Below are 53,057 nucleotides of genomic sequence, written 5' to 3'. Positions count from 1 at the left end.
CTCACCGGCCTGCTGACCCTGCTTCCGATCTGGCTGGTCTGGATCGTCTTCAAGTTCGTGCTGGGCCTGCTCAAGGACATGAGCCAGCCGGTGGTGGCGCCGTTGTCGGCGCAGCTGGCGTCGGCGCATCCGGAATGGCTGGGCTGGGTGGACGACCCCTGGGCCCAGTCGGCGTTCGCGATCGCCGCCACGGTGGTGGTGATCATCGCCGTCGGCGCGCTGGCGCGCCGCGTTGCCGGCCAGCAGATGCTGCGCTGGTTCGAGGGCCTGATCGCGCGGGTACCGCTGGCGAGCACCGTCTACGGCAGCGCGCGCAAGCTGCTCGACCTGCTGCAGACAAAACCCGACGGCACCCAGCGCGTGGTGCTGATCGATTTCCCGCACCGGGACATGAAGTGCGTGGGTTTCGTCACCCGCGTCATCCGCGAAGAAGGCACCGGCCGCGAACTGGCGGCCGTCTACGTGCCCACGACGCCCAACCCGACCTCGGGCTACCTGGAAATCGTTCCCGTCGACAAGCTCACGCCCACCGACTGGAGCGTGGACGAGGCCATGGCCTTCATCATCTCCGGCGGCGCCGTCAGTCCGGAGACGATGCCTTTCGACCGGCCGCCGGCGCCGGCGCGGGACTGACCGCCTCTTCGGGATTGAGCACCTGGCCCGAGGCCTTGGGCCGCACCAGCGGCGTCTGGCGCATGCGCCCGGCAGCGGTATTGGTGTGCATCAGGCCGGCGCCCGCGGCGGCGCTGCCAGCGGCGGTTTCCAGCGCAAAACGCTCTGCGTCCAGGCGCCGGACCTCGTCCATCACCATCACCGCCTCGTCCTCGTCGACACCCAGTTCGCGCAGCGCCGCGCCGCCGAAGATGACCGCCGACTCGAAGGTCTCGCGAACCTGGAAGTCCACGCCGATGCGCACCAGCTCCAGCGAATGTTCGCGGTCGAAGCTGCGCACCAGCACCGCCGCCTGCGGGAACGCCGAACGAACCACTTCGGCGATGCGCGTGGCCGCGCCGCGGTCGTCCACGCATACCGCGATCACGCGTGCCCGTCCGGCGCCGGAGGCATGCAGCACGTCGAGCCGGGTGCCATCCCCGTAATAGACCTTGAAGCCGAAGTCCGCGGCGCTGGTGATCATGCCGATGTCGTTGTCGATGATCGTCACGTCCACGCCGCGGGCCAGCAGGGCCTGGCTCGACACCTGCCCGAAGCGGCCGAAGCCGATCACCAGCACGCTGCCCTGGAGCCCGTTCGCCGCTTCCACGCCCGCCATCGAGGGCGCCTCGGGCTTTGGCAACAGCCGCCGCACCACCAGCACCACCAGCGGCGTGAGCACCATCGAAAGCACGACGATGGCGGTGAGATTGGCGTGGGTCCGGGCATCAAGCAGGCCGACCGCGACCGCCGCCGAATACAGCACGAAGGCGAACTCGCCGCCCTGCGCCATCAGCACGGCGCGGTCGAGCGCGTCGGCGTGCGAGCTGCGCAGGACCCGGGCCACCAGGTAGATGCACAGGCCCTTGGCCAGCATCAGCACCGGCACCGCCGCCGCGATGAAGGCCAGGTTGCCCGCCACCACCGCCAGGTCCAGGGACATGCCCACGGCCAGGAAAAAGAGACCCAGCAAGAGGCCGCGGAAGGGTTCGATGTCGGCTTCAAGCTGGTGGCGGAACGCCGATTCCGACAGCAATACGCCGGCCAGGAAAGCGCCCATCGCCATCGAAAGACCCCCCTGGTCCATCAGCTCCGCCGAACCCAGCACGACCAGCAGCGCCGCGGCCGTCATCACCTCGCGCGCCTTGGCCCGGGCCAGCAGGCGGAACAGCGGGTTCAGGCCCCACAGACCGACCACCACCAGCCCCGCCAGGGCCGCCACGCCCTGCACGATGGCCAGCCAGCGCGAACCGCCGTCTTCGCCGGGCACGACCGGCGCCATGAAGGCCACCAGGGCCAGCAACGGCACGATCAGCAGGTCTTCGAACAGCAGGATCGACACCATGCGCTGCCCGCGCGGCAGGGCGATGTCGCCCCGCTCGCCCAGCAACTGCATGACGATGGCCGTGGAAGTGAGCACGAAACCGGCGGCTCCCAGGAAAGCCACCGGCAGCGCCAGCCCGAAACCCAGCAGGATGCCAGTCATCACCGCCGTCGCCAGCCCGACCTGCAGCGCGCCAAGGCCGAAGATCTGCCCGCGCAGCTGCCAGAGGTGGGATGGGCGCATCTCCAGGCCTATGATGAAAAGGAACATCACGACACCCAGTTCGGCGACATGAAGGATGGCCGCCGGTTCGGTGAACAAGGCCAGGCCGAACGGCCCCACCGCGAGTCCAGCCGCCAGGTAGCCGAGCACCGACCCCAGCCCGAGGCGCCGGAACAGCGGCACGGCCACCACGGCGGCACCCAGCAACGCCACTACCCGGACGAGGTCACCCGCGCCATGTTCAACCGCCATCAGTCCACCCCTTGCCTGGCCCCTGCAGCCCCCCTTTTTACCGGAAGCCCGGTATCGCCTCCATGAGCACGGGCCCTGCGCGCACGTCGAAGCGCCGTCCGGCGACCTGGCTGTTCGCCGCCGCGCTGGCCGGAGCGCTGGCCGTCGCGGCCTACCTGATCAACCCGCTTGGCACCGCCTCGTCCGACTACGGCGCCCGGCTCTGGGGCCGCACGACCCTGGCCATGCCGTCCGGCGCCATGGAGCCCACGCTGGTTGAAGGCTATGAACTGGTGGTGGACACCCGCGCGTTTCGCAGCAGCCCGCCGCAGGCGGACGACCTGCTGGTCTACCAGGGACCCCAGGGCCCGCGCGTGGGGCGCGTGGTCGCCGGGCCCGGGCAGCAGGTGGCGCTCAGGCTGGGCGAGCTATTCGTGGACGGGGAAATGATGCCCGCCCCCGCCGGCGTCGACGTGGAGGTCGGCGCCGGAGCCGGGCGCGACCTTCCGGAAACCCCGGTGCCGCCGGGGCATGTCTTCGTGCTGGTGGACCATCGTGACCTGGGCGGCGACAGCCGGGAATCGGGACCCGTGCCCGCCCGGCAGTGGATCGGCAAGGTGGTCGCGGTACGGCGCTGAACGTGACTTGTGACCGACGCGCGCAGATCCGGCGCGCGCCATGCTTCGGCCAGCGCTGGCAAACCCTTCCCGTCCCCGCCACGAGGGCATCGACGATGCGTACTCCCTTCCTGCTGGCCCTGCTGATGGTGGTTTCCGGCTGCGCCAGCCAATCCGCTCCGCGCGGGACGGCGTTGGACCTGGACGCGCTGACGCGAGACGTCGCCGCTGCCGAAACGGCGTTCGCAAAAAGCATGGCCGACCGCGACATCGAAGCGTTCTCCGGCTTCATCGCCGATGACGCCATCTTCCAGCCGGGTCCCGACAGCCTGCGCGGCAAACCGGCGATCCTGGCGGCCTGGGGCAAGTATTTCGAAGGCGCCCAGGCACCGTTCTCGTGGCGCCCGGAAACCGTGGTCGTACTCGAAGGGGGCCAGCTGGCCCAGACCAAGGGCCCCGTCTTCGACCCCGCGGGCACGCCCATCCTGGAATTCCGCTCCACCTGGCGCCGTGATCCCGACGGCCGGTGGAAAGTGGTCTTCGACGACGGCACCTGCCTCTGCGGCCGGGACACGCCGCCGGGAAACTGATTGGCCCCGCGCTTCAGTCCAGCCGCGGCCAGGCCGATGCGTCCAGGGTTTCGCGGTAGCCGTGCCAGGTGGCGTAGGCCAGCCAGGGCATCACCAGCACCAGGCCCACGAAGCCCGTGAGGAAACCCAGCGCGGTCAGCAGCACGATCCAGCCCGCCCACTGCAGGGCGACCAGCTTGTTGCGCAGCACGGCGTTCACGCTGGAAACGCCGGCAGTGACCATGTCCACGTCGCGGTCGGCGATCATCGGCAGCGAAAACGCGGCGATCGCGAAAGTCAGGGCCGCGAACACCGAACCGGCCGCCGAACCGATCAGCAGGAATTCCGCCCAGGTGGCGAAATCGCCACGTTCGATCGGCACCAGCGCGTTGACCATCATGCCCGCGCGCGACCACAGCATCAGCACGATGCCCTGGGCCAGGGCGAACACCCCCGCCTGACCCACCACCCGACGGGCCAGCACGAAGGAATCGTTCAGGCGCGGCTGGCGCCCGGCCTCCAGTTCCCTGCTCACGCAATACAGCCCGACCCCCAGCAGCGGCGCCACGAACACGAATCCCGAGACCAGCGCCGCCAGCAGCGCAAACCGCCCCAGGCTCCAGGCCAGGGCTGAAATGAGCAGGCTCACCACCAGCACCACGCCACCAAACAGAAGGCTCAGCCCGGGCGCGCGCCGGTAGTCGCGCCAGCCCGCGCGCAGCCAGCGCAGCGGCGCGCGCTGGTCGAGCCGGACGCAGGGCACCGCGAAGGGCCGCGCGCCGGATTCGGGAGCCTGGCCGGGATCGGTGGTGGCCACGCCGGCTTCAGACCTCGCGCTGCATGCCCACGCGCGAAAGGCTGACCTCGGCGCCGAGCTTCTTGTCCAGCGCCTTGGCCAGGGCTTCGCGCGCATCGTCCTCGCCGTGCACCAGCACGACCGGCGGCCGGCCTTCGATGGCCCCGTACCAGTCCATCAGCCCGGACTGGCCGGCGTGCGCCGACAGGCCGCCGACGGTATGGCGAACGGCGTTGACGCGGATCTCCTCGCCGAAGATGCGCACGGTTTCGGCACCATCGACCAGCCGCCGGCCGAGCGTGCCGCGCGCCTGGTAACCGACGAACATCACGTGCGACTGCTTGCGCCCGAGGTTCTGGCGAAGGTGGTGGCGCACGCGGCCGCCGTTGCACATGCCGGAGCCGGCAATGATGATCGCGCCGCCCTTGATGTTGTTGATGGCCTGCGACTGCGCGACTTCGGGCGTGAGCTGCAGGTTGGGCAGCTTGAACGGATGCGGCCGGCCGTTCCAGACGGCCTGGGCATCGGCGTCGAACAGGCGTTCATGGCGGCCATAAACCTCGAGCACGCGCATGGCCATGGGGCTGTCGAGGAATATCTTCCAGCGCGACATGTTCCACTCGTCCCACTGGCGCGCGAACCAGTACAACAGCTCCTGGCTGCGGCCGACGGCGAAGGCCGGGATGATGATGTTGCCCTGGTCGGCCCAGGCGTGTTCGAGCACGTCGCGGATTTCGTCGAGGGTGGACTGGCGCTCGCGGTGTTCGCGGCCACCGTAGGTGGACTCGAGCAGCACGAGGTCGGCCCGGGGCACGGGCACGGGGTCGCGCAGGATGGGCGTGCCACGCGGGCCGATGTCGCCGGAAAACGCCAGCACGCGCCGGCCTGCGGATTCATCGGCGGCGAGTTCGACCGAGGCCGAACCCAGGATGTGGCCGGCGTCGCGCAGGGTGAGGGTGACGCCGCCGAGGATTTCGCGGGGCGTTTCGTAGTCGATGCCACGCACCTGCCTGAGCACGGCGGCGACGTCGGCCTTGGTGAAAAGGGGCTTGTGGTTGGTCTTGCCGTCGCGGCGATACTTGTTGTCGCGGTCGGCGTCCATCTGGGCCAGGTTCGCCGAATCCTCGAGCATGACCTTGAGCAGGTCGGCGGTGGCGTGTTCGGTCCAGATGGGCCCGCGATAGCCGCGCTTGACCAGTACCGGCAACCTGCCGCTGTGGTCGATGTGGGCGTGGCTGAGCACGACGGCGTCGATGTCGCCGACATCGAAGGGGAACGGGTCCTCGTTGCGACGTTCGTCCTCGTCGCTGCCCTGGATCATGCCGCAATCAAGCAGCAGCCTGTGGCCGTTGGCCTCGACCTCATGGCAGGAACCGGTGACTTCACCGGCGGCACCGTGGAAACGAACCAGCATCTCAGGCTCCCTTCGCCGACTGCCGCCACTGTAAACCAATCCCCGCCCCCCCTTGTAGGAGGGACGTCAGTCCCGGGCTCCAGGCCTTGGCCTTGACCTTCGGCCAAGTGTCGTTTCCGTTCTTTTCGCGGATGGAGGCAGCGTGCAGTCGCCCTGGCCGACACGCCGCAAGTACGTCCATGTAGGCTCCTCGTCGACATCCATGTCTCCGAGGGTCGGCCAGGGCGACTGCACGCTACCTCCCGGAATGAACGTCGAGGCCGCCAGGAGATCAAGAGCGCAGCGCGCGCTCGCGCCACAAGCTCAGGCCATCGCCCCGAGTTGCAGAGAAGCCGCTTTCCGATCGGCCACGACGTGGCGTTGGGGAGGTGTCGCGCCTTCGCTCCGGCCGACCCTCGGAGACATGGATGTCGACGAGGAGCCCCCATGGATGGGTTCACGGCGTGTCGGTCGGGGCGAAGGCGCGGCGCCTCCAGCCGCGACACCATCAGGGCTGGCACTTGGCCGAAGGCCAAGGCCTGGAGCCCGGGACCGAAGTCCCTCCCACGGGAGGAAGGTTTTCGCGAAAAAAAGAAAACGGCGCGGAGTGCGCGCCGTTTCCGGGGTGGATCGTTCCGGGACCGAAGCCCCTGCGATCACAGCGGGCCTCAGCGGGCGCCCATTTCCTTGAGCAGGTGCGGGGCCGGGTAGACCTTGTCCATGATCCAGACCATGTAGCGGTGGTCCACCGAGATCATGCGGGTCATCGACGGATCGAACACCCAGTTCGAGCTCACCGACTCCCAGTTGCCGTCGAAGGCCAGGCCCACCAGCTCGCCCTTGCCGTTGAGCACCGGCGAGCCCGAATTGCCGCCCGTGATGTCCAGGTCCGACAGGAAGTTCACCGGCACCGCCGCCTTTTCTTCCTCGCTCATCGCCGCGATGGCGTCGAGCTGGGCCTTGGGCGCGTCGAAGGGTTCCTCGTTCGTCGCCTTCGCCACCAGCCCGTCGAGCGAGGTGAACGGCGTGTAGTACACGCCATCCTTCGGCGAATAACCCATCACGTTGCCGTAGGTGATGCGCAGGCTCAGGTTCGCGTCCGGGTACACCCCCTCGCCCTGCTCGCGCTTGTAGCCCTGCACCGCCGCCAGGTACACCGGGCGGTAGCGGTTCTGGTCGCCCGAACGCGCGTCGTTGCGGTCTTCCACCGCCTTCATCGTCGGGTACAGCGCCACCGCCAGGTCCAGCAGCGGGTCGTCCATGGCTTCGATCGTCGCCTGGTCGGCCTTGAGCAGGGCCAGGCGGGCGTCGGTGTCGGCCAGCGTGGTGCCCGCGTAGGTGCGATCGAGCGCGCGCTCGATCGCCGCCTGGTCGTTGCCGCCCAGCCAGGCATCGATCGCCTCGACGCGCTGGTCGGCCGGCAGCTGGATGTACTCAGCCAACCAGTAGGCCATCAGCTGCTTTTCCATTTCCGGGTGGTAGCGGCGATCGAGCTGGCGCACCGCGCCTTCAATGCGCGGCAGGTCGCGCTGCTGGTAACCCACCGTGCGCTCGGCGTCCGGCTTGGCCGATTCGATGGCCAGGCGGTGCAGCATGCGCAGGTTGCCCAGCAGGCCACCACCGGCGATCTGGCCGACGATCAGGTCACGTTCGCGGGTGGCGCGGGCCTCGGCGGCCAGTTCCACCAGGCGGGCGTGTGCCTGCAGGCCGGCCTTGCCGTCGTCGCCCTGCTTGCGCAGCCAGGCCAGCACGGCATCTTCCTCGGCGCGCTTGGTGGCCGAGGCACCGATGCGTTCGAAACCTTCCAGCTGGCCAGACCAGTTCTTCATCGCGTTCTGGTAACCGCGGATCTGGCTGGCGTACTTGACCTCGATGTCGGCGTCGTCGTTGCCGGCCGCTTCGATGATGCCCACCAGGTTGCGCAGGTGCTGGCCGACCTTCGGGTACTGCCAGCTGGCCACGGCCTGGAATTCGTCGTACAGCGCGTAGCGGCTGGTGCTGCCCGGGTAACCGGCGACCATCACGAAGTCGCCCTTCTCAAGACCCTTCCCGGCCAGCTTCAGGTGCTGGTTCGGCTGGTAGGGAACGTTGTCTTCGGAATATGCGGCCGGCTTGCCGTCCTTGCCGACGTAGGCGCGATAGAAGGCAAAGTCGCCGGTGTGGCGCGGCCACATCCAGTTGTCCACTTCGCCGCCGTAGTTGCCGATGCTGCCCGGGGGCGCGTACACCAGGCGCACGTCCTTGATCTCGACCTGGCGGAACAGCCGGTAGGTCTGGCCACTGAAGAAGCTGTAGAGCGTGCAGCGATAACCTTCGCCCTGCTCGCATTCGGCGATCAGCTGCTTCTGGACGTCCTCGAGCGCCTTGTTGCGCTCGATGCCGCCCAGCTCACCCGCGGCTGCCTGCACCTTGTCGGTGACGTCGGTGATGCGGTCCATCACGTAGACGCGGGCGTTGGGCCCTGCAGACAGCTCCTCGCCGCGGGTGGCGGCGTTGAAGCCGACTTCCATCAGGTTGCGTTCGGCAGTGGAGTTGAGCTGGATCGCGCCGTAGGCACAGTGGTGGTTGGTGACCACCAGGCCTTCGGGCGACACGAACGAGGCCGTGCAGCCGCCCAGCGCGACCACGGCGCCCATCGGGTCGCCAGTGAGATTGGCCAGTTGTTCGGGCGCCAGTTCAAGACCGGCCTGTTTCAGCGGGCCGGCGATTTCCGGCAGCTGCTGGGGCACCCACATGCCTTCGCGGGCGTGGGCGGAAAAAGAGAGCGCCAGGGCGGCGGCCAGGATCGTCACTCGCATGCGTTTGACCTCAGTGGGGCGAAACCCCAAGCCTAGCAGCGGCGGCGCTTGCCGACAGCCAGCAGCGGCGTAGACTTTCGGCAGGGGACACGGGAGGGCTGGATATGCGTATGCGCACCTGGTTGCTGGCCTTCGGGCTGTGCGGCATGGCCATGGCTCTGCCGGTGCGCGCGCAAGCACCCGACGACGCCCTGGCCAATCTTTGGACCACCCTGTGCCTGGGCGCCGCCCCCGGCAGCGAGCTGGCGCAGCGCTGCACCGAGATCGCCAACGGCGGGCCCGGCAGTCGCGACAGTTCGGCGGCGGGCAATTTCCTGGGCGAAATCCCCGGCCAGGGCCGGGCCGCCACCCGCGACGGTTCCCCCGACCAGGATCAACTGCGTACCGAGCTGGGCGCCGGCTGGTCGGCTTTCGCCAGCGCCGATGCCGGACGGCTCAAGCGCCGCGGTGGCATCAACGAAGCCCCTTTCGACGGCGACACCTGGTCGCTCGGCGCCGGGCTGGACTGGGCACCACGCGCGGACTGGCGGTTTGGCCTGCTGCTCAACCACTCCCGCGAAGACCTGGATTTCCTGGGCTCCGGCGGGCGCACCCGCACCCGCTACACCGGTGCGATGCTGCTGGGAGGCTGGACCGCCAGCGACAGCCTGGCCATCGATGCCTATGCCGGCCGTCTTGACGGCGACTACGACCTGCGCCGGTCCATCGACTACACCCTGCTCAGCGGTGTTTCAGTGCAGGCGCTTGCCACCGCCGATGCGTCGGCCTCGCGCACGCTGGCCGGCCTGGGCGCCACCTGGAGCCATGCCCGGCAGGCCTGGGAATGGCAGCTGTCGGGCGGCCTCGACTGGCAACGAACGCGCATCGACGCCTACACCGAATCCGGCGGTGCCGGCCTGGCACTGGCCGTCCCCGGACGTACGATCAACAGCCGGCGGGGGCGCCTGGACGTCGGGCTGGCACGGACGGTGTCGGCTGCCTGGGGCATCTGGCAACCGCAGGCACGGCTGGGCTGGCGCCACGAGTTCGCAAATGGTGCCCGGCCGCTGGCGGTCAGCTTCGCCGCCGACGCCAATGGCACGCCGGTGGTCTTCGACACCGATGACGCCGACAGCAACTGGGGCGAAGCCGGCCTGGGCGCCGTGTTCGTGTTCACCGGCGGGCATTCGGCCTTCATCGAGTGGCGCACGCGCTTCGGCCACGCCTTCCTGGACGAACAGCTGCTGGCCCTGGGCTGGCGGATCGAACTGCCCTGAACACCGGCTGTAGGCCTTGCCGGCCGGTTAACGCCGGCGGCGTATAATTGCGGGCTTCACGGCCCCGCACGGGCCCCACGGACCGACGGACCGAACACACCATGGCACAGCAGATGATGAAGGCGCTGGTAAAGCGCCACCCCGAAAAAGGCATGTGGATGGAACAGGTCCCCGTGCCCTCGCCCGGCCCCAACGAAGTCCTGGTGAAGCTGGAAAAGACCGCCATCTGCGGCACCGACCTGCACATCTACAAGTGGGACGAGTGGAGCCAGCGCACGATCAAGCCCGGGCTGGTCATCGGGCACGAGTTCGTCGGCCGCATCGTCGAGATGGGCCCGGGCGTCACCGGTTACGCGCTCGGCGACCGCGTCTCGGCCGAGGGCCACATCGTCTGCGGCCACTGCCGCAACTGCCGCGCAGGCCGCCAGCACCTTTGCCCGAACACCACCGGCATCGGCGTGAACCGCAACGGCGCTTTCGCCGAATACATCGTCATGCCTTCGTCCAACCTCTGGCCGATCCCGGACAGCATCCCGTCGGAGCTGGCGGCGTTCTTCGACCCTTACGGCAACGCCGCGCACTGCGCGCTGGAGTTCGACGTGGTCGGCGAGGACGTGCTGATCACCGGCGCGGGCCCGATCGGCATCATCGCCGCGGGCATCTGCAAACACATCGGCGCGCGCAACGTGGTGGTCACCGACGTCAACGACTACCGCCTCAAGCTCGCCGCCGACATGGGCGCCACCCGCGTGGTCAACGTCTCCAAGCAGTCGCTCAAGGACGTCATGAAGGACCTGCACATGGAGGGCTTCGACGTGGCGCTGGAGATGAGCGGCAACCCGCACGCCTTCAACGACATGCTCGACTGCATGTACAACGGCGGCAAGGTCGCCCTGCTCGGCATCCTTCCCAACGGCGCCGGCATCAACTGGGACAAGGTCATCTTCAAGGGCCTGGTGCTGCACGGCATCTACGGCCGGAAGATGTACGAGACCTGGTACAAGATGACCCAACTGATCCAGTCGGGTTTCCCCCTGGGCAAGGTGCTGACGCACCAGATCCACATCGACGATTTCCAGAAGGGCTTCGAACTGATGGAAAGCGGACAGTGCGGCAAGGTCGTCTGCAGCTGGGGCTGAAGCCATCGCGACGCAAACGAAAAAGGGCGCCCCGGGGGCGCCCTTTTTCTTGCCGGAAGCGGGCTCAGCCGCCGATCGACAGGGTCAGCATGAAGCGGTTGTCGGCAGCCTCGCCGAAGTTGTCGTCGCCCGATCCGTCGGTGCCGTAATAACCGACGGCCAGGTTGACCGGACCGAAGTCGCGGTTCACGCCGACCGAGAAATCACTGTAGTCGTCGATGCCGGTGCTGTTGCCGAAGGTGCTGCGGCCGAAGGTGATGTCCAGGCCCCAGTCATAGCCGAGCTCGAAACTGCCGCCCAGGGCGTAGTAGAAACCATCGTCGTCTAGCGCGTAGACGTCATTGGTGTAGCCCAGGGTGAACGACCAGGTCTCGTCCAGGGCCAGGACACCGATCAGTTCGTTGTAGTCGATGCTGCCGTAGCCGTCCTGCTCGCCGATGTAGTTGTAGCGGTTGAGCATCAGGTCCAGGTTCCAGCGATCGGACAGGTCGACGTTCCAGCCGATGTAGGTGTCGATTTCGATGTCCGGGCCGCCGGTGCCGAAATCCACGTTCGAACCCCAGACACCGACGTAGATGCCGTTGTCGAAGGCCAGGTCGGCGCCCAGCTGCAGCGAGGCCTCGTCGTCGGTCTGGGAGACGCCGCGGAACATGTAGTCGGTGGCGAGGGCGGCATTCCAGCTGAACATGGAGGCTTCGTCGGCGGCCTCTTCGGCGTCCTGGGCGGTGGCGGCCAGCGGCAGGGCGAACAGCGCGGCAGCCAGGGCGAAAGGCAGCAGTTTCCGGGTCTTCATCGGGGCAGTTCCTGGGAGGGAGGGGCAAATTTCACGAAATCATAATCCATGCTGCAGCGCAACAAGCGGGTCTTGGCATAATGCCGCCCCACCGCCCGTCCACGAGCCTGCCCATGCCCTCCCCCGACCTCGCCCGCTACGCCTCTGAACTGACCGCCATCCGCGACCAGGGGCTGTTCAAGTCCGAGCGGGTGATCACCGGCCCGCAGTCGGCACGGATCACCCTGGCCGACGGCTCGAACGTGCTCAATTTCTGCGCCAACAACTACCTGGGCCTGGCCGACAACCCCGAGGTCATCCAGGCAGCCAAGGACGCGCTCGACAGCCACGGCTTCGGCATGGCCTCGGTGCGCTTCATCTGCGGCACCCAGGACCTGCACAAGGAACTGGAGGCAAAGATCGCCGCCTTCTTCGGCAAGCAGGACAGCATCCTCTATGCCGCCTGCTTCGACGCCAACGGCGGCCTGTTCGAGCCGCTGCTGGGCGAAGAGGATGCGATCATTTCCGACGCGCTCAACCACGCCTCGATCATCGACGGCGTGCGCCTGTGCAAGGCCAAACGCTACCGCTACGCCAACTGCGACATGGCCGACCTGGAAAAGCAGCTGCAGCAGGCGAAGGCCGACGGCGCGCGCACGATCATGATCACCACCGACGGCGTGTTCTCGATGGACGGCTTCATCGCGCCGCTGGACCAGATCACCGCCCTGGCGGAAAAGTACGGCGCCCTGGTGCATATCGACGAATGCCACGCCACCGGTTTCCTGGGCGACGGCGGCCGCGGCAGCGCCGAGGTCAAGGGCGTGCTGGAGAAGATCGACATCATCACCGGCACCCTGGGCAAGGCCTTGGGCGGTGCGCTGGGCGGCTTCACCACCGGCCGCGCCGAGGTGGTCGAGATGCTGCGCCAGCGCTCGCGCCCCTACCTGTTCTCGAATTCGCTGCCGCCGCACGTGGTGGCCGCGGGCACGAAGGTATTCGACATGCTGGCCGCGGCGGGCGAACTGCGCGAGCAGCTCAAGGCCAACACGGCTTACTTCCGCGAGCAGATGACCGCCGCCGGCTTCGACCTCAAGCCCGGCGAACACCCGATCGTGCCGGTGATGCTCTACGACGCACCGCTGGCGCAGAAGTTCGCCGCCCGCCTGCTCGAGGAAGGCATCTACGTGATCGGCTTCTTCTTCCCGGTCGTGCCCAAGGGCCAGGCGCGCATCCGCACGCAGATGAGCGCCGCGCACACCCGCGAGCACCTCGACCAGGCCATCGCGGCCTTCACCAAGGTCGGCCGCGAACTGGGCGTGATCAAGGACTGATCGCGGGATCCTGGCCGGGGCGCACCCGCGCCAGGCTGAGCGCATCGACGTAGGCGCCATCGCGGAAGGCAAAGTCGCGGTGGCGCCCTTCTTCGACGAAACCATGGCGCGCATACAGCGCGATGCCCTGGCGGTTGTCGGCGTAGACCTGCAGTTCCAGCCGGCGCAGCTGCAGCCAGCGGTCGGCCAGGTCGATGGCGGCGGCCAGCAGCGCGGTGCCGACGCCGCGTCCCTGCCAGTCGTCGCGCACGCCCATGCCCAGGTCGCCCACGTGCCGGCGACGCGGATTGGTCGACCCGTACAGTCCCAGCTGGCCCACCACCTCGCCGTCCGCGCAGGCCAGCAGCAGGTGGGCGTTGGGGTCCACCGCCTGCAGCCGCTGCCGCCACAGGTCGAGCGACGGGAACGGCAGCTGCAGGGTGCCCGCCTGCGCCTTGGGTGCGGCGTATATGGCCTGCACGGCGGCGAAGTCGCCGGGTTCGGCGCGGCGGATGGTGATCGTGGCGGACATGCTCAGCTCCGGCCCGGTGGGGCCAGGGACGATATTTCCGCATCCGACAGCCGGCGCCAAGCCCCTTTGGCCAGGTCGCCCAGCGCCAGGCCGCCGATGGCCACGCGCACGAGACGGCGGGTTTCCAAGCCTTGCGACGCCAGCAGGCGACGGATCTGGCGGTTGCGCCCTTCGTCGAGCCTGATCTCCAGCCAGGCCGTGCGGCCGCCGCTGCGCAGCAAGCTGGCGGAACGCGCCGCCAGCCATTCGCCCTCGCAGTCGGTGCCGGCGACCAGGCGACCCAGCAGGGCTTCGTCCGGCACGGCATCCACCTGCACGTGATAGGTCTTGTCGGGCCCGGTAGCCGGGTCGGTGATGGTGGCGGCCCACGCCGGGTCGTTGGCCATCAGCAACAGGCCTTCGCTGGCCTGGTCCAGGCGCCCCACCGGTGCCAGCCAGGGCAGGCCACTGCCTTCAAGGCAGCGGTACACGGTGTCGCGGCCGCGTTCGTCGCTGGCCGTGGTGACCAGGCCACGCGGTTTGTTGAGTGCAACCACGACCCGCCCCGCGGCCTCGAGCGGCGCGCCGTCCAGTGCAAGCGCGTCGCGCCCCTGCACGACCGGAAACTCCGGATCACGGACCAGGCGCCCGTTCACCGCCACGCGCCCGGCGACGACCCAACGCGCGGCTTCGGTGCGCGAACACAGGCCCAGCTTGGACAGCACCCGCGCCACGCCATGGCGTGGCGCGGTGGATCGGGCCTTGTTGGTGGGTCCGGGCATGCACGAAGCATGGCGCAGGGGATTGCCGGTGCGCCAGCCCGACGCACCGGTTCACCGGCCCATCACCGCGTGAAGATGACCATTCGCCCATGCCTGATACCGCTCCCGACCCGACCCCCACCCCTGCCTGGCGTCGCGCCCTGCGTGCCCTGTTCCTCTGGTTCGACACCGGCGCCGCGCCGGCAGACGACGGCCGCGACATCGACCGCATCGACTGGCTGAGGGTGCTGCCCTTCGTCGGCCTGCACCTGGCCTGCCTCGGCGTGTTCTGGGTGGGCTTTTCCTGGTTCGCGCTGTGGACGGCGCTGGCGCTGTATGCCCTGCGCATGTTCGCGATCACCGGGTTCTACCATCGCTACTTTTCGCACAAGGCCTTCCGCACGTCGCGGCCGGTGCAGTTCGTCTTCGCCCTGGTCGGCGCCGCGTCGGTTCAGCGCGGGCCGCTGTGGTGGGCGGCGCACCACCGGCACCACCATCGCCACGCCGACACCGAGCACGACGTGCATTCGCCGCGCCATGGCTTCCTGCACAGCCACATGGGCTGGTTCCTGACCCGGCGCTCGTTCCGCACCGACCTCGAGGCCGTGCGTGACCTGGCGCGCTTCCCGGAGCTGCGCCTGCTCGACCGCTACGACATCCTGGTGCCGGTGCTGCTGGCGGCCGGCCTGTTCGGCCTGGGGTCCTGGCTCGAAGGCGCCTATCCGGGCCTGGGCACGAACGGTCCGCAGCTTCTGGTCTGGGGCTTTTTCGTCTCGACCGTGGTGCTGTTCCACCTCACCGTGACCATCAATTCGCTGGCCCACCGCTGGGGCAGCCGGCGGTTCGCGACCCGCGACGACAGCCGCAACAACGCCCTGCTGGCCCTGCTGACCTTCGGCGAGGGCTGGCACAACAACCACCACCACTTCCCAGGCTCGGCCCGGCAGGGTTTTGCCTGGTGGGAACTGGACCTGACCTACCTGGTCCTGCGCACCATGGCCTGGCTGGGCCTGGTCAGCGACCTGCGGCCGGTGCCGCCGGCGCTGCGCGGGGTGCGCCGGGAGGCCGCATGAAGATCGCGGTGGTGGGCAGCGGCATCGCCGGCCTGGGCGCCGCCTGGTTGCTTTCGCGCCAGCACGAGGTCGTGTTGTTCGAACGCGAATCGCGGCTTGGCGGCCACACCCACACGCACCAGGTGGAACAGGACGGCCGCGCCTACCGCGTCGACAGCGGCTTCATCGTCTTCAATCCGGGCAACTACCCGCTGCTGACGAAGCTGTTCGACGAACTGGGCGTGCCCAGCCAGCCGACCACCATGAGCTTTTCCGTGCACGATGCCGGCAACGGCCTGGAGTACAACGCCACCGACCTCAATGGCCTGTTCTGCCAGCGTCGCAACCTGGTTTCGCCCCGGTTCTGGCGCATGGTGCGCGAGATCACGCGCTTCTACCGCGAAGCGCCGGCGCTGCTGGCCGACGCGGGCCCGGGTCCGACGCTGGGCGACTACCTGCGCGATGGGCGCTATTCGGAGCTGTTCGTGCGCGACCACCTGGTGCCGATGGCGTCGGCGCTGTGGTCGTCGCCGTCCGAAACCGTCCTGGACTTCCCGGCCAAGTACCTGGTGCGGTTCATGGACAACCACCACATGCTGCAGGTCCGTGACCGGCCGATGTGGCGCGTGGTGTGCGGTGGCTCGTCGCGCTACATCGAGGCGATGCAAAAGGACTGGGCCGTGCAGGTGCGACTTTCGAGCCCGGTGCGGCAGGTGCGCCGCGACGCCCTGGGCGTCGAGGTCGCGACCGACCGCGGCACCGAGCGTTTCGACCAGGTGCTGCTGGCCTGCCATAGTGACCAGGCCCTGGCCCTGCTGGCCGACCCGAGCCAGGCCGAACGCGAGGTCCTGGGTGCAATCCAGTACCAGACCAATGAAACCGTGCTGCACACCGACGCCAGCCTGCTGCCGCGACAGCGCAAGGCCTGGGCGGCGTGGAACGCCTATGTGCCCAAGACGCCGGATGCGCCTTGCACGGTCAGCTATTGCATGAACCACCTGCAGTCGCTCGACAGCCCCGATCCCTTCGTCGTCACCCTCGGTCGCGGCCAGGCGATCGACCCCGGCAAGGTGCTGGCCCGCATGCAGTACCAGCATCCGGTCTATACCCATGCCAGCGTCGCCGCCCAGGGCCGCCGCGGCGAGATCAACGGCAACAACCGGACCTGGTTCGCAGGTGCCTACTGGGGCTTCGGCTTCCACGAGGACGGCCTGCGCAGCGGCGTCGAGGTCGCCCGCGCGCTGGGCGTGGCATGGGCCTGAAATCCGCCATCTACGAGGGCTGGGTCCGGCATCGCCGGCATGCGCCGATCGGGCACGCCTTCCGCTACCGCATGTTCCAGCTCTACCTGGACCTGGCCGAACTCGACCAGGTCTTCGCCGGCCGCTGGCTGTGGTCGGTGGACCGCCCCAACCTGGCCCAACTGCGCCGGCGCGACTATTTCGGCGACCCGGCGCTGCCCATCGACACCGCCGTGCGCGACCACGTGCAGGCGGCGCGCGGAACCCGGCCGACCGGGCCGATCCGGCTGCTCACGCATGCCCGCTACTTCGGCAAGACGATGAACCCGGTGAGCTTCTACTACGGCTTCGCCGACGACGGCGAAACCCTGGACTGGGTGCTGGCGGAAATCACCAACACCCCCTGGAACCAGCGCCATGCCTACCTGCTGGACGTCGCGCACGCCCAGGACCACGGCGGGGTGTTGCACTGGGACTTCGACAAGGTGTTCCACGTCTCGCCATTCATGCCCATGAACCGGCGCTACCGCTGGGTGGTCCAGCCGCCCGGGGACGCCCTGCGCGTGCACATGGACGTCATGCTGGGCGATGAGCGCGAGTTCGACGCCACCCTGGTGCTCGAGCGCCGGCCGCTCAACGGAAACACGCTGGCTTCATGCCTGGCGCGGTATCCCTTGCTTACCGCGAAGGTGGGCGCGGCGATCTACTGGCAGGCCGCGCGCCTGTGGTTCAAGCGCGTGCCCTTCCAACCGCACCCCGATACCCAGCCCCGGAGCCCCTGATGAGTTCAACCGCCGACAGCCTGGCCAGTCCCGCCCAAAGCGCAGCCCGCTTCGGCGCGCTCGACCGCCTGCTGCGCCAACGCCTGCTGGCCACGCTTGATGGCCTGGCCGGAGGCCGGGTCGAGCTCGTGGATGCCCTTGGCACGGTCGAACTGGGCGAGCCCGGTGGCCTGGACGTCCGCATCGAGGTGCTGGACCCGGGTTTCTACCGCGCTGCCGCCTCTCAGGGCTCGGTGGGCGTCGGCGAGGCCTACATGGACGGGCTGTGGCGCTGTGACGACCTGGTGGCGCTGGTGCGGCTGCTGGTGGTCAACCGCGACCGCCTGGATGCCATGGAAACCGGCCTGGCCCGGTTCGGCGGCTGGCTGCTGCGCGGCTGGCACGCCCTTCGACGCAACACCCGCGCCGGCAGCCGGCGCAATATCGCCGCGCACTACGACCTGGGCAACGAGCTGTTCGAGTTGTTCCTGGACGAATCGATGATGTATTCGTCGGCGATCTTCGCCGACGAGAGCGACAGCCTCGAACTGGCCCAGTGGCGAAAGCTCGAGCGTATCTGCCGCAAGCTCGATCTGCAGCCCGGCGACCACCTGGTCGAGATCGGCACCGGCTGGGGCGGCCTGGCGGTGCACGCGGCCTCGCGGTTCGGGTGCCGGGTGACCACGACCACCATTTCCCGGGAGCAGCACGCGCTCGCGACCGAGCGCGTTGCCGCCGCCGGCCTTTCGGACCGGGTGACGGTGCTGCTCGAGGACTACCGCGACCTGCAGGGTGAGTTCGACAAGCTGGTGTCGATCGAAATGGTCGAGGCCATCGGCCACCAGTACCTCGACACCTACCTGGCCAAGTGCGCCTCGCTGCTCAAGCCCGAGGGCCTGGCCCTCATCCAGGCGATCACCATCGAGGACCACCGCTACCAGCAGGCGCTGGGTTCGGTCGACTTCATCAAGCGCTTCATCTTTCCGGGCAGCTTCATTCCCTGCGTCAGCGCGCTCACCGGCGCCGCGGCCCGGGCCAGCGACCTGCGCCTGGTGAACCTGGAGGACATCGGTCCCAGCTATGCACTGACCCTGCGCCATTGGCGCCAGCGTTTCATGGACCGGCTCGACGAGGTCCGCCACCAGGGCTACGACGAGCGTTTCATCCGCATGTGGGAGTTCTACCTGTGTTACTGCGAGGGCGGCTTCCTGGAGCGCTCCATCGGGGACGTGCACCTGCTGCTGGCGCGGCCGGGCAACCGGCGCCCGCAGTACCTGCCTGCGCCCGAGGTGGCCTGACGTGAAAGCAGCCTGGCTCACCCTCGGCAACGTGGTCGGCTTCCAGGCGGTCTGGCTGGCCAGCGTGGCCGGTGCCGGCGCCGGCCTGGCCTGGGCAGGCCCGCTGGCCGCCCTGGCCTTCGCCGCCGCCGTGCTGGCCTGGGGCGGTCGCGCTCGCGACGACCTGCGCCTGCTTGCCGTGGCCCTGCCCCTGGGCATCGCGCTCGACAGCGCCTTCGCCTCCTCGGGTTGGCTGGTGTATGCGGAAGCCTGGCCCTGGTCGGGCGTGGCGCCGGCCTGGATCGCCTCGCTGTGGGTAGGTTTCGCCCTGACGCTCAATCATTCGATGGCGCGACTGCGCCAGTGGCCGCTGGCGGCGGCGGCGCTGGGCCTGGTCGGTGGCCCGCTGGCCTACTGGACCGCCGCCGGCGCCTTCGAGGCGGTCAGCTTCGGTGCCCCCGTGGCCTGGGTGCTGACCGCGCTGGCCCTGGGCTGGGCGGCCGTGCTGCCGCTGCTGTTCGCCATCGACAAGCACCTGGCTGCCGGCGCCGCCGTCAAACGGGCGGCGGCATGATCAATCCCTGGCTGAGCATCGGCGTGGTCTGGCTGGGCTCGGCGCTGGCGATGGTCGCGCTGTGGGCTTTTTCGATGCGCGTGCGCAACGTGGGCTACGTGGACGTGGGCTGGGCCGGCCTGATGGCGCTGGCGGCGCTGTTCATCGGCGTGGTCGGCGAAGGTTCGCCGATGAGCCGGGGCCTGGTGGCGATGTTCGGTAGCGTCTGGGGCGCGCGGCTATGCCTGCACCTGCTGCACCGCGTGCTCAACGAAGAAGAAGACGGCCGTTACCGCGCGCTGCGCGCGGCCTGGGACGGCAGCCCGGCGAAGTTCTTCGGCTTTTTCCAGATGCAGGCGGTGGTGGTGGCCCTGTTCGCCCTGCCTTTCGTGGCGGCCGCCGACAACGGCGCCTTCCACCTCACCGGCTGGACCGTATTGGCGATCCTGGTGTGGCTGGGCGCAATGGCCGGGGAATCGATCGCCGACCGCCAGCTGGCGAAGTTCCGCGCCGATGAAGCCAATGCCGGCAAGACCTGTCGCGCCGGTCTCTGGGGCTGGTCGCGCCACCCCAATTATTTCTTCGAATGGCTGCACTGGTTCGCCTACGTTTGCCTGGCGGTCGGCGGCGGCCTGTTCTGGCTGAGCCTGCTCGGCCCGGTGCTGATGTTCGCCTTCCTTTACCGCGTCAGCGGCATCCCCTGGACCGAGGCACAGGCCGAACGCAGCCGCGGCGAGGACTACCGCCGCTACCAGCGCGAGGTCAGCGCATTCTTCCCCTGGCCGCCGCGTAAGCCTTCCCCTTCCCCGGAGTAAACGATGTCCCTGATCGACCTTTGCGAGCGGGGGCTGGTGCCCGACGCCCTGACCCGCCTCGGTATCCGCCGCCTGTGCGCCCAGCGCCTGCGCGAGGAAGGCGCGCACGACCTGGCCCGCGCCGACGCGCGTTTCCGCGAGCTGCTCGACGAACTGCGTCGCAGCCCGATCGCGATCGAGACCGCCGCTGCCAACGAACAGCACTACGAGGTTCCGGCGCGCTTCTTCGAGCTATGCCTGGGCACTCGCCTGAAATACTCCAGCGCCTACTACCCGACCGGCCAGGAAAGCCTGGACGAGGCCGAGGAAGCGATGCTGGCCCTGTACGGTGAACGCGCCGAACTGGCCGACGGCCAGCAGATCCTGGAACTGGGCTGCGGCTGGGGTTCGTTGACGCTGTGGATGGCCGCCCGCTACCCGAACGCACGCATCACCGGCGTGTCCAACTCGGGCAGCCAGCGTGAGCACATCCTGGCGCAGGCGGCGGCACGCGGACTGGGCAACGTCGAGATCCTCACCCGCGACGTCGTGCAGCTGGAGCTGCCGGAAACAACCTACGATCGCGTGGTCTCGATCGAGATGTTCGAGCACATGCGCAACTACCGGCACCTGCTGGCGAACATCGCCGGCTGGCTCAAGCCGGGCGGCAAGCTGTTCGTGCACATCTTCGCGCACCGGCACCTGATGTACCCGTTCCTCACCGACGGTGAGGACAACTGGATGGGCAAGTATTTCTTCACCGGCGGGCTGATGCCGTCGGCGGACACGCTGCTGCACTTCCAGCAGGATCTTGCCATCGAGGACCGCTGGCTGCTGCCGGGCACGCATTACCAGCGCACCGCCAACCATTGGCTTGAGAACCAGGATCGCAACCAGCAGGCGGTGCTGGAAGTCCTTGCCGGCACCTACGGCGAACAAGACGCCGAGCGCTGGTCACAGCGCTGGCGCATGTTCTGGATGGCCTGCGCCGAGCTGTTCGGCTACGAGGACGGGCGGCAGTGGCTGGTGGCGCACTACCGGTTCCGCAAGGCCTGACGGCCGCTTAGTCGTCGCGCGCCGGCGGCGTGGGACGGGTGTCGGGCGCCGGCGTCACCGGATTCGCAGCCGAGGTGCCCTGGGTGGCGGAACGATGGCCGCTGGTGGTGCCGGGGGCGCCGGTGGCGACACGAATTCCCTTGGCCTGCATCCAGGCGTCGAACTCGTCGGCGGTCATCCGCTTGCCGTTCTGGTTCATGTCGAACCGGTAGGGCGAATTATCGTGCGCGGTCTTGGGCACGTAGGCGGGTTCGGCCGGCGGCGTGCTGGCCGTGGTGTCCACGCATGGCAGGGTCGCGGGAAGGTCCTGGCCGGACATCGCGCCCTGGGCGCTCGTGCCGGTGTCGACCGTCGTCGCAGCGGGCGTGGCGGGAACACAGTCGGGCGCCGCAGCCAGGCCTGTTTCGGCGGGCTGGGTCGGCTCGACGGCCGTTGCAAGCATCGGGACGGACAGCATCAGCGAAAACAGGGTGCGTTTCATTGTTCACCGTGGGGGCGTGCGGGAATTCGCAGAGCTTAGGCCTCGCGACCGGCATGCGCAACGCAATTTGCTGAACGGAACGGCCAAAAAGCGAAGCCCGGCACAAGGCCGGGCTTCGGGTAACACCGTGGAACCGATGAATCAGTTCTGCACGTTCAGCTCGGTGCGGCGGTTGCGCGCACGGCCTTCCGCGGTGTCGTTGGTGTCGATCGGGCGGCTCTCGCCGTAGCCGTTCGGACCCGCCATGCGGTCAGCGCCGATGCCGGCGTTGATCAGGTAGTCGTAAACGGTCTTGGCGCGACGCTCCGACAGACCCTGGTTGTACTGCTCGGTACCGATGGAGTCGGTGTGACCGGCAACCTCAACCTTCAGCTGCGGGTACTTCTTCAGGATCGCGATGGCCTCGTCGAGGATCACGACCGCGTCGGGACGCAGGGTGGCCTTGTCGAAGTCGAAGTTCACGCCCTTCAGGTCGATGGTCAGCGGGACCGGGCAACCGTCCGGACCGATGGCCTGGCCGGCAACCGAACCCGGGCACTTGTCGTCGCAGTTGTTGACGCCGTCGCCGTCGTCATCGAGGTCGGCGCAGGTGGTCTGGACCATCGGCTCTTCCGGCACAACCGGGGCCGGCAGGTCGCCCAGCTTCACCAGCAGGGTCACCGAGGCCAGGATGTCGCCGAACGAATTCGAGGTCGGGGCCACGACCGAGGTGTCGTCGAACGAAACGCGGGTGCCCAGCTCGCCACGGAGCGCGTAGCGGTCGTAGTCAGCCTGCAGACCGACGCCCAGGTTGGCGGCGAGGAAGGAGTCCTCACGCTGGCCCGGGGAATTCGGGTTCGGGAAGTTGTCGAACTCTTCCTCGGCGCGCTGGTAGCCAAGACCCATGCGGATGTACGGCCACCAGTTGCTGCCTTCGCGCAGGAAGTGGTAGCGCGTATCGACCGACAGGCCGTACTGGCTGAACAGCAGCTGCGAACCTTCGAGCTGCGGGTTCTGGTAGTTGGCTTCGACGTCGAGCGACCAGTTCGGGGTCAGGAACTTACCGATACCGAGGGTGCCGAAAGCAACGTCCTCGGTACCACGATCTTCATCCTGGAAATTGAAACCGAGGCCACCGGAGACATACCAGCGATTATCGAAGTCCTGAGCCATCGCGGACGTCGCAGTCGCCATGGCGCCCAGGAGGGCACAGCACAGGAGTTTCTTCTTCATGATTTGCTCCAATCTTTAACTTAGGGGAAACAGCTCGAACGGTGCGGACCAAGGGGGTCGATGCTTTGCCGCTTGAGTGGGACAGACCTTAACGACCGGAATGTTAACGGGAATCTAACAAAGGGTCCGGCGCAAGGCAAGGGAAGTTTCTCTAGGGAGTGAAAAGGTCCATGAACCGGTGGATCGGGGTGGCCTCGAAACGCGAGGTGTCCCCGGTGAGCTCCAGCAGCTGCTGGACCCGCTTGGCCGGGAGCTGGCCCGCCATGGCGGCCTCGAACTTGGCCAGCAGGGCGGGTATGCCCTCACCCCGGCGGTCGCGATGACCCAGGGGGGTATCGATGGAAACCTTGCCCGTCGAGGTCCCGTCCTTGAAGTAAACCTCAACTGAATTGCCGATGTAGCGCTTCTCGGGATCGAAGTAATCCCGGGTGAAATCGGGATTTTCGCGCACCTCCATCTTGTCGCGCAGGGCATCGATCCGGGGGTCGGCGGCGACGGCGTCGGAATAATCGTCGGCGGTCAGGCGGCCGAAGACCAGGGGCACCGCCACCATGTACTGCAGGCAGTGGTCCCGGTCGGCGTAGTTGTCCAGCGGGCCGGTCTTGTCGATGATCCGCATGCCCGCCTCCTGGGTATGGATGGCGATGCGCTCGATCTGGTCGAGCTTGCCGGCCACCTTGGGATGCAGCTCGAGGGCGCATTCGACCGCGGTCTGGGCGTGGAATTCGGCCGGAAAGCTGATCTTGAACAGGATGTTCTCCATCACGTAGCTGCCGAACGGCCGCTCGAACTCGAACTCCTTGCCCCGGAAGGCCGCGTCCGCGAAGCCCCAGGTCTTGGCGCTGACCACGCTCGGATAGCCCACGCAGCCCTTCATGGCGTTCAGGGCATGGATGACGGCGCGGCGGCAGGCGTCGCCGGCGGCCCAGCTCTTGCGCGGGCCGGCGTTGGGCGCGTGGCGGTAGGCGCGCAGGGCACCGCCGTCGGCCCAGCTGTGGCTGACCGCGTTGATGATCTCCTCCTTGCCGCCGCCCATCATGTGGGTCGCGATGGCGGTCGAGGCCAGGCGGACCAGGATCACGTGGTCCAGGCCGACCCGGTTGAAGCTGTTCTTGAGCGCGTAGCAGCCCTGGATCTCGTGCGCCTTGATCGCCCAGGTGAGGATGTCGCGCACCGTGACGGGCTTGCGGTTCTCGCGCTCGGCCTTGCGGCTCAGGTAGTCGCCCACCGCCAGGATGGCGCCCAGGTTGTCGGACGGGTGCCCCCATTCGGCGGCCAGCCAGGTGTCGTTGAAATCCAGCCAGCGCACCTGCACGCCGATGTTGTAGGCCGCCTGCGCCGGGTCGAGCTCATGGTGGGTGCCCGGGACCCGCGCGCCGCCCGGCAGCGACCCACCCGGCACCAGCGGCCCGAGATGCTTGACGCACTCCGGGTGGCGCATGGCCAGCATCGCGCAGGCCAGCGAGTCGAACAGCATGTAGCGCGCCGTGGTGTAGGCCTCCGACGAGCCGATGTAGTAGTCGGTGACGTAGTTGGCGATGTCGACCATCGACGGGTCGGGCTCGGGGCGCTTGGCGGAACGGATGTCTGGGTTGCTCATGGGCGGGCGGTCCGTGCGTGCGTGGGCAAAAGCTATGGTGCCAGAAGCATGAACGCATGTCGGGGCCCTACGCGGCCGCGCCATACGCTGGTGTCTTGTCCGGGCCCGCCGTTCCGGGCAAGGTGCCCGGAGCCATCCTACGCCGCCCGCCATGTCCAGCCAGCCCTACCCCAACCTTTTCCAGCCCCTCGACCTGGGCTTTTGCACCCTGCCAAACCGCATCCTGATGGGATCGATGCACACCGGCCTGGAAGACCACGCGCGCGATTTCCCGAAGCTGGCGGCGTATTTCCGCGAGCGCGCGGAAGGCGGCGTCGGGCTGCTGGTCACCGGCGGCATCTCGCCCAACCTGGTCGGCTGGCTCAAGCCCTTTGCCGGAAAGCTCAGCTGGCCCTGGGAAATCCACAAGCACCGCATCGTCACCCGGGCCGTGCACGAAGCCGGTGGCCGCATCTGCATGCAGATCCTGCACGCCGGGCGCTATGCCGCGCATCCGCTGCTGGTGTCGGCCTCCAAGGTTAAGGCGCCGATCAGCCCGCTGACCCCGCGCGCACTCACCGCCTGGGGTGTCGAGCGCCAGATAAAGGCCTTCGTCACCACCGCGAAGCTGGCCCGCGAAGCCGGCTACGACGGCGTCGAGGTGATGGGCTCGGAAGGCTATCTGATCAACCAGTTCCTCAGCGCCCGCACCAACCGGCGCAAGGACGCCTGGGGTGGCAGCCCCGCGAACCGCATGCGTTTCGCGGTCGAGATCGTGCGCCGCATCCGCGAGGCCGTGGGGCCGGACTTCATCCTTATCTACCGCCTGTCCATGCTCGAGCTGGTGGAAAACGGCTCGGACTGGGAGGAGATCGTGCTGCAGGCCAAGGCCATCGAGGCCGCCGGCGCCACCATCATCAACACCGGCATCGGCTGGCACGAGGCGCGGGTACCGACCATCGCCACCTCGGTGCCCCGCGCGGCTTTCGCCGGCGTCACCGCCAAGCTCAAGCCCCACGTCGGGCTGCCGCTGGTCGCCACCAACCGCATCAACATGCCCGACGAGGCCGAAGCCATCCTCGCCGGCGGCCAGGCCGACATGGTGTCCATGGCGCGGCCGCTGCTGGCGGACCCGGCCTGGGCCCGCAAGGCCCGCGAAGGCCGCCGGGACGAGATCAATACCTGCATCGCCTGCAACCAGGCCTGCCTGGACCACGTGTTCGTCGGCAAGAAGGCCAGCTGCCTGGTCAACCCGCGCGCCTGCGCCGAGACCGAGCTCAATTACACGCCCACCCCGGCCCCCAAGCGCGTGGCCGTGGTCGGCGCCGGACCGGCCGGCCTGGCCTGCGCCAGCGTGGCCGCGGGCCGGGGCCACCAGGTGACGCTGTTTGACTCGGCGGCCGAGATCGGCGGCCAGTTCAACCTGGCCAAGAAGATCCCGGGCAAGGAAGAATTCCACGAAACCCTGCGCTACTTCGGCCGCCAGCTGGCGCTGACCGGGGTCGACCTGCGCCTGGGCCAGCGGGTGGATGCCGCCGGCCTGGCCGCGGGCGGTTTCGACGAGGTCGTGCTGGCCACCGGCATCCGCCCGCGCAAGGTCGCCTTTCCCGGCGCCAACCACCCCAAGGTGCTGTCCTACCTGGACGTGCTGCAGGGCCGGGTCGTGCCCGGCCGCCGGGTGGCGATCATCGGCGCCGGCGGCATTGGTTTCGACGTGGCGGAATTCCTGGTGCACGAGGGCACCTCGCCCAGCCTCGATCCGGCCCTGTGGATGGCCGAATGGGGCGTGGCACCCGACTTCGAGGGACCCGGCGGGCTTGCCAAGCCCAAGCCCGAAGCGCCCGCCCGCGAGCTCTGGCTGCTCCAGCGCAGCCCCGGCAAACCCGGCGCCCGCCTGGGCAAGACCACCGGCTGGATCCACCGGGCGGCCCTGAAGGCCAAGGGCGTGCAGGCCCTGGGGGGCGTGGAGTACCTGGGCGTGGACGATGCCGGCCTGAAAGTGCGGGTGGACGGCCAGGAGCGCCTGCTCGAGGTGGACCACGTGGTCGTCTGCGCGGGCCAGGAACCCCTGCGGGAACTGGTCGACGGGCTCCGTGGCGCCGGCCTGGCCCCGCACCTGATTGGCGGTGCCGACGTGGCCGCCGAGCTCGACGCCAAGCGCGCCATTGACCAGGGAAGCCGCCTCGCCGCTGCGCTCTGAGCAATTACTCCAATAAGAATCAAAGGCTTGGCTCTTGCCGTTCAGGCAAGGTTCGGAACTATCGCGTAGTATCCGCGGCTGGAATCGACCCCGGCCCCGGGCCGTGTCGATAAATCGGCCCCGGAGCGCATGGCTCCCAGGGGATTCCGGCGGGTCGCTCACCTGACGCCAGCGACCCCGGAGTGCGAGCCCCGCTCGTCCATCCCCAAAACGCCAGGCCGCACTTCAATTCCCAATCCGTTGGTCCCTAGCGGGAACCGCCTTCTGGCGGTCGGGAAAGTGCGGCGCAACGGAGCAAGGAGTTCCGCCATGAAGCTGTCTTTCGTCCTTTGGCTGGCATCGATACTGCCCCAGCCCGCCGCCGACCCCCTCTGCCTGGCGACCACCGTCTACCTGGAAGCCCGCGACCAGTCGGCCCTGGGCCAGCGCGCCGTGGCCGAGGTGGCCCTGCGCCGCCGCGACTCGGGCCAGTGGGGCGAGTCGGTCTGCGAGGTGGTCACCGCCCGCAAGCAGTTCGCCCCGACCATCGTGAACCCCGGCCTGCGCATGAAGAACATCAAGGCCTGGGAACGGGCCGTGCAGGTGGCCTTCCAGGCCCAGGCCGATTGGAGCCTGCCGCCGGGCGAACGCAAGGAGGTCGTGCCGGGCGCCAGCCACTTCGCGGCCCTGGCCCTGGCCAATCCGAACTGGGCGACCTACCCCCAGGTCGCGACCATCGGCGACCACACCTTTTTCCGCGTCCAGCGCCTGACGCCGCCCAAGGCCGCGCCGGTGCCGACCCTGACCGTGGCCGCCCTGCCCGCCGCGACCCAGCGCATGGCGCCCTGACCGCGCCCCTCGCCGGAAAAAGAAAGGCCGCGCATCGCTGCGCGGCCTTTTTTTTCGGCGGGCGCCTGGATCAGCGCTTGTCGATCGCCACGAAGTCGCGGTCGTCGGGACCGGTGTAGTTCGCGCTGGGTCGGATGATCTTGCCGTCGATGCGCTGTTCGATGACGTGCGCCGACCAGCCGCTGGTGCGGGCGATGACGAACAGCGGGGTGAACATCGGGGTCGGCACGCCCATCATGTGGTACGCCGAGGCGCTGTACCAGTCGAGGTTGGGGAACATCTTCTTCATGTCCATCATCAGCGTCTCGATGCGCTCGGAGACGTCGAACAGGACCTGGTTGCCGCCTTCCTTGCACAGCTTTCGGCTGATTTCCTTGATGATCGGGTTGCGCGGGTCGCCGACGGTGTAGACCGGGTGGCCGAAGCCGATGACGATTTCCTTGCGCTCGACCCGGGCGCGGATGTCGGCCTCGGCCTCGTCGGCGCTCGAATAGCGCGCGATGATGTCCATCGCCACTTCGTTGGCGCCACCGTGCTTGGGGCCGCGCAGCGCGCCGATGGCGCCGGTGAGGCAGCTGAACATGTCGCTGCCGGTGCCGGCGATTACGCGCGCGGTGAAGGTGGAGGCATTGAACTCATGTTCCGCGTAGAGCACCAGCGACTTGTCCAGCGCATCGGCATGCGAGGCGCTGGGCGGCTCGCCGTGCAGCAGGTGCAGGAAGTGCCCGGCGATGGTGTCGTCGTCGGTTTCAACGTCGATGCGGCGGCCATTGCGGGTGAAGTGCCACCAATACAGCAACATCGAACCAAAGCTGGCCATCAACCGGTCGGCGATGTCGCGGGCCTCCGCCACCGGGTGGCCTTCGCGCTCCGGCAGCACGGTGCCCAGCACCGAACAGCCCGTGCGCATCACGTCCATCGGGTGGGCATTGGCCGGCACCAGTTCCAGCGCATCGGTGACGATGGCGGGCAGGCCGCGCAGGCGCTTGAGCTTGGTCTTGTAGGCGGCCAGCTGGCTGGCCGTGGGCAGCGCGCCGTGCACCAGCAGGTGGGCGACTTCCTCGAAGCCGGCCTTGGTGGCCAGGTCCTTGATGTCGTAACCGCGGTAGTGCAGGTCGTTGCCGCTGCGGCCGACGGTGCACAGCGCGGTGTTGCCGGCGGGCGTGCCGCTCAGGGCCACCGATTTCTTCGGCTTGGGCAGGGTGTTGTTGTCGCTCATGCGGTGCTCCTTGCTCAGTCTTTTTTCTGCGAGAACAGTTGGTCGAGCTTGTCTTCGTAGGCGTGGTAGCCCAGGAAGTCGTACAGCTCGTCGCGGGTCTGCAGGCTGTCGATGATGTTTTTCTGGGTGCCCTCGCGGCGCACCGTTTCGTAGAAGTGCAGCGCGGCCTTGTTCATGGCCCGGTAGGCGCCGCAGCAGTACAGCGCGATGTCCACGCCGGCGTCGCGCAGTTCATCGGTGGTGAAGAACGGGGTGGATCCGAACTCGGTGAGGTTGGCCAGCACCGGCACCTTCACCGCGGCCTTGACCTTGCGGTAGTCATCGAGCGAACGCATGGCTTCCGGGAAGACCATGTCGGCGCCGGCTTCGACGTAGGCGACGGCGCGCTCGATCGCGCCGTCCAGTCCCTCGACGGCGGCCGCGTCGGTGCGCGCCATGATCACGAACGCGTCATCGGTACGCGCATCGACGGCGGTCTTCACCCGGTCGACCATTTCCTGCTTCGACACCACTTCCTTGCCGGGGCGGTGGCCGCAGCGCTTCTGGCCGACCTGGTCTTCCATGTGCACGGCGGCAACGCCGACCCGCTGGAAATTGCGGATGGTTCGAGCGATGTTGAAGGCGCCGCCCCAGCCCGTGTCGATGTCCACCAGCAACGGCATGCCGGTCGCCTCGACGATGCGCCGGGCGTCGGTCAACACGTCTTCCATGGTGCTGATGCCCAGGTCCGGCATGCCCAGCGAATTCGCGGCGACGCCGCCACCCGACAGGTACAGCGCCTTGTAGCCCGTACGCTTGGCCATCAGGCCCGCATAGGCGGTGATGGCGCCCATCACCTGCAGCGGGGATTCTTCCTGGACGGCGGCGCGGAAACGCGCGCCGGCGGAGTCGTTTGCAGTCATTCTCGGAACCTTCAAGCAAGAAGGCGGCCCCGGGGGCCGCCTTCGTTGTGTCATCAGAGCAGGTGGGCGACGCCCGCGCGCTCTTCCTCGAGCTCGGCCAGGGTCTTGTCCATCATCGAGCGCGAATACTCGTCGATCTCCAGGCCCTGCACGATCTCGTACTTGCCGTCCTTGCAGATCACCGGGAAGCCATAGATCACGTCCTTCGGGATGCCGTAGCTGCCGTCGGACGGGATGCCCATGGTGGTCCACTTGCCGTTGGTGCCCAGCGACCAGTCGCGGATGTGGTCGATGGCGGCGTTGGCGGCCGACGCGGCCGAGGACAGGCCACGGGCCTCGATGATCGCGGCGCCGCGCTTGCCGACCTTCGGGATGAAGGTCTCGCGGTTCCAGGCCTCGTCGCCGATCCGGTCCTTGAGCGAACCGCCGGCGACGGTGGCGAAGCGGTAGTCCGGATACATGGTCGGGCTGTGGTTGCCCCAGACGACCAGCTTTTCGATGCCGGCCACGTCGACGCCGGCCTTGATGGCCAGCTGCGACAGCGCGCGGTTATGGTCCAGGCGCAGCATGGCGGTGAAGTTGCCCGGGTTGATGTCCGGCGCCGACTTCATGGCGATGTAGGCATTGGTGTTGGCCGGGTTGCCGACCACCAGCACCTTGATGTCGCGCGAGGCGACGGCGTTGATGGCCTTGCCCTGCACGGTGAAGATCTCGGCGTTCTTGAGCAGCAGGTCCTTGCGCTCCATGCCCGGGCCGCGCGGCATGGCGCCGACCAGCAGGGCCACGTCGGCGTCCTTGAAGGCGACCATCGGGTCGTCGGTGCCGACCATGCCGGCCAGCAGCGGGAAGGCGCAGTCCTCGAGCTCCATCATCACGCCCTTGAGCGCGGCCTGGGCTTTTTCCATCGGCAGTTCCAGCATCTGCAGGATGACCGGCTGGTCCTTGCCCAGCATCTCGCCCGAGGCGATGCGGAACAGCAGGGAATAGCCGATCTGGCCAGCGGCGCCGGTGACGGCAACACGGACGGGGGTTTTCATGGAGGCTCCTTACGAAAGTTCGGCGAAAAATTCCTGGATCCGCTGCAGGCCCTTGGGCAGCTGCTCGGTCGGACAGGTGTAGCTGATGCGCAGCGCGCGCGGCTCGCCGAAGGCCGAACCCGGCACGCAGGCCACGCCCTTGGTTTCGAGCAGCACGGAGCAGAAATCGACGTCGTTGGCGATCTTCACGCCCTTGTGCGACTTGCCGAAGGCGCAGCTGATGTCGGGGAACACGTAGAACGCACCCTGCGGCTTCGGGCAGATGACGCCCGGGATGGCGTTCATGGTGTCCACCACCATGTCGCGCTTGGCCTGGAACTCGGCGCACTTGCCGGTGGGCACGTCCTGCGGACCGGTCAGCGCGGCCACGGCGGCGGCGGTGACGACCTCGGGCAGGTTGGTGATGTGGGTGGAGTTGAGCACCGTGACGGCCTTGGCCACGACCTCGGGGCCGGCCATGAAGCCGACGCGCCAGCCCGGCATGCCGTAGGTCTTGGACAGCGAATCCACGAACACAACGCGCTCGCGAAGTTCGGGGCGGGCCTGCACGAAGTTGTGGTAGCCCAGGCCGTCGAACACCATGGTGTTGTAGATGTCGTCGGTGATCACCCAGGTGTCCGGGTGCCTGGCGATGACGTCCGCCAGGGCCGCGATTTCCTCGCGGGTGTAGACCATGCCGGTCGGATTGTTCGGGTTGTTGAACAGGAAGACCTTGGGCTTGGTGGCCAGGGCTTCGTCGAGCTGCGCCGGGGTGAGCTTGTAATCCTGGCTGGCCGGGCACGGCAGCTCGAGGATCTTCGCGTCCAGCACTTCGGCGATGTCGGCGTAGGTGGTCCAGTACGGCACCGCGTAGGCGATGGTGTCGCCTTCGTCGAGCAGGGCCTCGGCCAGGTTGTAAAGGATGTGCTTGGCGCCGATGCCGGTGGAGCAGTTCAGGCGCGTGTAGCCGGTCAGGCCCAGGCCGTCGAGGTGGTGCAGGAAGGCGTCCAGGAGGGCATCCGAACCGCGGTTCGAGCCGTACTGGCCGCTGTCCTTTTCAAGCGCCTCGCGGGCGGCGGCGTAGACGTGCGCGCCGGGCAGGAAGTTGGGTACGCCGATGGAGAAGCTGACGATGTCACGGCCTTCGGCCTTGAGCTTCTTTGCCTTTTCGGCGACGGCCATGATGGCACTGGGCTTGGCACGGCCCATGCGCTTGGCGAGCTGGGGCATCACGATCCTCGCGGGGTCTGGGTGGCGGGCTGGGAAACCCCGGAAGGATACCACGCGGCCCTTCCGGGGCGCCTGCCCCGCCGCCCTTCCCGGCCCGGCTCAGGCGGCGTCGAGCGCCTTGTTCCACTCGGCCACGCGGTCGGCCTGGGCGGCCAGCAGCGGGGCGGTGTCGCCTTCGATCTTCAGGCTTTCGATCTTGTCGCCACCGCGCACGGCATCGACCACGGCCTGGTCGTCGGCGCCCAGCACTTCGCCGAAGACGGTGTGCTTGCCGTCCAGCCAGGGCGTGGCGACGTGGGTGATGAAGAACTGGCTGCCGTTGGTGCCCGGCCCGGCGTTGGCCATCGACAGCACGCCCGGCTTGTCGTGGCGCAGTTCCGGACGGCACTCGTCCTCGAAGCGATAGCCCGGGTTGCCGGTGCCGGTGCCGCGCGGGCAGCCGCCCTGGATCATGAAATCGGGGATGACGCGGTGGAAGCTGAGCCCGTCGTAGAAGCCGCGCTGGGCCAGGTTGACGAAGTTGGCGACGGTCAGCGGCGCCTTGTCGTCGTGCAGCTTGACGCGGATCGGGCCGCGGGAGGTGGTGAAAACGGCGGTCAGGGACATGGATGGCTCCGGTGCGGTGGCCGGGCGGGTCCCGGCAGGCCGGCTAGGATGCCACAGGACGCCGGCAAGCCGGGCGCCTGAACGGGCATTCAGGTAGCGTTTACCGCTATAATCATCGGCTTCCTCAGCCAAGAGCAGCGCGCCACCAGGCGTCCATCCGCATGTCCATCGAAAAGCTCCGCAACATCGCCATCGTCGCCCACGTCGACCATGGCAAGACCACCCTGGTCGACCAGCTGCTCAAGCAGTCCAACACCCTGGGCGAACGCCAGCAGCTCGCCGAGCGCGCGATGGACAGCAACGACATCGAAAAGGAACGTGGCATCACCATCCTTTCGAAGAACACCGCGATCCGCTGGACCGCGCCGGACGGCCAGGAATACCGCATCAACATCGTCGACACCCCGGGCCACGCCGACTTCGGCGGTGAGGTCGAGCGCGTGCTGTCGATGGTGGACTCGGTGCTGATCCTGGTGGACGCGATGGACGGTCCGATGCCGCAGACCCGCTTCGTCACCCAGAAGGCCTTCGCGATGGGCTTCAAGCCGATCGTGGTGATCAACAAGGTCGACCGCCCCGGCGCGCGCCCGGACTGGGTGCTCAACCAGACCTTCGACCTGTTCGACCGCCTGGGCGCGACCGACGAACAGCTCGACTTCACCACCGTCTACGCCTCGGGCCTCAACGGCTACGCCGGCATGGACGAGTCCGTGCGTTCGGGCGACATGACCCCGCTGTTCCAGACCATCGTCGACAAGGTGGCGCCGCCGCCGGTGGACATGGATGGGCCGTTCCAGATGCGCATCACCTCGCTGGACTACAACAACTACGTCGGCATCATCGGCGTGGGCCGCGTCCAGCGCGGCACCATCCGCACCAACCAGCAGGTCACCGTGGTTGCCCGCGACGGCAAGGTCCGCAACGCCAAGGTGCTGCAGGTGCTCGGCTTCATGGGCCTGGAACGCCATGAAGTGAAGGAAGCGCGCGCCGGCGACATCATCGCCATCTCCGGCATCGAAGGCCTGGGCATTTCCGACACCGTCTGCGACGTCGGCGCCGCCGAGCAGCTGCCGGTGCTCACGGTCGACGAGCCCACCATCTCCATGACCTTCCAGGTCAACGACTCGCCCTTCGCCGGCAACAAGGACCGCAGCGGCGGCAAGTTCCTGACCTCGCGCCAGCTGCGCGACCGCCTGATGCGCGAGACCCAGCACAACGTCGCGCTCAAGGTCGAGGACACCGCCGACGCCGACAAGTTCAAGGTCAGCGGCCGCGGCGAACTGCACCTGTCGATCCTTATCGAAACCATGCGCCGCGAAGGCTACGAGCTGGCCGTGTCGCGCCCCGAAGTGATCATCAAGGACATCGACGGCGTGAAGTCCGAGCCGTTCGAGTCGCTGGTCGTCGACCTCGAGGAGCAGTACCAGGGTGGCGTGATGCAGCGCCTGGGCGAGCGCAAGGCGATCCTCCAGAACATGGAGCCGGACGGCAAGGGTCGCGTGCGCATCGACTTCCTGATCCCCGCCCGTGGCCTGATCGGCTTCCAGACCGAGTTCCGCACCATCACCGCCGGCACCGGCCTGCTGTTCCACGTCTTCGACCACTACGCGCCGAAGCAGGAAGGCGAGATCGGCCAGCGCCAGAACGGCGTGCTGATCTCCAACGGTACCGGTCCGTCGCCGGCCTATGCCCAGATCGCCATGCAGGAGCGCGGCCGCCTGATGGTCGAGCCGGGCGAGGAAATCTACGAAGGCCAGATCGTCGGCATCCACTCCAAGGACAACGACCTCACCGTCAATGCCCTGCGCGGCAAGCAGCTCACCAACTTCCGCGCCTCGGGCACCGACAAGGACGAAGGCCTGATCCCGCCGGTCAAGTTCTCGCTCGAGCAGGCCCTGGAGTTCATCGACGACGACGAACTGGTGGAGATCACCCCGGTCGCGATCCGCCTGCGCAAGAAGCACCGCACCGAGAACGACCGCAAGAAGGCGTCGCGCGGCTGATTTCGCGCCGACAGCCGGATATCAGAACGCCCCGGGATTCCGGGGCGTTTTTTTTGGCTGCTGTCGCCCGGACCCTGCTCTCACGCTCGTTTCACGGGTGCCCACACATGCTCCCGGCCACATTTTCCAACCCCCAGAAACGGTACAAGCGTATGTCCACTCGTCACAAGATGATCACACTTGCCGCAGCTCTCGCGCTGGGCATTCCGGCGGCTGCGGCGGCGCAGGATCCCGGCTTTATGTATATCGAAGGCGGCTTCATCACCAGCTTCGTCAACGACGTGGAGAACTCCGGGACGATCACGGGCGCCGGCGGCACGGCCGAGCTCGAAACCGATGCCGGCGGCGGCGGTTTCATCGGCGGCGCGTGGCAGTTCGGTGAGAACGTGCACGTATTCGGCGAGTTTTCATCGGCCAGCCAGGAACTCGAGGTCAGGGATGGCACGGACACCTTCGAAGGTGAGTTCGACGTGGTGCGCTGGCGCATCGGTGTCGGTTACGCCTACCCGGTCTCGCCCAAGGTCGATCTCTACGGCCGCCTCAGCTTCGACAACGCCGAGTTCAAGGACGTCGAGGTCGCCGGTTTCAATCTCGACACTGACGTCGACGGGAACGGCATCGGTGGCGAGATCGGCATGACCTGGGCCGCGACGCCCGCGATCCAGCTCCAGGGCCACCTGCGCTATACGCCGGTCGGCGAGATCGCTCCCGAGGGCTCCGATAGCTTCGACTCCGACATCCTGGTCGGCGTGAACGGCCGCTGGTACTTCCGGCCCGACCTTGCCCTGGTCGCCGGCTACGAGTTCGGCAAGATCACCACCGTGAACGTGGGCGTGCGCTACGCGTTCTGAGGGTTCGCTTTCCTCACGCGACCTGCGCCGACCTTGGCTAGACTCCGGGAGACCTTTCCCGGAGCCTGCCATGCGCCCTGCCCTCGCCCTGCCCGTCCTGCTGCTGCTCGCGGCCTGCGAACGATCCGGCGAAGGCGCCCCGGCTGACGCGGGCGAAGCGGCCGGTGACGCCGCCGCCATCGACGTCATCGAGCTCGACGTGGCCGAAGCCGGCCGGCGCATGGCCAAGGGCGAGCTGGATTCAAGGCAGCTGACCCAGGCCTACCTGGACCGCATTGCCGCCATCGATGATGCCGGACCGCGGCTCAACGCGGTCATTGAACTCGCGCCCGATGCCTTGGCCCAGGCCGAAACCCTTGACGCTGAGCGCACTGCCGGCCAGGTCCGCGGGCCCCTGCATGGCATCCCGGTGCTGATCAAGGACAACATCGACGTGGCCGGCCTGGTGAACTCGGCCGGCTCGCTGGCCCTGGCCGAACACCGCCCCGCGGACGACGCCTTCCTGGTGGCGCGCCTGCGCGCCGCCGGCGCGGTGGTGCTGGGCAAGACCAACCTGAGCGAGTGGGCGAACTTCCGCTCGTCCCGGTCGACCTCGGGCTGGTCCAGCCGCGGTGGCCAGACCCGCAACCCCTACGTGCTCGACCGAAACCCCTGTGGCTCCAGCGCCGGCACCGGCGCGGCCATCGCCGCCAGCCTGGCGACGGTGGGCGTGGGCACGGAAACCGACGGCAGCATCCTGTGCCCGTCGGCGGTGAACGGCCTGGTGGGGCTCAAGCCCACCGTTGGCCTGGTCAGCCGCGACGGCATCATCCCGATCTCGATTTCCCAGGACACCGCCGGGCCGATGGCGCGCACCGTCGCCGACGCGGCGGCGCTGCTGACGGTGCTGGCCGCGCCCGATCCCGCCGACCCGGCCGGCGCCCGCGCCGAAGGCAAGTCGGCTGATTACCTGGCCGGCCTGGACCCGCAGGCCCTGGTCGGCAAGCGCATCGGCGTGCTGCGCCAGGCCATGGGTTACCACCCGGACGTGGACGCGGCCACGGAGCGCGCCATCGAAGCACTGCGTGCCGCCGGCGCCGAGGTCGTGGACCCGGTGGAGATCGCCACCTGGCGGCAGTGGGGCGGCGCCGAGTTCGAGGTACTGCTCCACGAGTTCAAGGACGGCCTGGACACCTACCTGGCCGACAGCGGCGCGCCGGTGGCTTCCCTCGAGGCCCTGGTGGCCTGGAACCGGGACAATGCCGAGCGGGCCATGCCCTTTTTCGACCAGGAACTGTTCGAACAGGCGCTGGCCAAGGGGCCGCTCACGGATGCCGCCTACCTGGAGGCGCGCGCCAATGCCCGCCGGCTGGCGGGCGAAGAAGGATTGCTGGCCCTGCTGCGGGAAAAGCAGCTCGACGCGGTGGTGGCCCCGACCACCGGCCCGGCCTGGCCGACCGATCCGGTGCTGGGCGACCACTTCACCGGCGCTGGCTATGGCGTCGCGGCAGTCGCAGGCACGCCGAGCGTGACGGTGCCCATGGGTGACGTGCACGGCCTGCCGCTGGGACTGTCCTTCATGGGCCCGGCCTGGTCGGAAGCCCAGCTGCTGGCCATGGCCTACGCCTTCGAACAGGCGACCCGGGCGCGCCGCCCACCGGCCTTCACGCCAACGCTGGCGCCCTGACCGGGACGCCAGGGCTCAGGCGCTGACAGGCGTCGCCAGGCTGGCCTGCTTGCGCACGATCAGCATGGCGATTTCCAGGGACTGCTCGTAGTTCAGGCGGGGATCGACGCTGGACCGATAAGCGCGGGCCAGGTCGGTGTCGGTCAGCTCGCGGGCGCCGCCGGTGCACTCCGTGACGTTTTCGCCCGTCAGCTCCAGGTGCACGCCGCCCAGGCGGGTGCCGGCGGCCGCATGCAGGTCGAAGGCGGACTCGAGCTCGCCGCGGATGTTGTCGAAGCGGCGGGTCTTGTAGCCGTTGCTGGTGCTTTCGGTATTGCCGTGCATCGGGTCGCAGACCCACAGCACGCGATGGCCTTCGCGGCGCACGGCCTCGAGCAGCGGCGGCAGCTTGCCGGCCACCTGGGCCGCGCCCATGCGGTGGATAAGCGCCAGCCTGCCCGGCTCGTTGGACGGGTTGAGAACGTCCACCAGCTTGAGCAGCTGGTCGGGCGTGACCGAGGGGCCGATCTTCACGGCCACCGGGTTGCGCAGGCCACGGAAGTATTCGACGTGGGCACCGTCCAGCGCCGCCGTGCGCATCCCGATCCACGGGAAATGCGTTGACAGGTTGAACCAGCCCCACTGGCGCGGCACCTGCCGGGTAAGCGCTTCTTCGTAGGGCAGCAGCAGGGCTTCGTGCGAGGTGTAGAAGTCGGCGCGGTTGAGGTTGTGCAGGGTGTCGCCGGAAATGGTTTCCATGAAGCGCACCGCGTCGCCGACGGCGGCGACCATGCGACGGTACTCGTCCGACAGCGGCGAATGGCCGACCCAGCCCAGGTCCCAGTATTCGGGGTGGTGCAGGTCGGCGAACCCGCCGTCGATCAGCGCGCGGACGAAATTCATCGTCATCGCCGATCGGGCGTGGCCCTTCACCATGCGCCGCGGGTCGGGCACGCGCGCCTGGGCGGTGAACTCAGGCTGGTTGATGAAGTCGCCGCGGTAACTGGGCAGGGAAACACCGTCGCGTTCTTCCATGTCGGCCGAACGCGGCTTGGCGTACTGGCCGGCGAAACGACCCACGCGCACCACCGGCAGGCGAAGCCCGTGCACCAGGACCAGGCTCATCTGCAGCAGGACCTTCAGGCGGTTCGAGACAAGCGCGGATTCGCAGTCGGCGAAAGACTCGGCGCAGTCGCCGCCCTGCAGCAGGAAACGCTTGCCCTCCTGGGCTTCGGCCAGCTGCTTCTTGAGCGACAGGATCTCCCAGGACGTGACCAGCGGCGGCAGGCGCCCGAGCTCGGCCACCACCTCGGCGAGCGCGGCGTCGTCCGGATAACGCGGCTGCTGCGCGGCCGGCCGCGCGCGCCAACCCGCCGGCGTCCAGTCGGACGGGACGGAGACGGTCTGCAGGCTGCGGTCAGGGGAGCTCATCGGTTTTCCAGGGAATCCAAGGGTGGGGAGTACTGCGAAACATCATGCCACAGGGGTCGCGACCGCCCCGTGCAGGCCGCGCGAACCGCGGGCGGGAGGGACAGCTCAGCGGCGGCGAAAACCCGCCCAGAGCACGCCGAGCGCCAGGCCGATGAACCAGGCGAGGGTCCAGGCCGGCATGGACAGGCCGAGGAAGGTCCAGTCCACCTTGGCGCACTCGCCGGAACCCTCCAGCACCTTGGCCAGGGCGCTCATCGGGCCCATGGCCTCGATCATGTAGTCCAGGCCCATGGAGGTGCAAAGCGGCACTTCGCTGGGCGGCAGCGACTGCAGCCAGACGTGGCGGGCGGCAACGCCGGCGCCGGCGGCGGCGGGAATGAAGGCAAGCAGGCCATAAATCGCCCGACCCACCCTGCCCTTGGGGGCATGCAGGCCGCCGACCAGGAATACCAGGCCCAGGGCCGCAAAGGCGATGCGCTGAAGGATGCACAGCGGGCACGGCATCATCAGCATGCCGAACTGCACGTACAGCGCGTAGGCCAGCAGCGACACGCACAGGGCGAAACCGGTGAGGAACTGGGCCCGGAACGTCCAGGCGAAAGGATTGGCGGTCATCGGCGGCGACTTCGTGGCAAGGGGGACAGCCTAACCGACCGCGCCGGCCGCGCGAAGTTCAGCGTGGCGGGGTTTCCGGTGGCTCAAAACACAGGACCCCGGCCGGGGCCGGGGTCCTGGGTGTCTTGCAGCGCGCCGGGTTTATTCGGCGGCTTCGGCGTCGGCCTGCGGGCGGTCCACCAGTTCGACATAGGCCATCGGGGCATTGTCGCCCGGACGGAAGCCGCACTTGAGGATGCGCAGGTAACCGCCGGGGCGGGCCTGGTAACGCGGGCCGAGTTCGACGAACAGCTTGCCCACCGCTTCCTTGTCACGCAGGCGCGACATGGCCAGGCGGCGGTTGGCGACGCCGTCGATCTTGCCGATGGTGATCAGCGGCTCGGCGACCCGGCGCAATTCCTTGGCCTTGGGCAGGGTGGTGCGGATCAGTTCGTGCTTGATCAGGGACGCAGCCATATTGCTGAACATCGCTTCGCGATGGGCGCTGGTGCGGCTGAACTTGCGGCCGGATTTCTGGTGGCGCATGGTCGTGTTTCCTTAAGTGAATTCCGGGCCTCAGCCCAGCATGCCCTGCTGCAGGCCGGCCGGCGGCCAGTTCTCCAGCTTCATCCCGAGGGAAAGGCCGCGCTGGGCAAGCACTTCCTTGATCTCGGTGAGCGACTTCTTGCCCAGGTTCGGGGTCTTGAGCAGCTCGACCTCGGTGCGCTGGATCAGGTCGCCGATGTAGTAGATGTTCTCGGCCTTGAGGCAATTGGCCGAACGCACGGTCAGTTCGAGGTCGTCGATCGGGCGCAACAGCACCGGATCCACGCCCGTGGTCGAGGCCTTCGCCGGACCACGTTCGCGCTGGGTGAAGTCGCCGAACACCGACAGCTGGTCGGTGAGGATATCGGCGGCCGTGCGGATGGCGTCCTCGGCGTCGATCGTGCCGTTGGTTTCGATTTCAAGGACCAGCTTGTCCAGGTCGGTGCGCTGTTCGACGCGGGCCGCCTCGACGGCGTAGGCGACGCGGCGGACCGGCGAGAACGTGGCATCCAGAACAAGGCGACCGATCGCACGGGACTCTTCGTCCGGGCGGCGGCGATCGGCGGCCGGCTGGTAGCCGAAACCGCGCTCGATCTTCAGGCGCATGTTCAGCGCCGTGTCCTTGGTCAGGGTGCAGATCACGTGGTCGGGATTGATGATCTCGACGTTGTGGTCGGTCTTGATGTCGCCGGCGGTGACGACGCCCGGGCCCTTCTTCTGCAGCGACAGCGTGGTGTGGTCCACGTTGTGCATGCGGATGGCCACGTCCTTGAGGTTGAGAAGGACTTCGAGCACGTCCTCCTGCAGCCCTTCGACGGTGGTGTACTCGTGGAGCACGCCGTCGATCTCGACTTCGGTGATCGCGAAGCCGGGGATCGAGGACAGCAGGACGCGACGCAGGGCATTGCCCAGCGTGTGGCCGTAGCCGCGCTCAAGCGGCTCGATGACCACCTTGGCGCGGTTGGAACCGAGGCGTTCGATGTGCGGGCCGCGGGGGCGCAGCACCTGGGTGGCGGTAACCGTCATGGTCAAGGTGTCTCCTGGAGGGATTACTTCGAGTACAGCTCGACGATCAGCGCTTCATTGATGTCCGAGGGCAGGTCCGCACGATCCGGGATGGCCTTGAAAACGCCGGCGAACTTCTTGGCGTCGACTTCGCACCAGCTCGGGACGAGGTCCATCTGCTGGGAGAGGTTCACGGCTTCCTGGACGTTGAGGTGCTTCTGGGCACGCTCGGTCAACGCGATGTTGTCGCCGGCCTTGACCTGGTAGGACGGCAGGTTGACGGCCTTGCCGTTCACCAGCACGCCCTTGTGCGACACCAGCTGGCGCGCCTGCGGGCGCGTCACTGCGAAGCCCATGCGGTACACGACGTTGTCGAGCCGCTGCTCGAGCATCTGCAGCAGGGTCTCGCCGGTGTTGCCCTTCTTGGTCGAGGCTTTCTTGTAGTAGTTGCGGAACTGCTTCTCGAGCAGACCGTAGATACGCTTCACCTTCTGCTTTTCACGCAGCTGGTTGGCGTAGTCGGAAAGCTTGCCGCGCTTGGCGACCGCGCCGTGCTGGCCGGGCTTTTGCTCCAGCTTGCACTTCGAGTCGATCGCGCGAGCCGGCGACTTCAGGGAGAGGTCGGCGCCTTCGCGGCGGGCGAGCTTACAGGTGGGACCGATGTAACGAGCCATTGTATTAGTCTCCTGTTCCCGTGTTAGACGCGGCGCTTCTTCGGCGGCCGGCACCCGTTGTGCGGGATCGGGGTGACGTCGATGATGTTGGTGATCTTGTAGCCGCAGGCGTTGAGCGAACGCACGGCCGACTCGCGGCCCGGGCCGGGGCCCTTGATGCGCACTTCAAGCGTTTTCACGCCGTAGTCGAGCGCGACCTTGCCGGCCTTCTCGGCGGCCACCTGGGCAGCGAACGGGGTCGACTTGCGGGAACCGCGGAAGCCCGCGCCACCCGAGGTCGCCCACGACAGCGCATTACCCTGGCGATCGGTGATGGTGACGATGGTGTTGTTGAAGGAAGCATGGACGTGGGCGATGCCGTCGGTGACGACCCGCTTGATCTTCTTCTTCGTTTTGGTTGCCGGCTTATTCATGGGGCCAGGTCCTTACTTCTTGATGGCTTTGCGCGGACCCTTGCGGGTGCGGGCATTGGTACGGGTGCGCTGGCCGCGCATCGGCAAGCCACGACGATGGCGCAGGCCGCGATAGCAGCCCAGGTCCATCAGGCGCTTGATCGACATGCCGACCTCACGACGCAGGTCGCCCTCGACGATGTACTTAGCCACTTCGGCGCGGATGCGCTCGACTTCAGGCTCGGACAGGTCCCGGATCTTGGTGGACGGGGCGACTTCAGCCGCCACGCAAATGAGCTTCGACCGGGTACGGCCGATGCCAAAGATACTCTGTAGGCCTACCCAGACATGCTTCTGGACAGGCAGGTTGACACCCGCGATGCGCGCCATCAGGCGTTCTCCAAAACTAAATTGAGCGCAGTGAATCGGAAATAATACCTTAGCTTGGGTCTAGTTGTAAGCCCCCGGGCCAAATGGCCCGAGAACCCCGGCATGGGGAGTGTGCCCATGCTCCGGCGACGAACCTCCCCTGCCCTTCCCGTTGCCGGTCCGGGCGCCCCGCGCTACTCCAGCGCAGGGACGGGGGGCTGGTTCATCCGCGCGCCAAGCTGCCGCGCGGACCGCCCATTGTCGTGGTCCCTCAGCTGCGGGCGAGGCCGCCGCGGGAACCACCCTTCAAGTTGGCCTTCTTCATCAGGCCTTCGTACTGGTGGGACATCAGGTGCGCCTGCACCTGGGCCGTGAAGTCCATGACCACCACCACGACGATCAGCAGCGAGGTGCCGCCGAAGTAGAACGGGACCTGCCAGAACATCCGGATGAACTCGGGCAGCAGGCAGACCAGAACGAGATAGATCGAGCCGATCAGGGTAAGCCGGGTCAGCACGCCGTCGATGTAGTCGGCGGTGGCCTTGCCCGGCCGGATGCCCGGCACCAGGGCGCCGGACTTCTTGAGGTTGTCGGCCGTTTCCTGCGAATTGAACACCAGCGCCGTGTAGAAGAAGGCGAAGCCCATGATCATGGCGCCGTAGAGCAGCATGTGCAGCGGCTCGCTCGGGGCCAGGGCCTGGCTGAGGTTCTGCAGGAACAGGTTGAGCTGGTCGCGCCAGCCTTCGCCGGTCGGGGCCGCGCCCTGGCCGAACCACTGGACCATGGTCGCCGGGAACATGATCAGGCTGGAGGCGAAGATCGCCGGGATCACGCCCGCCATGTTCAGCTTCAGCGGCAGGTGCGAGCTCTGGTTCATGTAGGCCTGGCGGCCACCCTGGCGACGCGCGTAGTTCACGGTGATGCGGCGCTGGCCGCGCTCCATGAACACCACGAAGTAGGTGACGCCCAGCACCAGCGCGGCGATCACCAGGATGGCGAAGGCGCTGATTTCATTGTTGGCGACCTGCTGCAGGGTGCCGAAGACGGCGCCCGGCAGGCTGGCCACGATGCCCGCGAAGATGATCAGCGAGATGCCGTTGCCGACGCCGCGCTCGGTGATCTGCTCGCCCAGCCACATCAGGAAGATGGTGCCGGCGGTCAGGGCCACGATGGCGGTGAAGACGAACGCCGGGCCGGGGTTGTACACGACACCCGACTGCTGCTGCAGCATCGAGGCGATGGAGCCGGCCTGCACGATGGCCAGCAGCACCGCGCCATAGCGGGAGTACTGGGTCAGCTTGCGGCGACCGGACTCGCCTTCCTTCTTCATCGCCTTCCAGGGCTCGTAGATCTGGCCCATCAGCTGCACGATGATCGAGGACGAGATGTACGGGATGACGTTGAGCGCGAACAGGCTGAAGCGGTTCAGCGCACCACCGGAGAACATGTTGAACATGTCCACGATGGTGCCCTGCTGGCTTTCCATCAGTTCCAGCATCCGCTGCGGATCGATACCCGGCACCGGGATGTAGCTGCCGATGCGGTAGACGATCAGCGCAAGGAGTACGAACACCAGGCGCTGGCGGAGCTCGGTGAATTTACCGAGCCCACCCAGGGCGGAAGCTGAAGGGGACTGAGCCAATGCCTTACTCCGTCACGCTGCCGCCGGCAGCCTCGATGGCGGCCTTGGCACCGGCGGTGGCCAGCAGGCCCTTGAGCACGAACTTCTTGCCCACTTCGCCCTTCTTGACGACCTTGGCCTGCTTGGCGTTCGCCGGAACCAGCTTGGCGGCGCGCAGCGCGGCGAAATCGATCTCGCCGGCCTCGAGCATGTCGAGCTTGTAGAGCATGACTTCGGCGGTGTCGTTCTTGATCTTCGAACGGAAGCCGACCTTGGGCAGACGCTTGTACATCGGCATCTGGCCGCCTTCGAAGCCGGCCTTGATCTTGCCCTTGCCCGAGCGCGCGAACGAGCCCTTGTGGCCGCGACCCGCGGTCTTGCCGAGGCCGGAACCGATGCCGCGACCAACGCGGACGCGATCCTTGCGGGCGCCGTCGGCGGGCTTGAGAGTATTGAGCTTCATATGGGTTCTCCTTGGCTCGCTCAGGACTCGACGCGAACCAGGTAATGCACCTGGTTGATCAGGCCGCGCACGGACGGGGAGTCCTTGAGCTCGCGGACATCATTGATCTTGTTCAGGCCAAGGGCCTTCACGGAAAGACGGTGGCGGGCCTGGCAGCCACGAAGGCCCTTCACCAGGCGAACCTTGACGGTCTTGTCAGCCATTGAGGATCTCCTCGATCTTCTTGCCACGCTTGGCGGCGATGCGGGCCGGCGACTGGGTCGCGGCCAGGCCCTTGACGGTGGCGCGCACCAGGTTGATCGGGTTGCGCGAACCGACGGCCTTGGCCAGGACGTTCTTGACGCCCACGGCTTCGAGCACGGCGCGCATGGCACCACCGGCGATCACGCCGGTACCCTCGGACGCCGGCTGCATGTACACGCGGGCAGCGCCATGGTTGGCCTTGACCGGGTGGAACAGGGTGCCGTTGTCCAGGTCGACGTTGACCATCGACTTGCGGGCGTACTCCATCGACTTCTGGATGGCGACCGGGACCTCGCGGGCCTTGCCGTAACCGAAGCCGACCTTGCCGGCGCCGTCGCCGACGACGGTCAGCGCGGTGAAGGTGAACTGGCGACCGCCCTTGACGGTCTTGGACACGCGGTTGACGGCGACCAGCTTCTCGATGAAGCCGTCGTCGCTGTCGTCCCTGTGGCGATTGCGATCGTTGCTGCTCATGTGGATTCCTGGGTTTGCTTACGACCTATGGCCGCTTATGGTTGTGGTTGGATCTGGAAAACCCAAGCCCGGTTGGCCAAAGGCCGGTCGGGCTTAGAACTGCAGGCCACCCTCGCGGGCGGCGTCTGCCAGGGCCTTGATGCGGCCGTGGTAGCGGTAACCGGAACGGTCGAAGGCAACCTTCTCGATGCCCGCGGCCTTCGCCTTTTCAGCGATGGTGCGGCCCACCTTGGCGGCGGCCTCCATGTTCTTGTTGCCCTTGAGGCCTTCGCGCACGTCGGCCTGCACGGTGGAGGCGGCAGCCAGCACCTTGGAGCCATCGGCCGAGAACAGCTGGGCATAGATGTGCTGGCCCGTGCGCAGCACGGACAGGCGGGCGACGCCGAGCTTGCGGATGTGCGAGCGCGTGGTCTTGGCGCGACGGAGGCGAGCGATGTTCTTGTCCATGGTCTTTTACCTTTGGAAAGCTGAAGAGCCCATCAGGCCTTCTTGGCTTCCTTCATGATGATCTTTTCGCCGGAGTAGCGGATGCCCTTGCCCTTGTAGGGCTCGGGCTTGCGGAAGGCGCGGATCTTGGCCGCGACCTCGCCCACCTGCTGCTTGTCGGCACCGGTGACCAGGATCTCGGTCTGGGTCGGGGTGGCCAGGGTGACGCCCTCGGGCGCCTGGAACACGACCGGGTGCGAAAAGCCCAGGCTGAGGTTGAGGTCCTTGCCCGCCATGGCGGCGCGGTAACCCACGCCGACCAGCTCGAGCTTGCGGGAGAAACCCTCGGACACGCCGGTGACCATGTTGGCCACGATGGCACGGGCGGTGCCGGCCATCGGGACGTTGGCGGCCTCGGCGGCCGACAGCTGCAGCACGCCGTCTTCGAGCTTGAACTCGACGCCGGCGGGCTTGGCCAGGACCAGGGTGCCCTTCGGACCCTTGACGGTCACCTGGTCATTGGAAACAGTGAACTCGACGCCCTTGGGCAGGGTGATCGGCTTCTTGGCAACGCGGGACATGGGTCTGTCTCCTTAAGCCACGAGGCAGATGACTTCGCCGCCCACGCCCGCAGCGCGGGCCTGGCGATCGGTCATCAGACCCTGGGAGGTGGAGATGATGGCGACGCCGAGGCCGGCGAGCACCTTCGGCAGGTCGTTCTTGCCCTTGTACTTACGCAGGCCGGACCGGGAGACGCGCTCAAGGCGCTCGATCACCGGCTTGCCCTCGTAGTACTTCAGGGAGATTTCCAGCTTGGCCTTGGCGCCCTCGCCGTTCACGCGGAATTCCCCGATGTAACCCTCGGACTTCAGCACGTTGGCAATGGCCAGCTTCATCTTGGAGGCAGGCATGGAAACCTGCGGCTTACCGACGGCGAGTGCGTTCTTGATACGCACCAGCATGTCGGCAATGGGATCAGTCATGCTCATGTTCTATTACCTTGTAATCCAGGTGTTGGGAGCACCGATATCCGCGAGTCCCCCGAGGGGGACAGGCGATTACCAGCTGGCCTTGCGCAGGCCGGGCACGTCGCCACGCATGGTGGCTTCGCGCAGCTTGTTGCGGCCAAGGCCGAACTTTTGGTACACGCCGCGGGCGCGGCCGGTCAGCTCACAGCGGTTGGTCACGCGGCTCGGGCTCGAGTCGCGCGGCAGCTTCTGCAGCTTGGTGGAGGCGTCCATCTTCTCCTCGTAGGAGGCGGACTGGTCGGCGAGGACCTTCTTGAGTTCCTCGCGCTTGGCGGCGTACTTGGCGACAAGCTTCTTGCGCTTGATGTCGCGGTTCACCATAGACGTCTTGGCCATTTGTATGGGTCCTTGGTCTTAGCTGCGGAACGGGAAGCTGAAGGCCTCGAGCAGCGCCTTGGCTTCTTCGTTGGTCTTCGCCGTCGTGGTGATGGCGATGTCCATGCCTCGCATGGCGTCCACCGCGTCGTAATCGATCTCGGGGAAGATGATCTGTTCCTTGACGCCCATGTTGTAGTTGCCACGACCGTCGAACGAACGCGGCGAAACGCCACGGAAGTCGCGGACGCGCGGCAGCGACACGTTGATCAGGCGATCCAGGAATTCGTACATCTTGGCCCGGCGCAGGGTCACCTTGGCGCCAATCGGCCAACCGTCGCGGATCTTGAAGCTGGCCACCGAAACGCGAGCGTTGGTGGTGATCGGCTTCTGGCCCGCGATCTTGGTCATGTCGGCGACGGCATTTTCCAGGATCTTCTTGTTGCCCACGGCCTCGCCCACGCCCATGTTCAGCGTGATCTTCGAGATGCGGGGCACCTGCATGATGTTCTCGTAGCCGAACTTTTCAACAAGCTTCGGGACGACGGTTTCTTTGTAGAAATTCTCAAGCCGGGTCATGACATCATTCCTTAGGCGTCAACCGCCTCATTGCTCGAGCGGAACACACGCACTTTGCGTCCATCCTCGAGCACCTTGAAACCAATGCGTTCACCCTTGCCCGAGGCCTGGTTGAACAGCATCACGTTGGAAACGTGGATCGGCGCCTCACGCTCGATGATCCCGCCGGCGACATTGGCCTGCGGGTTCGGCTTGGTGTGGCGCTTGATGATGTTGACGTTCTGGACGACGACCTTGTCGCCGGCCACGCGCACAACCTCACCCTTCTTGCCCTTGTCGGCACCGGCGATGATGATCACCTGGTCGCCCTTGCGAATACGGTTCATGTCTGTTCCTTCCCTCAGATCACTTCGGGAGCGAGCGACACGATCTTCATGAACTTCTCGGAACGAAGTTCACGGGTCACGGGCCCGAAGATGCGGGTGCCGATCGGCTCCTGCTTGTTGTTGAGCAGGACGGCGGCGTTGCCGTCGAAGCGGATCAGCGAACCGTCGGGGCGGCGCACGCCAGAACGGGTACGGACCACGACCGCGTCGTAGACCTCGCCCTTCTTGACCTTGCCGCGCGGGATCGCGTCCTTGACGGTGACCTTGATGATGTCACCAATGTGCGCGTAGCGACGCTTGGAGCCGCCGAGCACCTTGATGCACATCATTTCCTTGGCGCCGGAATTGTCGGCGGCGTCGAGGTAGCTCTGTACCTGGATCATGGATCTGGCCTCCTTACTTCACGGCGCGCGTGATGATTTCCACCACGCGCCAGTTTTTGGTCTTCGACAGCGGACGGCACTCGCTCACGCGGACGACATCGCCCTCGTTGCAGGTGTTTTCCTCGTCGTGGGCGTGCAGCTTGGTCGAGCGCCGGATGTACTTGCCGTACAGGGGGTGCTTGACCTGGCGCTCCACGAGGATCGTCACGGACTTGTTCATTTTGTTGCTGACAACGCGGCCTTCGACCGTGCGCAGCTGGTTCGCATTCTCGCTCATAGCTCGCCCTTACTTCTTCTGGGTCAGCAGGGTCATCGTCTGCGCAATTTCGCGACGGACCCGCTTGATGTTGTGGGGCTGGCCCAGCTGCCCAGTCGCCTTCTGCATGCGCAGGGCAAACTGTTCCTTGTGCAGGTCCAGCAGGTGGGCCTTCAGCTCGGTCTCAGACTTCGAACGCAGTTCCTTGAGTTCCATATCAACGCACCGTCCGGGTCACGAAAGTGGTGGTGACCGAGAGCTTCGCGGCCGCCAGGCGGAACGCCTCGCGCGCGGTCGCTTCGTCAACGCCCTCGATCTCGTAAATCATGCGGCCGGGAGCGATCTGGGCGACCCAGTACTCGACGTTGCCCTTACCGGCACCCATTCGCACTTCGATCGGCTTCTTGGTGATCGGCTTGTCCGGGAACACGCGGATCCACATCTTGCCGCCGCGCTTGACGTAGCGGCTGATCGAGCGGCGGGCCGCTTCGATCTGACGCGCGGTCAGCTGGCCGTGCGAGGTGGCCTTGAGGCCGAACTCGCCGAAGCTGACGGCGGCGCCGTTCCAGCTCAGGCCGTCGTTACGGCCCTTGAATACCTTGCGGTACTTGGTTCGCTTAGGTTGCAGCATGGCGGATTACCTCGCTTCCTTGGCCGGACGGGACGGGCGCTCGGAGCGCTCTTCCGCCTTTTCCTGGCCGACCTGGCTGAAGTCAAAGACCTCGCCCTTGTAGATCCAGACCTTCACGCCGATGATTCCGTACGTGGTCAGGGCCTCGGCGAAGCCGTAGTCGATGTCGGCTCGCAGGGTATGCAGGGGCACGCGGCCCTCGCGGTACCACTCCGAACGCGCGATCTCGGCGCCGTTGAGGCGGCCGGCGACGTTGACCTTGATGCCCAGGGCACCCAGGCGCATCGAGTTGCCGACGGCGCGCTTCATCGCGCGGCGGAACATGATGCGACGCTCGAGCTGCTGGGCAATGGACTCGGCGACCAGCTGCGCGTCGAGTTCCGGCTTGCGGACCTCGGACACGTTGATGTGCGCCGGGACGCCCATGATGGTCGAGACTTCCTTGCGCAGCTTCTCGATGTCTTCGCCGCGCTTGCCGATCACCACGCCCGGACGAGCCGAGTGGATGGTGACGCGGGCGCTCTTGGACGGACGCTCGATCAGGATCTTCGAGATGCCGGCCTGGGCGAGCTTCTTGCGCAGCATCAGGCGGACCTTGAGGTCGGCAACCAGGTACTGGGCGTAGTCGCGCTTGTTGGCGAACCACTTGGAATTCCAATCCTTGGCGATGCCGAGGCGGATTCCGGTCGGATGAACTTTGTGACCCATATTCGTCGTCCCTGCCTTACTTGCCCGAGCCCACAACCACAGTGATGTGGCTGGTGCGCTTGAGGATGCGGGTGCCGCGGCCCTTGGCGCGGGCCATGAAACGCTTCAGGACAGGGCCCTCGTCGACCATGATGGTCGAAACCTTGAGCTCGTCAATGTCAGCGCCGAGGTTGTTTTCGGCATTCGAGATGGCGCTCCAGAGGACCTTGCGGATCATCTGGGCGGCCTTCTTGTCCGAGAACTGCAGCAGGTCGGCGGCGCGGGCCACCGGCATGCCACGGACCTGGTCAGCGACCAGGCGGGCCTTCTGCGGCGAGATCCGGGCCGTGCGGAGAATGGCTTTGGCTTCCACTGTCATATCTCCTTACTTCGACTTCTTGTCGCCGACGTGACCCTTGAAGGTCCGGGTCAGGGCGAACTCGCCGAGCTTGTGGCCCACCATGTTCTCGTTCACGAGCACGGGGATATGCACCTTGCCATTGTGGATGGCGATGGTGAGACCCACCATGTCCGGCGAGACCATGGAACGACGCGACCAGGTCTTGATCGGCTTCTTGCTGCTGCCCTGTGCGGCCTCCACCTTCTTGACGAGGTGGTGGTCGATGAAGGGACCTTTCTTAAGAGAACGTGCCATGGCCTATCAACCCCTGCGATCGCGCACGATGAACTTCTGGGTGCGCTTGTTCTTGCGCGTCTTGTAACCCTTGGCCGGCGTGCCCCACGGGGACACCGGATGCGGGTTGCCCTGGCCAGCCTTCGCCTCGCCACCACCGTGCGGATGGTCGACGGGGTTCATGGCGGCGCCGCGGACGGTCGGCTTGACACCGCGCCAGCGCTTCGCACCGGCCTTGCCAAGCTTTTCGAGATTGTGCTCGACGTTGCCGACTTCACCGATGGTGGCGCGGCAGTCGGCCGGCACCTTGCGCATTTCGCCGGAGCGAAGGCGCAGGGTGGCGTAGCCGCCGTCGCGGGAGATCAGCTGGGCACCGGCGCCAGCGGCGCGGGCCAGCTGGGCACCCTTGCCCGGCTTCATCTCGATGCAATGCACGGTCGAACCCACCGGCATGTTGCGCAGCGGAAGGCTGTTGCCGGTCTTGATCGGCGCATCCTTGCCCGCGATCACCTGGTCGCCATTGGCCAGGCCCTTGGGAGCGATGATGTAGCGGCGCTCGCCGTCGGCATAGCACAGCAGCGCGATGTGCGCGGTGCGGTTGGGATCGTACTCCAGGCGTTCGACGCGGGCGGGAATACCTTCCTTGTCGCGCTTGAAGTCGATGATGCGGTAATGCTGCTTGTGGCCACCACCGATGTGACGGGTGGTGATGCGACCGTGGTTGTTACGACCACCGGTCTTGCTCTTCTTCTCGACCAGCGATTCCAGCGGGCCGCCCTTGTGCAGGCCAGCGGTGGAAACGCGCACCATGGCGCGGCGGCCAGGCGAAGTCGGCTTGAAAGTCTGTAGTGCCATGGGTACTTACCTCAGGCCTTTGCCATTACGTCGATCGTCTGGCCTTCGGCCAGGCGAACGTAAGCTTTGCGCCAGTCGCCACGGCGGCCGGCTCGGTTGCGGAAGGACTTCTGCTTGCCCTTGACGTTGACCACGTTGACGCCTTCAACCTTGACGCTGAAGAGCGATTCGACGGCGGCCTTGACGTCGGCCTTGGTCGCGGTGGTCGCGACTTCGAAGACGTACTGGTTGCTCTGCTCCTGGATGCGCGCGGTCTTTTCGGACACGCGGGGGGCACGCAGGATGCTGAGGATCTTGATCTCGTTCATGCCAGCCACTCCTCGACCTTCTTGACCGCGTCGGCGGTCATGATCACGTTGCGGGCACCGACCAGCGCGACCGGATCCAGCCCCTGCACGTCACGAACCTCGACGTACGGCAGGTTGCGGGCGGCCAGGTACAGGGCCTCGGTGGCGTCTTCGGTGACGATCAGCGGGTGGTCGAAACCCATCTCGCTGAGCTTGGCAATCAGGGTCTTGGTCTTGGGCTCGTCGATTTCGAACTTCTCGACGATCTTCAGGCGATCCTGGCGGATGAGCTCGGAGATGATGGCGCAGATGGCCGCACGGTACATCTTGCGGTTCACCTTCTGGGCGAAGCTGCGCGGCTTGGCGGCGAAGGTAACGCCACCACCGATGAAGATCGGGGCGCGGTAGTCGCCGTGACGCGCGCCACCACCCTTCTGCTTCTTGAACTTCTTGGTCGTGCCCCGCACTTCCGAGCGGGTCAGCTGGGCCTTGGTGCCAGACCGGCCGGCGTTGCGGAAAGCAACAACCACCTGGTGCACCAGATCCTCGCTGAATTCGCGGCCGAAGACGGCGTCGGAAACCGACAGCGCCTTACCGCTTCCAATGACGGCGAGTTCCATTATCTAACTCCTCAACCTTTGCTCGCGGGGCGGACGACGACGTCGCCACCCGGCGCACCGGGGACGGAACCCTTGACCGCGATCAGGCCGCGCTCGGCGTCGACCTTGACCACTTCCAGGTTCTGCATGCTCTGGCGCTCGGCGCCCATGTGGCCGGCCATCTTCTTGCCCGGGAAAACGCGGCCCGGGGTCTGGCGCTGGCCGATGGAACCCGGCGAACGGTGCGACAGCGAGTTACCGTGGGTAGCGTCGCCCATCTTGAAGTTGTAGCGCTTGATGGTGCCCTGGAAGCCCTTGCCCTTGGTCACGCCGGCAACGTCGACCAGCTGGCCCACTTCGAAGATGTCGGCCTTGATCTCGCCGCCCACTTCGTAGTTGCCCGCGTCCTCGTCGGCGATGCGGAATTCCCACAGGCCACGGCCGGCTTCGACCTTCGCCTTGGCGAAGTGGCCCGACAGCGGCTTGTTCACCAGGCGCGCGCGCTTGTTGCCGGCGGTAACCTGCACGGCGGTGTAGCCGTCGGTTTCGTTGGTCTTGATCTGGGTGATGCGATTCGGGCTGGCCTCGATCACGGTCACCGGGATGGAACGACCATCCTCGGTGAACATGCGGCTCATGCCCGCCTTGCGGCCCACGATTCCAATATTTTTGGTCGTCATGGCAGTGGCCTCAGGTCAGCTTGATCTGGACGTCGACGCCGGCCGCGAGCTCGAGCTTCATGAGCGCGTCCACGGTCTTGTCATTGGGGTCGACGATGTCCAGCACACGCTTGTGGGTGCGGGTCTCGTACTGGTCGCGCGCGTCCTTGTCGACGTGCGGCGACACCAGCACGGTAAAACGTTCGATCTTGGTCGGCAGCGGGATCGGGCCGCGCACCTGCGCGCCGGTCCGCTTGGCCGTCTCCACGATTTCGGAAGCCGAGCGATCAATCAGGCGATGATCGTAGGCCTTGAGCCGAATCCGGATCTTCTGGTCCGCCATGGCGATGTCCTTCAAAACGGTAAAGAGCGTCGGAATCAGGGGCCATTGGCCCTGGTTCCCGTGGAAAACAAGCTCGGCGGACCGTTTCTGGTCCACCGAGCCGAAAAGTATAGCCTGTGTTAAACGGACCTGTCAAACAAGTCGTTTTTCACTGGCTTCGCCCGTCCTGGGCGCGAACACGAGGGGCGTCCTGCCCCTCATTTCGTATGTCGGGCCACCCTGGGGGGCGGCTTAGCAGCGGGATTATAGGCTTACTTGATGATCTTCGCAACCACGCCGGCGCCGACGGTGCGGCCGCCCTCGCGGATCGCGAAACGCAGGCCTTCGTCCATCGCGATCGGGGCGATCAGGGTGACCACCATCTTCACGTTGTCGCCC

62 protein-coding genes and 1 pseudogene (1 of these 63 running past the window's edge) are annotated in these 53,057 nt (G+C 67.1%); 18 read left to right on the top strand and 45 right to left on the bottom strand.

Annotated features, from left to right (window positions below):
• Positions 1-633: the 3' portion of a DUF502 domain-containing protein gene (locus ACYVJH_RS01050; protein WP_460452813.1), read on the top strand. The gene continues 24 nt to the left of window position 1, outside the view; only the last 633 of its 657 coding nucleotides appear in the window; its start codon lies off the left edge, out of view; its stop codon occupies positions 631-633.
• Here the strand turns inward: ACYVJH_RS01050 and ACYVJH_RS01045 are convergent.
• Positions 581-2,449, bottom strand: a complete 1,869-nt coding sequence (locus tag ACYVJH_RS01045) for a monovalent cation:proton antiporter-2 (CPA2) family protein (RefSeq protein ID WP_460452812.1) — start codon at positions 2,447-2,449, stop codon at positions 581-583. The two genes, ACYVJH_RS01050 and ACYVJH_RS01045, sit on opposite strands and share 53 nt — an antisense overlap.
• A 62-nt stretch (positions 2,450-2,511) precedes the next feature.
• On the opposite strand from ACYVJH_RS01045, the gene lepB reads away from it, so the two are divergent.
• Positions 2,512-3,066, top strand: coding sequence for a signal peptidase I (lepB, locus tag ACYVJH_RS01040; RefSeq protein ID WP_460452811.1), 555 nt, complete (start codon positions 2,512-2,514; stop codon positions 3,064-3,066).
• Between the two features lie 95 nt (positions 3,067-3,161).
• Complete coding sequence (locus ACYVJH_RS01035; RefSeq protein ID WP_460452810.1) at positions 3,162-3,635, top strand: YybH family protein; 474 nt, start codon at positions 3,162-3,164, stop codon at positions 3,633-3,635.
• A gap of 13 nt (positions 3,636-3,648) precedes the next feature.
• Here ACYVJH_RS01035 and ACYVJH_RS01030 read toward each other — a convergent pair whose 3' ends face one another.
• The 3 genes from ACYVJH_RS01030 to ACYVJH_RS01020 form a co-directional block, all read right to left on the bottom strand.
• Positions 3,649-4,431: a DUF2189 domain-containing protein gene (locus tag ACYVJH_RS01030; protein ID WP_460452809.1), complete on the bottom strand. Its 783-nt coding sequence runs from the start codon at positions 4,429-4,431 to the stop codon at positions 3,649-3,651.
• A gap of 7 nt (positions 4,432-4,438) precedes the next feature.
• The gene (locus tag ACYVJH_RS01025; RefSeq protein ID WP_460452808.1) at positions 4,439-5,824 is read right to left on the bottom strand and encodes an MBL fold metallo-hydrolase RNA specificity domain-containing protein; all 1,386 of its coding nucleotides are present in this window, start codon (positions 5,822-5,824) and stop codon (positions 4,439-4,441) included.
• A gap of 647 nt (positions 5,825-6,471) precedes the next feature.
• Entirely contained in the window at positions 6,472-8,601 is a 2,130-nt protein-coding gene (locus ACYVJH_RS01020) for a S46 family peptidase (protein WP_460452807.1), read from the bottom strand.
• 110 nt (positions 8,602-8,711) lie between these two features.
• Here ACYVJH_RS01020 and ACYVJH_RS01015 point away from each other — a divergent pair, with 110 nt between their 5' ends.
• Together ACYVJH_RS01015 and tdh are read left to right on the top strand one after the other, a co-directional pair.
• Complete coding sequence (locus ACYVJH_RS01015; protein ID WP_460452806.1) at positions 8,712-9,857, top strand: autotransporter outer membrane beta-barrel domain-containing protein; 1,146 nt, start codon at positions 8,712-8,714, stop codon at positions 9,855-9,857.
• Positions 9,858-9,958: 101 nt separating this feature from the next.
• Positions 9,959-10,996, top strand: a complete 1,038-nt coding sequence (gene tdh, locus ACYVJH_RS01010) for an L-threonine 3-dehydrogenase (RefSeq protein ID WP_460452805.1) — start codon at positions 9,959-9,961, stop codon at positions 10,994-10,996.
• A gap of 64 nt (positions 10,997-11,060) precedes the next feature.
• On the opposite strand, the gene ACYVJH_RS01005 is transcribed toward tdh, so the two are convergent.
• On the bottom strand, positions 11,061-11,789 hold the full coding sequence (locus tag ACYVJH_RS01005) for a TorF family putative porin (protein ID WP_460452804.1): 729 nt from the start codon (positions 11,787-11,789) through the stop codon (positions 11,061-11,063).
• Between the two features lie 113 nt (positions 11,790-11,902).
• Here ACYVJH_RS01005 and kbl point away from each other — a divergent pair, with 113 nt between their 5' ends.
• The gene (gene kbl / locus ACYVJH_RS01000; protein WP_460452803.1) at positions 11,903-13,102 is read left to right on the top strand and encodes a glycine C-acetyltransferase; all 1,200 of its coding nucleotides are present in this window, start codon (positions 11,903-11,905) and stop codon (positions 13,100-13,102) included.
• Here the strand turns inward: kbl and ACYVJH_RS00995 are convergent.
• Both ACYVJH_RS00995 and ACYVJH_RS00990 read right to left on the bottom strand, forming a co-directional pair.
• Complete coding sequence (locus tag ACYVJH_RS00995) at positions 13,092-13,613, bottom strand: GNAT family N-acetyltransferase (protein ID WP_460452802.1); 522 nt, start codon at positions 13,611-13,613, stop codon at positions 13,092-13,094. The genes kbl and ACYVJH_RS00995 overlap by 11 nt on opposite strands.
• A 2-nt stretch (positions 13,614-13,615) precedes the next feature.
• Positions 13,616-14,374, bottom strand: coding sequence for a pseudouridine synthase (locus ACYVJH_RS00990; RefSeq protein WP_460452801.1), 759 nt, complete (start codon positions 14,372-14,374; stop codon positions 13,616-13,618).
• Between the two features lie 89 nt (positions 14,375-14,463).
• Here ACYVJH_RS00990 and ACYVJH_RS00985 point away from each other — a divergent pair, with 89 nt between their 5' ends.
• The 7 genes from ACYVJH_RS00985 to ACYVJH_RS00955 are packed head-to-tail and all read left to right on the top strand — an operon-like array spanning position 14,464 to position 21,087.
• Positions 14,464-15,426 (top strand): acyl-CoA desaturase, encoded by a 963-nt coding sequence (locus tag ACYVJH_RS00985; RefSeq protein ID WP_460452800.1) that lies wholly within the window; start codon positions 14,464-14,466, stop codon positions 15,424-15,426.
• A complete protein-coding gene (locus ACYVJH_RS00980; RefSeq protein ID WP_460452799.1) occupies positions 15,423-16,667 on the top strand; it encodes an NAD(P)/FAD-dependent oxidoreductase in 1,245 nt (414 codons plus the stop codon). The genes ACYVJH_RS00985 and ACYVJH_RS00980 overlap by 4 nt, the downstream gene beginning before the upstream one ends.
• A complete protein-coding gene (locus ACYVJH_RS00975) occupies positions 16,658-17,428 on the top strand; it encodes a DUF1365 domain-containing protein (RefSeq protein ID WP_460452798.1) in 771 nt (256 codons plus the stop codon). Before ACYVJH_RS00980 ends, ACYVJH_RS00975 begins: the two co-directional genes overlap by 10 nt.
• A complete protein-coding gene (locus tag ACYVJH_RS00970; protein ID WP_460452797.1) occupies positions 17,428-18,705 on the top strand; it encodes a class I SAM-dependent methyltransferase in 1,278 nt (425 codons plus the stop codon). Before ACYVJH_RS00975 ends, ACYVJH_RS00970 begins: the two co-directional genes overlap by 1 nt.
• 1 nt (position 18,706) lies before the next feature.
• Positions 18,707-19,258, top strand: coding sequence for a DUF2878 domain-containing protein (locus tag ACYVJH_RS00965; protein WP_460452796.1), 552 nt, complete (start codon positions 18,707-18,709; stop codon positions 19,256-19,258).
• The gene (locus ACYVJH_RS00960; protein WP_460452795.1) at positions 19,255-20,052 is read left to right on the top strand and encodes a DUF1295 domain-containing protein; all 798 of its coding nucleotides are present in this window, start codon (positions 19,255-19,257) and stop codon (positions 20,050-20,052) included. The genes ACYVJH_RS00965 and ACYVJH_RS00960 overlap by 4 nt, the downstream gene beginning before the upstream one ends.
• Positions 20,053-20,055: 3 nt before the next feature.
• Positions 20,056-21,087 (top strand): SAM-dependent methyltransferase, encoded by a 1,032-nt coding sequence (locus ACYVJH_RS00955; RefSeq protein ID WP_460452794.1) that lies wholly within the window; start codon positions 20,056-20,058, stop codon positions 21,085-21,087.
• 7 nt (positions 21,088-21,094) lie between these two features.
• On the opposite strand, the gene ACYVJH_RS00950 is transcribed toward ACYVJH_RS00955, so the two are convergent.
• From ACYVJH_RS00950 to ACYVJH_RS00940, 3 genes are all read right to left on the bottom strand, one after another.
• On the bottom strand, positions 21,095-21,568 hold the full coding sequence (locus ACYVJH_RS00950; protein ID WP_460452793.1) for a hypothetical protein: 474 nt from the start codon (positions 21,566-21,568) through the stop codon (positions 21,095-21,097).
• A 141-nt stretch (positions 21,569-21,709) separates the two neighbouring features.
• The gene (locus ACYVJH_RS00945) at positions 21,710-22,780 is read right to left on the bottom strand and encodes an OmpA family protein (RefSeq protein WP_460452792.1); all 1,071 of its coding nucleotides are present in this window, start codon (positions 22,778-22,780) and stop codon (positions 21,710-21,712) included.
• A 151-nt stretch (positions 22,781-22,931) separates the two neighbouring features.
• Positions 22,932-24,380, bottom strand: a complete 1,449-nt coding sequence (locus tag ACYVJH_RS00940; RefSeq protein WP_460452791.1) for a bifunctional 2-methylcitrate dehydratase/aconitate hydratase — start codon at positions 24,378-24,380, stop codon at positions 22,932-22,934.
• A 151-nt stretch (positions 24,381-24,531) separates the two neighbouring features.
• Here ACYVJH_RS00940 and ACYVJH_RS00935 point away from each other — a divergent pair, with 151 nt between their 5' ends.
• The gene (locus ACYVJH_RS00935) at positions 24,532-26,559 is read left to right on the top strand and encodes an oxidoreductase (RefSeq protein WP_460452790.1); all 2,028 of its coding nucleotides are present in this window, start codon (positions 24,532-24,534) and stop codon (positions 26,557-26,559) included.
• Between the two features lie 309 nt (positions 26,560-26,868).
• Positions 26,869-27,327, top strand: a pseudogene (locus tag ACYVJH_RS00930) (cell wall hydrolase); the annotation flags it as partial.
• Positions 27,328-27,457: 130 nt separating this feature from the next.
• Here ACYVJH_RS00930 and prpC read toward each other — a convergent pair.
• The 5 genes from prpC to ACYVJH_RS00905 all read right to left on the bottom strand — a co-directional run bounded on the left by prpC (position 27,458) and on the right by ACYVJH_RS00905 (position 32,360).
• Positions 27,458-28,606 (bottom strand): bifunctional 2-methylcitrate synthase/citrate synthase, encoded by a 1,149-nt coding sequence (gene prpC, locus ACYVJH_RS00925; RefSeq protein WP_460452789.1) that lies wholly within the window; start codon positions 28,604-28,606, stop codon positions 27,458-27,460.
• Between the two features lie 14 nt (positions 28,607-28,620).
• Complete coding sequence (gene prpB / locus ACYVJH_RS00920; protein ID WP_460452788.1) at positions 28,621-29,508, bottom strand: methylisocitrate lyase; 888 nt, start codon at positions 29,506-29,508, stop codon at positions 28,621-28,623.
• 53 nt (positions 29,509-29,561) lie between these two features.
• Positions 29,562-30,545 (bottom strand): malate dehydrogenase, encoded by a 984-nt coding sequence (locus ACYVJH_RS00915; RefSeq protein WP_460452787.1) that lies wholly within the window; start codon positions 30,543-30,545, stop codon positions 29,562-29,564.
• Positions 30,546-30,554: 9 nt separating this feature from the next.
• Entirely contained in the window at positions 30,555-31,754 is a 1,200-nt protein-coding gene (locus tag ACYVJH_RS00910) for an aminotransferase class I/II-fold pyridoxal phosphate-dependent enzyme (RefSeq protein WP_460452786.1), read from the bottom strand.
• 99 nt (positions 31,755-31,853) lie between these two features.
• Entirely contained in the window at positions 31,854-32,360 is a 507-nt protein-coding gene (locus tag ACYVJH_RS00905; RefSeq protein ID WP_460452785.1) for a peptidylprolyl isomerase, read from the bottom strand.
• A gap of 161 nt (positions 32,361-32,521) precedes the next feature.
• Between ACYVJH_RS00905 and typA the strand changes: the two genes are divergently transcribed.
• The 3 genes from typA to ACYVJH_RS00890 all read left to right on the top strand — a co-directional run bounded on the left by typA (position 32,522) and on the right by ACYVJH_RS00890 (position 36,880).
• A complete protein-coding gene (gene typA / locus ACYVJH_RS00900; RefSeq protein ID WP_460452784.1) occupies positions 32,522-34,363 on the top strand; it encodes a translational GTPase TypA in 1,842 nt (613 codons plus the stop codon).
• A 152-nt stretch (positions 34,364-34,515) separates the two neighbouring features.
• Entirely contained in the window at positions 34,516-35,214 is a 699-nt protein-coding gene (locus tag ACYVJH_RS00895; protein ID WP_460452783.1) for an outer membrane beta-barrel protein, read from the top strand.
• 70 nt (positions 35,215-35,284) lie between these two features.
• Entirely contained in the window at positions 35,285-36,880 is a 1,596-nt protein-coding gene (locus ACYVJH_RS00890) for an amidase (protein ID WP_460452782.1), read from the top strand.
• Between the two features lie 15 nt (positions 36,881-36,895).
• On the opposite strand, the gene ACYVJH_RS00885 is transcribed toward ACYVJH_RS00890, so the two are convergent.
• The 30 genes from ACYVJH_RS00885 to ACYVJH_RS00740 all read right to left on the bottom strand — a co-directional run.
• Entirely contained in the window at positions 36,896-38,290 is a 1,395-nt protein-coding gene (locus ACYVJH_RS00885) for a class II 3-deoxy-7-phosphoheptulonate synthase (protein ID WP_460452781.1), read from the bottom strand.
• A 105-nt stretch (positions 38,291-38,395) separates the two neighbouring features.
• Positions 38,396-38,905, bottom strand: coding sequence for a disulfide bond formation protein B (locus ACYVJH_RS00880; RefSeq protein ID WP_460452780.1), 510 nt, complete (start codon positions 38,903-38,905; stop codon positions 38,396-38,398).
• A gap of 141 nt (positions 38,906-39,046) precedes the next feature.
• Complete coding sequence (rplQ, locus tag ACYVJH_RS00875; RefSeq protein WP_188662869.1) at positions 39,047-39,430, bottom strand: 50S ribosomal protein L17; 384 nt, start codon at positions 39,428-39,430, stop codon at positions 39,047-39,049.
• Positions 39,431-39,460: 30 nt separating this feature from the next.
• The gene (locus tag ACYVJH_RS00870) at positions 39,461-40,456 is read right to left on the bottom strand and encodes a DNA-directed RNA polymerase subunit alpha (RefSeq protein WP_188662872.1); all 996 of its coding nucleotides are present in this window, start codon (positions 40,454-40,456) and stop codon (positions 39,461-39,463) included.
• Positions 40,457-40,479: 23 nt separating this feature from the next.
• Positions 40,480-41,109, bottom strand: coding sequence for a 30S ribosomal protein S4 (rpsD, locus tag ACYVJH_RS00865; RefSeq protein ID WP_460452779.1), 630 nt, complete (start codon positions 41,107-41,109; stop codon positions 40,480-40,482).
• A 23-nt stretch (positions 41,110-41,132) separates the two neighbouring features.
• Entirely contained in the window at positions 41,133-41,522 is a 390-nt protein-coding gene (gene rpsK / locus ACYVJH_RS00860; protein ID WP_188662876.1) for a 30S ribosomal protein S11, read from the bottom strand.
• A gap of 12 nt (positions 41,523-41,534) precedes the next feature.
• On the bottom strand, positions 41,535-41,891 hold the full coding sequence (gene rpsM / locus ACYVJH_RS00855; protein WP_460452778.1) for a 30S ribosomal protein S13: 357 nt from the start codon (positions 41,889-41,891) through the stop codon (positions 41,535-41,537).
• A 250-nt stretch (positions 41,892-42,141) separates the two neighbouring features.
• Positions 42,142-43,512 carry a preprotein translocase subunit SecY gene (secY, locus tag ACYVJH_RS00850; RefSeq protein ID WP_460452777.1) on the bottom strand — a complete coding sequence of 457 codons (1,371 nt, stop codon included), beginning with the start codon at positions 43,510-43,512 and terminating at the stop codon, positions 42,142-42,144.
• A gap of 4 nt (positions 43,513-43,516) precedes the next feature.
• Positions 43,517-43,954 carry a 50S ribosomal protein L15 gene (rplO, locus tag ACYVJH_RS00845; RefSeq protein ID WP_188662883.1) on the bottom strand — a complete coding sequence of 146 codons (438 nt, stop codon included), beginning with the start codon at positions 43,952-43,954 and terminating at the stop codon, positions 43,517-43,519.
• A 20-nt stretch (positions 43,955-43,974) separates the two neighbouring features.
• Positions 43,975-44,157 carry a 50S ribosomal protein L30 gene (gene rpmD / locus ACYVJH_RS00840; RefSeq protein ID WP_034225585.1) on the bottom strand — a complete coding sequence of 61 codons (183 nt, stop codon included), beginning with the start codon at positions 44,155-44,157 and terminating at the stop codon, positions 43,975-43,977.
• Positions 44,150-44,671 carry a 30S ribosomal protein S5 gene (rpsE, locus tag ACYVJH_RS00835; protein WP_460452776.1) on the bottom strand — a complete coding sequence of 174 codons (522 nt, stop codon included), beginning with the start codon at positions 44,669-44,671 and terminating at the stop codon, positions 44,150-44,152. The genes rpmD and rpsE overlap by 8 nt, the downstream gene beginning before the upstream one ends.
• A 93-nt stretch (positions 44,672-44,764) precedes the next feature.
• Entirely contained in the window at positions 44,765-45,118 is a 354-nt protein-coding gene (rplR, locus tag ACYVJH_RS00830) for a 50S ribosomal protein L18 (RefSeq protein ID WP_188662888.1), read from the bottom strand.
• Between the two features lie 32 nt (positions 45,119-45,150).
• Entirely contained in the window at positions 45,151-45,678 is a 528-nt protein-coding gene (gene rplF / locus ACYVJH_RS00825; RefSeq protein WP_460452775.1) for a 50S ribosomal protein L6, read from the bottom strand.
• Between the two features lie 12 nt (positions 45,679-45,690).
• Positions 45,691-46,086, bottom strand: a complete 396-nt coding sequence (gene rpsH, locus ACYVJH_RS00820) for a 30S ribosomal protein S8 (RefSeq protein WP_188662892.1) — start codon at positions 46,084-46,086, stop codon at positions 45,691-45,693.
• 69 nt (positions 46,087-46,155) lie between these two features.
• Complete coding sequence (rpsN, locus tag ACYVJH_RS00815) at positions 46,156-46,461, bottom strand: 30S ribosomal protein S14 (RefSeq protein WP_188662894.1); 306 nt, start codon at positions 46,459-46,461, stop codon at positions 46,156-46,158.
• 18 nt (positions 46,462-46,479) lie between these two features.
• Positions 46,480-47,019, bottom strand: coding sequence for a 50S ribosomal protein L5 (rplE, locus tag ACYVJH_RS00810; RefSeq protein ID WP_460452774.1), 540 nt, complete (start codon positions 47,017-47,019; stop codon positions 46,480-46,482).
• A gap of 11 nt (positions 47,020-47,030) precedes the next feature.
• On the bottom strand, positions 47,031-47,345 hold the full coding sequence (gene rplX / locus ACYVJH_RS00805) for a 50S ribosomal protein L24 (protein WP_188662898.1): 315 nt from the start codon (positions 47,343-47,345) through the stop codon (positions 47,031-47,033).
• 14 nt (positions 47,346-47,359) lie between these two features.
• Positions 47,360-47,728 carry a 50S ribosomal protein L14 gene (rplN, locus tag ACYVJH_RS00800; protein ID WP_034225573.1) on the bottom strand — a complete coding sequence of 123 codons (369 nt, stop codon included), beginning with the start codon at positions 47,726-47,728 and terminating at the stop codon, positions 47,360-47,362.
• A 13-nt stretch (positions 47,729-47,741) separates the two neighbouring features.
• Positions 47,742-48,005, bottom strand: coding sequence for a 30S ribosomal protein S17 (gene rpsQ, locus ACYVJH_RS00795; RefSeq protein ID WP_460452773.1), 264 nt, complete (start codon positions 48,003-48,005; stop codon positions 47,742-47,744).
• Between the two features lie 9 nt (positions 48,006-48,014).
• Positions 48,015-48,200 carry a 50S ribosomal protein L29 gene (gene rpmC, locus ACYVJH_RS00790; protein WP_034225569.1) on the bottom strand — a complete coding sequence of 62 codons (186 nt, stop codon included), beginning with the start codon at positions 48,198-48,200 and terminating at the stop codon, positions 48,015-48,017.
• A gap of 1 nt (position 48,201) precedes the next feature.
• On the bottom strand, positions 48,202-48,615 hold the full coding sequence (rplP, locus tag ACYVJH_RS00785; RefSeq protein WP_188662902.1) for a 50S ribosomal protein L16: 414 nt from the start codon (positions 48,613-48,615) through the stop codon (positions 48,202-48,204).
• Between the two features lie 6 nt (positions 48,616-48,621).
• Positions 48,622-49,323, bottom strand: coding sequence for a 30S ribosomal protein S3 (gene rpsC, locus ACYVJH_RS00780; RefSeq protein WP_460452772.1), 702 nt, complete (start codon positions 49,321-49,323; stop codon positions 48,622-48,624).
• A gap of 16 nt (positions 49,324-49,339) precedes the next feature.
• A complete protein-coding gene (rplV, locus tag ACYVJH_RS00775) occupies positions 49,340-49,675 on the bottom strand; it encodes a 50S ribosomal protein L22 (RefSeq protein ID WP_460452771.1) in 336 nt (111 codons plus the stop codon).
• Positions 49,676-49,687: 12 nt separating this feature from the next.
• The gene (gene rpsS, locus ACYVJH_RS00770) at positions 49,688-49,957 is read right to left on the bottom strand and encodes a 30S ribosomal protein S19 (protein ID WP_034225563.1); all 270 of its coding nucleotides are present in this window, start codon (positions 49,955-49,957) and stop codon (positions 49,688-49,690) included.
• 6 nt (positions 49,958-49,963) lie between these two features.
• A complete protein-coding gene (gene rplB, locus ACYVJH_RS00765) occupies positions 49,964-50,791 on the bottom strand; it encodes a 50S ribosomal protein L2 (protein ID WP_460452770.1) in 828 nt (275 codons plus the stop codon).
• Positions 50,792-50,802: 11 nt separating this feature from the next.
• Positions 50,803-51,099 carry a 50S ribosomal protein L23 gene (rplW, locus tag ACYVJH_RS00760; RefSeq protein ID WP_188662906.1) on the bottom strand — a complete coding sequence of 99 codons (297 nt, stop codon included), beginning with the start codon at positions 51,097-51,099 and terminating at the stop codon, positions 50,803-50,805.
• Positions 51,096-51,698 carry a 50S ribosomal protein L4 gene (gene rplD / locus ACYVJH_RS00755; RefSeq protein WP_460452769.1) on the bottom strand — a complete coding sequence of 201 codons (603 nt, stop codon included), beginning with the start codon at positions 51,696-51,698 and terminating at the stop codon, positions 51,096-51,098. Before rplD ends, rplW begins: the two co-directional genes overlap by 4 nt.
• 11 nt (positions 51,699-51,709) lie before the next feature.
• On the bottom strand, positions 51,710-52,357 hold the full coding sequence (rplC, locus tag ACYVJH_RS00750; protein ID WP_460452768.1) for a 50S ribosomal protein L3: 648 nt from the start codon (positions 52,355-52,357) through the stop codon (positions 51,710-51,712).
• Between the two features lie 10 nt (positions 52,358-52,367).
• Positions 52,368-52,679, bottom strand: coding sequence for a 30S ribosomal protein S10 (rpsJ, locus tag ACYVJH_RS00745; RefSeq protein ID WP_188663085.1), 312 nt, complete (start codon positions 52,677-52,679; stop codon positions 52,368-52,370).
• Between the two features lie 251 nt (positions 52,680-52,930).
• Positions 52,931-53,057, bottom strand: a 127-nt coding sequence (locus tag ACYVJH_RS00740) for an EF-Tu C-terminal domain-related protein (protein ID WP_460452766.1), incomplete at its 5' end; no start/stop codon positions are given.

It is taken from the genome of Arenimonas aestuarii, assembly GCF_054781715.1.
The sequence above is the reverse complement of the archived record's forward strand: the minus strand, read 5'-3'. Positions and strand labels throughout refer to the sequence as shown.

What these genes read in the sequence shown, in the direction of transcription:
- ACYVJH_RS01045 (WP_460452812.1), bottom strand. Translation starts at nt 2,449, where the DNA reads ATGGCGGTTGAACATGGCGCGGGTGACCTCGTCCGGGTAGTGGCGTTG.
- lepB (WP_460452811.1), top strand. Translation starts at nt 2,512, where the DNA reads ATGAGCACGGGCCCTGCGCGCACGTCGAAGCGCCGTCCGGCGACCTGG.
- ACYVJH_RS01035 (WP_460452810.1), top strand. Translation starts at nt 3,162, where the DNA reads ATGCGTACTCCCTTCCTGCTGGCCCTGCTGATGGTGGTTTCCGGCTGC.
- ACYVJH_RS01025 (WP_460452808.1), bottom strand. Translation starts at nt 5,824, where the DNA reads ATGCTGGTTCGTTTCCACGGTGCCGCCGGTGAAGTCACCGGTTCCTGC.
- ACYVJH_RS01020 (WP_460452807.1), bottom strand. Translation starts at nt 8,601, where the DNA reads ATGCGAGTGACGATCCTGGCCGCCGCCCTGGCGCTCTCTTTTTCCGCC.
- ACYVJH_RS01015 (WP_460452806.1), top strand. Translation starts at nt 8,712, where the DNA reads ATGCGCACCTGGTTGCTGGCCTTCGGGCTGTGCGGCATGGCCATGGCT.
- tdh (WP_460452805.1), top strand. Translation starts at nt 9,959, where the DNA reads ATGGCACAGCAGATGATGAAGGCGCTGGTAAAGCGCCACCCCGAAAAA.
- ACYVJH_RS01005 (WP_460452804.1), bottom strand. Translation starts at nt 11,789, where the DNA reads ATGAAGACCCGGAAACTGCTGCCTTTCGCCCTGGCTGCCGCGCTGTTC.
- kbl (WP_460452803.1), top strand. Translation starts at nt 11,903, where the DNA reads ATGCCCTCCCCCGACCTCGCCCGCTACGCCTCTGAACTGACCGCCATC.
- ACYVJH_RS00995 (WP_460452802.1), bottom strand. Translation starts at nt 13,613, where the DNA reads ATGTCCGCCACGATCACCATCCGCCGCGCCGAACCCGGCGACTTCGCC.
- ACYVJH_RS00990 (WP_460452801.1), bottom strand. Translation starts at nt 14,374, where the DNA reads ATGCCCGGACCCACCAACAAGGCCCGATCCACCGCGCCACGCCATGGC.
- ACYVJH_RS00985 (WP_460452800.1), top strand. Translation starts at nt 14,464, where the DNA reads ATGCCTGATACCGCTCCCGACCCGACCCCCACCCCTGCCTGGCGTCGC.
- ACYVJH_RS00980 (WP_460452799.1), top strand. Translation starts at nt 15,423, where the DNA reads ATGAAGATCGCGGTGGTGGGCAGCGGCATCGCCGGCCTGGGCGCCGCC.
- ACYVJH_RS00975 (WP_460452798.1), top strand. Translation starts at nt 16,658, where the DNA reads ATGGGCCTGAAATCCGCCATCTACGAGGGCTGGGTCCGGCATCGCCGG.
- ACYVJH_RS00970 (WP_460452797.1), top strand. Translation starts at nt 17,428, where the DNA reads ATGAGTTCAACCGCCGACAGCCTGGCCAGTCCCGCCCAAAGCGCAGCC.
- ACYVJH_RS00960 (WP_460452795.1), top strand. Translation starts at nt 19,255, where the DNA reads ATGATCAATCCCTGGCTGAGCATCGGCGTGGTCTGGCTGGGCTCGGCG.
- ACYVJH_RS00955 (WP_460452794.1), top strand. Translation starts at nt 20,056, where the DNA reads ATGTCCCTGATCGACCTTTGCGAGCGGGGGCTGGTGCCCGACGCCCTG.
- ACYVJH_RS00950 (WP_460452793.1), bottom strand. Translation starts at nt 21,568, where the DNA reads ATGAAACGCACCCTGTTTTCGCTGATGCTGTCCGTCCCGATGCTTGCA.
- ACYVJH_RS00945 (WP_460452792.1), bottom strand. Translation starts at nt 22,780, where the DNA reads ATGAAGAAGAAACTCCTGTGCTGTGCCCTCCTGGGCGCCATGGCGACT.
- ACYVJH_RS00940 (WP_460452791.1), bottom strand. Translation starts at nt 24,380, where the DNA reads ATGAGCAACCCAGACATCCGTTCCGCCAAGCGCCCCGAGCCCGACCCG.
- ACYVJH_RS00935 (WP_460452790.1), top strand. Translation starts at nt 24,532, where the DNA reads ATGTCCAGCCAGCCCTACCCCAACCTTTTCCAGCCCCTCGACCTGGGC.
- prpC (WP_460452789.1), bottom strand. Translation starts at nt 28,606, where the DNA reads ATGAGCGACAACAACACCCTGCCCAAGCCGAAGAAATCGGTGGCCCTG.
- prpB (WP_460452788.1), bottom strand. Translation starts at nt 29,508, where the DNA reads ATGACTGCAAACGACTCCGCCGGCGCGCGTTTCCGCGCCGCCGTCCAG.
- ACYVJH_RS00915 (WP_460452787.1), bottom strand. Translation starts at nt 30,545, where the DNA reads ATGAAAACCCCCGTCCGTGTTGCCGTCACCGGCGCCGCTGGCCAGATC.
- ACYVJH_RS00910 (WP_460452786.1), bottom strand. Translation starts at nt 31,754, where the DNA reads ATGCCCCAGCTCGCCAAGCGCATGGGCCGTGCCAAGCCCAGTGCCATC.
- ACYVJH_RS00905 (WP_460452785.1), bottom strand. Translation starts at nt 32,360, where the DNA reads ATGTCCCTGACCGCCGTTTTCACCACCTCCCGCGGCCCGATCCGCGTC.
- typA (WP_460452784.1), top strand. Translation starts at nt 32,522, where the DNA reads ATGTCCATCGAAAAGCTCCGCAACATCGCCATCGTCGCCCACGTCGAC.
- ACYVJH_RS00895 (WP_460452783.1), top strand. Translation starts at nt 34,516, where the DNA reads ATGTCCACTCGTCACAAGATGATCACACTTGCCGCAGCTCTCGCGCTG.
- ACYVJH_RS00890 (WP_460452782.1), top strand. Translation starts at nt 35,285, where the DNA reads ATGCGCCCTGCCCTCGCCCTGCCCGTCCTGCTGCTGCTCGCGGCCTGC.
- ACYVJH_RS00885 (WP_460452781.1), bottom strand. Translation starts at nt 38,290, where the DNA reads ATGAGCTCCCCTGACCGCAGCCTGCAGACCGTCTCCGTCCCGTCCGAC.
- ACYVJH_RS00880 (WP_460452780.1), bottom strand. Translation starts at nt 38,905, where the DNA reads ATGACCGCCAATCCTTTCGCCTGGACGTTCCGGGCCCAGTTCCTCACC.
- rplQ (WP_188662869.1), bottom strand. Translation starts at nt 39,430, where the DNA reads ATGCGCCACCAGAAATCCGGCCGCAAGTTCAGCCGCACCAGCGCCCAT.
- ACYVJH_RS00870 (WP_188662872.1), bottom strand. Translation starts at nt 40,456, where the DNA reads ATGACGGTTACCGCCACCCAGGTGCTGCGCCCCCGCGGCCCGCACATC.
- rpsD (WP_460452779.1), bottom strand. Translation starts at nt 41,109, where the DNA reads ATGGCTCGTTACATCGGTCCCACCTGTAAGCTCGCCCGCCGCGAAGGC.
- rpsK (WP_188662876.1), bottom strand. Translation starts at nt 41,522, where the DNA reads ATGAATAAGCCGGCAACCAAAACGAAGAAGAAGATCAAGCGGGTCGTC.
- rpsM (WP_460452778.1), bottom strand. Translation starts at nt 41,891, where the DNA reads ATGGCGCGCATCGCGGGTGTCAACCTGCCTGTCCAGAAGCATGTCTGG.
- rplO (WP_188662883.1), bottom strand. Translation starts at nt 43,954, where the DNA reads ATGAAGCTCAATACTCTCAAGCCCGCCGACGGCGCCCGCAAGGATCGC.
- rpmD (WP_034225585.1), bottom strand. Translation starts at nt 44,157, where the DNA reads ATGGCTGACAAGACCGTCAAGGTTCGCCTGGTGAAGGGCCTTCGTGGC.
- rpsE (WP_460452776.1), bottom strand. Translation starts at nt 44,671, where the DNA reads ATGAGCAGCAACGATCGCAATCGCCACAGGGACGACAGCGACGACGGC.
- rplR (WP_188662888.1), bottom strand. Translation starts at nt 45,118, where the DNA reads ATGGACAAGAACATCGCTCGCCTCCGTCGCGCCAAGACCACGCGCTCG.
- rplF (WP_460452775.1), bottom strand. Translation starts at nt 45,678, where the DNA reads ATGTCCCGCGTTGCCAAGAAGCCGATCACCCTGCCCAAGGGCGTCGAG.
- rpsH (WP_188662892.1), bottom strand. Translation starts at nt 46,086, where the DNA reads ATGAGCATGACTGATCCCATTGCCGACATGCTGGTGCGTATCAAGAAC.
- rpsN (WP_188662894.1), bottom strand. Translation starts at nt 46,461, where the DNA reads ATGGCCAAGACGTCTATGGTGAACCGCGACATCAAGCGCAAGAAGCTT.
- rplE (WP_460452774.1), bottom strand. Translation starts at nt 47,019, where the DNA reads ATGACCCGGCTTGAGAATTTCTACAAAGAAACCGTCGTCCCGAAGCTT.
- rplX (WP_188662898.1), bottom strand. Translation starts at nt 47,345, where the DNA reads ATGAACCGTATTCGCAAGGGCGACCAGGTGATCATCATCGCCGGTGCC.
- rplN (WP_034225573.1), bottom strand. Translation starts at nt 47,728, where the DNA reads ATGATCCAGGTACAGAGCTACCTCGACGCCGCCGACAATTCCGGCGCC.
- rpsQ (WP_460452773.1), bottom strand. Translation starts at nt 48,005, where the DNA reads ATGAGCGAGAATGCGAACCAGCTGCGCACGGTCGAAGGCCGCGTTGTC.
- rpmC (WP_034225569.1), bottom strand. Translation starts at nt 48,200, where the DNA reads ATGGAACTCAAGGAACTGCGTTCGAAGTCTGAGACCGAGCTGAAGGCC.
- rplP (WP_188662902.1), bottom strand. Translation starts at nt 48,615, where the DNA reads ATGCTGCAACCTAAGCGAACCAAGTACCGCAAGGTATTCAAGGGCCGT.
- rpsC (WP_460452772.1), bottom strand. Translation starts at nt 49,323, where the DNA reads ATGGGTCACAAAGTTCATCCGACCGGAATCCGCCTCGGCATCGCCAAG.
- rpsS (WP_034225563.1), bottom strand. Translation starts at nt 49,957, where the DNA reads ATGGCACGTTCTCTTAAGAAAGGTCCCTTCATCGACCACCACCTCGTC.
- rplB (WP_460452770.1), bottom strand. Translation starts at nt 50,791, where the DNA reads ATGGCACTACAGACTTTCAAGCCGACTTCGCCTGGCCGCCGCGCCATG.
- rplW (WP_188662906.1), bottom strand. Translation starts at nt 51,099, where the DNA reads ATGAACGAGATCAAGATCCTCAGCATCCTGCGTGCCCCCCGCGTGTCC.
- rplD (WP_460452769.1), bottom strand. Translation starts at nt 51,698, where the DNA reads ATGGAACTCGCCGTCATTGGAAGCGGTAAGGCGCTGTCGGTTTCCGAC.
- rplC (WP_460452768.1), bottom strand. Translation starts at nt 52,357, where the DNA reads ATGACGACCAAAAATATTGGAATCGTGGGCCGCAAGGCGGGCATGAGC.
- rpsJ (WP_188663085.1), bottom strand. Translation starts at nt 52,679, where the DNA reads ATGGCGGACCAGAAGATCCGGATTCGGCTCAAGGCCTACGATCATCGC.